Source organism: Burkholderia cepacia (assembly GCF_001718835.1).
GTDB lineage: Bacteria > Pseudomonadota > Gammaproteobacteria > Burkholderiales > Burkholderiaceae > Burkholderia > Burkholderia cepacia_F.
This window is the reverse complement of the sequence record NZ_CP013444.1, coordinates 2,186,196-2,240,792: the sequence shown is the minus strand read 5'-3', so window position 1 is coordinate 2,240,792 and position 54,597 is coordinate 2,186,196. Positions and strand designations below refer to the sequence as shown.

Genomic DNA, 54,597 nt, shown 5'->3' with positions numbered 1-54,597 from the left:
GGCGCACAGGCCGAGCAGGGCCGGCCAGCGCACGACCCGGCTGCGCGCGAGCGGCCGCAGCAGCGCGGCCGCGTACGCGTCGATCCGGCGGATGGCGCCGTTCATCAAACGGCCCAGCACGCGCAGCCGAGTGCGCCCCAGAACGATTTCAGGTCGGAGGCCGGTACGTCGCTCGACCACGCGCGCGCATGCGCGTGGCCGTGCACGCCGCACGCGCTCGCGCAGCCGCACAGTTGCGCGGCGGCCTGCTGCAGCGGCCGGCCTTCCGCGCCTGCGGCGCTCCAGCCCGCATAGCCGCCGAACGCGCGCACGGGTGACCAGTCGGGCATCGCGGGCGGCAGCGGCGCATCGCGATCGGCGAACGGGCCCGCCGCATAGACGACCTTGCCGCCGACCACGGTCAGCAGCGACGTCGTGTCGGCGATGTCGGCTTCGGCGCACGCGAAGAAGTCGCGGTCCGGCACGATCAGGTCGGCGAGCTGGCCGACTTCGATGCGGCCTTTCCGGCCTTCCTCGTTCGAGAACCACGTGACGTTCTCGGTCCACATCCGCAGCGCCGTTTCGCGGTCGAGACAGTTCGCCTGCGGGTACAGGCGCAGGCCGCCGACGGTGCGCCCGGTGACGAGCCACGACAGCGACACCCACGGGTTGTAGCTCGCGACGCGCGTCGCGTCGGTGCCCGCGGACACCTTCAGCCCCTTCGACAGCATCCGCGCGACGGGCGGCGTCGCCTCGCCGGCCTTCGCGCCGTAGCGCTCGACGAAATACTCGCCCTGGTACGCCATCCGGTGCTGCACCGCGACGCCGCCGCCGAGCGCCGCGATGCGATCCATCGAGCGCTCCGAAATCGTCTCTGCGTGATCGAAGAACCAGTTGAGCCCCGCGAGCGGCGTGTCGCGGTTCACCTTCTCGAACACGTCGAGCGCGCGGCTGATCGTCTCGTCGTAGGTCGCGTGCATGCGCCACGGCCAGCGGTTCTGCGCGAGAATCCGCACCACGTCCTCGAGGTCGGACTCCATCTCCGGCGCCATGTCCGGGCGCGGCTGGCGGAAGTCCTCGAAGTCGGCGGCGGAGAACGCGAGCATCTCGCCCGCGCCGTTGTGGCGGAAGTAGTCGTCGCCCTGCTTGTAGCGCGACGTCTTCGTCCAGTTCAGGAAATCGTCCTTCTCCTGCTTGGGCTTCTGCGTGAACAGGTTGTACGCGAGGCGGATCGTCAGCTGCTTCGCGTCGGAGAGCCGCTGGATGACTTCGTAGTCCTCCGGATAATTCTGGAAGCCGCCGCCCGCATCGATCGCACCGGTCACGCCGAGGCGGTTCAGCTCGCGCATGAAGTGGCGCGTCGAGTTGACCTGGTACTCGAGCGGCAGCTTCGGGCCTTTCGCGAGGGTCGCATACAGGATCGCGGCGTTCGGCTTCGCGAGCAGCAGGCCGGTCGGATTGCCGTTGCCGTCCCGCATGATCTGGCCGCCCGGGGGCTCGGGCGTGTCCTTCGTGTAGCCGACGACGCGCAGCGCGGCGGCATTGAGCATCGCGCGGTCGTACAGGTGCAGGATGAAGACCGGCGTATCGGGCGCGACCGCATTCAGTTCGTCGAGGGTCGGCAGCCGCTTCTCGGCGAACTGGTGCTCGGTGAAGCCGCCGACGACGCGCACCCATTGCGGCGGCGGCGTGATCGCCACCTGCTGCTTGAGCATCTCCATCGCGGTCGCGAGCGAGCGCACGCCGTCCCAGCGCAGCTCCATGTTGAAGTTGAGCCCGCCGCGAATGATGTGCAGGTGATTGTCGATGAGGCCGGGCAGCGCCGCGCGGCCGCCGAGGTCGACGACTTCCGTGCGGCCCGCCGCGAGTGCCATCACTTTGTGGTCGTCGCCGACGGCCGAGAAGACGCCGTCGGTGATCGCGACCGCGCTCGCGGTCGGGCGCGACGGGTTCAAGGTCGTGAAGCGCCCGTTGCGGAGGATGAGATCGGGCGATTTCGCGCTTGACGTGTTCATGAACGGTTCTCCGTGGAATGGCTGGCAACCTGGGTGGCCTGGTTCGCGTTGCGGCCCGGCAATGCGCCGAACATGTGCTGATTGCACTTCGAATCGCGCCACGCCGTGTGGAACGCGGTGCCCGACAGCATCTGCTTCGCGACCGGCACGATCTGCTCGCCGGCGAGGATGCCGAGCAGGCCGACCAGCGCGACGAGCGGCGGTGCGGGCGAGCGCACGTGCAGCAGGCTGTAGATCACGCCGACGAGCACGCCGGCGAGCAACGACAGGACATAGATTTTCATCAGCGGGTCCTTTGGAGGTAGGTCGATGGAATGGCGCACGTGCGGCGCGCGGCCGAATGATTCGCGTGCCTGACGATTGCGTGCGGCAAGCGCCGCGACGAACGCATTGTAGGCAGGCAAGACGCCGTTGCGCCGCGCATCGAGGTTGAATTAAGGAGGTTTAAGGATATTTAAGCGGGACGTTGCTAGCATGGAAAAGACGCCGAAAGGATCGGCATCGTTGATGCGGCGCAAGCCTGCATACCCGTGACGTTTTGATGATTGAGAGGATGAAGCAACCATGAGCAACCCGAAACTCGAAGTTCTCACCCCGGACAACTGCCAGATGATCTTCATCGATCAGCAGCCGCAGATGGCGTTCGGCGTTCAATCGATCGATCGGCAAGTGCTGAAGAACAACGTGGTCGCGCTGGCGAAGGCCGCGAAGACCTTCGACATCCCGACGATCATCACCACCGTCGAGACGGAGAGCTTCTCGGGCTACACGTATCCGGAGCTGCTCGACGTGTTCCCGGATCATCCGCTGCTCGAGCGGACCTCGATGAACTCGTGGGACGACCAGAAGGTGCGCGACGCGCTCGCGAAGAACGGCCGCAAGAAGGTGGTCGTGTCGGGCCTGTGGACCGAGGTGTGCAACAACACGTTCGCGCTGTGCGCGATGCTGGAAGGCGGCTACGAAATCTACATGGTGGCCGACGCGTCGGGCGGCACGTCGAAGGAAGCGCACGATTACGCGATGCAGCGCATGATCCAGGCCGGCGTCGTGCCGGTGACCTGGCAGCAGGTGATGCTCGAGTGGCAGCGCGACTGGGCGCACCGCGGCACGTATGACGCGGTGATGGCGATCGCGAAGGAGCATTCGGGCGCGTACGGCATCGGCGTCGACTACGCGTACACGATGGTGCACAAGGCGAAGCAGCGCACGGCGAACGCCCACGAGATTCTCGCGGCGGTTCCCGCGAACGTGAAGTGATGCCCGTGCATCGGGCCGGCATGCCGGCCCGACGTACAGAAGCGATGCAGAGGTAACGAAGCTGCCGCGTCGGTGATGCGGCAGTTTTTTTCATCGATGCGCGCGCGGCCGGCGAGCCGCCCGCGCGCCGGGCAGGATCAGTGCGCGGCCGCCTCGGGTGCGGCGCGTCGCGCACCGGCCCACCCGATCATCACGAGCAGCGGCGGCAGGAACAGGCACCACAGGCCGGCGGCCAGATAGAGGCCGGCCGCCGCGCCGCAACCGGCGGCGAACGCGGCGACGCTGACCGTCATCCTGCGCAGCCGCGCATCGTCGCCCGGCTTGCGCGGCGCACGCGAGCCGATGCGCTCGCCGAGCGAGATCATGATCTGCGTGACGGTGCCCGTCATCAGCGTGGTCGGCGGCGCGTCGGACAGGTGCAGGCGGTGCAGCGCGTTCTGCACGGCCATCGCGACGACGAGCGTCATGCCGGTCGCGAGCGCGGGCAGCGCATCGCTGTCGGGGAACGGGCCGATGCCCACCGCGAGCACTGCGCCGCACGTCAGCAGCGCGGCCTGCGCGAACAGCATCACGCGCAGCGCGTTGGCGCCGCGCGCGTTCAGCCGGTTCGCGCAGACGGTTGCCAGCACGATCGCGATGCAGAACACGGGCAGTGCCGCGAGCTTCGCGATCGCGCCGGATGTGCCGGACACGAGCGTGGCGCCGAGCGTGACGAAGTTGCCGGTCACGTGCGCGGTGAAGAGGCCTTGCAGCGCGAGAAAGCCGGCCGTGTCGACGAAGCCGCCGTTGAAGCTGAGCAGCACGGGCAGTTTGTTGTCGGTCATGTTCAATCCTGGACGTCAGCGGTTCATGTGCGCGGAACGAAGTGCCGCGCGAGGTGGGTGAGGGTGCCCGGGTGGGCACGCGGGCGCTCGTCGAGGATAGGCGAACCGGCGGACGCGGTCACATGAATTGTTCTGAATGCTGCACAAGCCCGCGATGCGCGCGCTCAGCGGCCGGCGCCGCGCCGCCACGCGCCGGGCGCGTGGCCGACGACCTTCGCGAACACGCGGCTCAGGTGGCTCTGGTCCGCGAATCCGCAGGCCGCGGCGATTTCCGCCAGCGTCATGCCGCTCGTCTCGATCAGCCGGCGCGCCTGCGTCACGCGCTGCTCGAGCAGCCACTGGTGCGGCGTGCGGCCGGTGGTCCGCGAGAACGCGCGGATGAAATAGCCGCGCGACAGGTCGCATTCTTTCGCGACTTCCGCGAGCGATACGCCCAGGTTCGCCTTTTCCATCAGCAGCTCCTTCGCGCGCGCCGCCGTCGCGGGCGACAGCGTGCCCTTGCGGTGGAGGTCGCCCTTGCCCGCATTGCCGTAGCGCCGCGCGAGGTGGGTGCCGATCGCGAGCCCGATCTGCTCGACGAACAGCGTGCTCAGCGCGCCCGGCGTGTCGAGGCTGTCGGCGACCGCGTGCGCGAGATGGCCGAGCACCGGGTCGCACTGATCGGCCGCGCAGGTCAGGCCGGCGATCAGCGCGTCGCCGTGTTCCTCGCCGAGCCGGTCGAGACAGGCTCGCGACACTTCCACGAGCACGAAGTCGAAATTGCCATACAGATCCGCCCGGAATTGCTCCGAGAAATCCCGAATGTAGATCGAGTGGTGCTGGAACGCCCGCTCGACTCGCCGCGCACCCCGATACAACACGCGACGATGCCCGTCCTGCAGTGAAATGCCGATCAGGAAGCCGCGGTCGCAGGCCGGCATCACGATGCGCTCGAATTGCTCGCCCGGCATGCACTTGCGATGAAACGTGATGCCGTCCGCGGCGCGTTCGACATCCTTGGACAGCAAGCCCGACACGCAGCCGAGCGTGTCCTTCGACAGCGGCGCGGGGGGCGCGATGAGGGCACGAGACATGACGCAGGGTCCTTGAAAGGCGCGTGACGCGCGAAAAAATCGATCGCCAGTTTATACGGGACGCGTGACTGGCCCAAGTCTATTTGAACGAAAGTGCGCTGGCTATCGGGCGCGCACGCGCCGATTCGTGCGATTCGCGACCGTCCCGGCGCGGTTGCGCGATCCCGCGGCCCACGCGGGGGCCGCGTATTTTCCTTCAAGACATCCCGTTCGAGCCTCCTTACACTCGGATCGCGCGATGGGCGTTCGGCGTCAGGTTTGTGCAGAAGGGGGCGCGGGGCGCCGATTCCCGGTCCGGCATTGCCGCGTTGGCCGGTTCGTCATCAAGAGGTCGCAGGGGGCAGCCATGGTCCGGATCGGGACGTTGTCGGTGGATTTCGAGCAGCGGGACCTGCGCCGGCATGGCGTGCCGCTGCGCATCGGCGCACGCGCGTTCGAGATTCTCGAGGTGCTGCATCGCGCGAACGGTTCCGTCGTGTCGAAGGACGACATCATGGACGCCGTCTGGCCCGGCGTGATCGTCGAGGAGAACCTGCTCCAGGTGCACGTCGCGGCGCTGCGCAAGCTGCTCGGCGAGAGCCGGAACCTGATCAAGACCGTACCGGGCCGGGGCTACCTGCTGGTCGCCGGCTCGCCGCCGGATTTGCGGCCGCAGGACGCACCGACGCCGCTGATCGGGCGGCAGGCCGAAATCGGGCAGGTCATCGACATGCTTGACCGGATGCCGGTCGTCACGCTGATCGGCGCCGGCGGCATCGGCAAGACGAGCGTCGCCGCGCAGGTCGCGCACGACATGCGCCGCCGCGCCCGGTGCGCCGTGCATTGGGTCGAGCTCGCGTGCGCAGCGACGCGCGACGACGTGCTGCGCGCGCTCGCGGCCGCACTTGGCGTGCCGGCGGACGGCGTGCCCGGCATCGACGCCATTGCCGACGCGATCGCCGCCTCGCGCTGCCTGCTGGTGCTGGACAACGCCGAGCACGTCGTCGACGTGGTCGCGCGCCTCGTCGAGACGCTCGCGGCGCGCACCGATACGCTGCGCATGCTCGTGACCAGCCGCGAGCCGCTGCATGTCCCGGCCGAGTGCGTGATGCGCATCGCGCCGCTCGCGGTGCCCGACCGCGACGCGTGCACCGACGCGATCGCCGGCTGTGCCGCCGTCCAGCTGTTTCTCTGCCGCGTCCGCGTGACGACCGCCGGCCGCGAGGTGGACGAAGGCGGCATCCGGCTGGCCGGAGACATCTGCCGGCGCCTCGAGGGGCTGCCGCTGGCGATCGAACTCGCGGCCGCGCGCGTCGCGACGCTCGGCATCGAAGGGGTCGCGTCGCGCCTCGACGATCGCCTGAACCTGCTGACCGGCGGCTTGCGTTCCGCGCCGCCGCGCCACCAGGCGCTGCGGGCGACGCTCGACTGGAGCCATGCGCTGCTGAATCCCGCCGCGCGTGCGCTGTTTCGGCGGCTCGGCTGCTTCAGCGGCCCGTTCACGTTCGATGACGCGCGCGCCGTGGCGACGGCGCCCGGCACGCCGCTCGTCGAGACGATCGGCGGGCTCGGCGAGCTGGTTGCGAAGTCGCTGTTGAGTGTCGAGTTTCGGGGCGCTCGCGCGCAGTACCGGCTGACCGAATCGGTCCGCGCATATGCGCTGGAGAAGCTGCGCGACGTGGGGGAATTCGAACGCGTCGCCGCGTGCCATGCGCGCCATGAGCGCGAGCAATGGGGCGTGACGGCGGCGGTCGCGCCTGACGGGGCGGGCCCGGCGTCGCAGCCGGCGGAAGGCGGCGAACGCGAACAGCCGGCCGGCGCCGGGCCGGCACCGGAAGACGCGCCGGCTTCATCGCGCATGAGCGTGTGCGGCGCGCACCTGCACGGTGGCGCGTCACGTGCCCGGTCGTGCGTGCGACCGACGCCTCGACGGTGATCGCGGCGCGGGCCATCAGGTTCTCGTGCCGGCCCGACGCGAAGCCGACGCCGCGGTTGCGCTCGCGAACGGCGTGTCGGGCATGCGGCCGGCCGGCATGGCGCGCGTCGCCACGCCGGCGCGCGGCGCGTTACGCCTTCAGGAACGCGAGCAGCTCGGCGTTGATCTTGTCGGCGTCGACGACGCACATCCCGTGCGAGCCGCCCGGGATCACCTTGAGCTGCGCCTGCTTCACGAGCTTCGCAGACAGGCGCGCCGAATTGTCGATCGGCACGATCTGGTCGTCCTCGCCATGCAGGATCAGCGTCGGCACGTCGATCTTCTTCAGGTCCTCGGTGTAGTCGACCTCGGAGAATTCCCGGATGCACTGATACTGGCCGTGGATGCCGCCCATCATCCCCTGCGCCCAGAACGCGTCGATCGTGCCCTGGGATGCCTTCGCGTTCGGCCGGTTGAAGCCGAAGAACGGCACCGCGAGATCCTTGTAGAACTGCGAACGGTTTGCGGCGACGTTCTTGCGGATGCCGTCGAACACGTCGATCGGCAGGCCGCCCGGATAGGCGGCCGTCTTCGCCATGATCGGCGGCACCGCGCTGACCAGCACCGCTTTCGCGACGCGCCGCGTGCCATGGCGGCCGATGTAGTGCGCGACTTCGCCGCCGCCCGTCGAATGGCCGACGAGCGTGGCTTCGCGCAGGTCGAGCGCGTCGAGCAGCGCCGCGAGGTCGTCGGCGTAGGTGTCCATGTCGTTGCCTTGCGACGGCTGGCCCGAGCGGCCGTGGCCGCGCCGGTCGTGCGCGATCACGCGATAGCCGTGCTGCAGCAGGAACAGCATCTGCGCGTCCCATGCGTCGGCGCACAGCGGCCAGCCGTGCGAGAAGACGACCGGGCGGCCCGTGCCCCAGTCCTTGTAGTAGATCTGCGTACCGTCTTTCGTCGTGATGGTGTTCATGGCATGGGCTCCGTGATGGGCAGAAGTGGCGGCCTGTTTCGGCGCGCCGGCGGCGGATGCCGCCGTGGGCAGCGCGGCGGCGGCGACGGCCGTCGCGCCGGCGAACAGCATGTCGCGGCGCCGGGTCGATTCGACGGCGTCGGTTTGCGTGGAACGCATTGGGTCTCCTTGAGCGTGCGGTGGAACGACACCGCATGAAACGGATGATGAAGGTGATCGGCGCGTGGCGACTTCGCCCGACGACCGGCAAGCGCCCGCCGTCGCGATGCGGTCGCGACGGATGCGAACACAGCGGGGAGCCTACACGCGAGCCCCTTGGCGTGTACTGAAGCGATCTGAATTTTCTTGAACGGGGCGTGTGCCGGATTCGAGGAATGATTCGGATTCCTGCCGGCGGTGCCGGAAGTGCCGGAAATACACGCCAGAACGATTCAGATTCGCTAAAGGACTATTCATCGCGCAGCGGCTATCGTCGATCCCGTGTCGGCTCCCGCCGCGCTGTCGGTGCCGGACCGCGACGCGAACTGGGGTTGCGCCACTTCCAAGGACACGCCGTCATGAACGAACTTAGCCGTTGGGCACGGATGATCACGCTGCTCGACCCATCCGCCGCCGCCGGCCGCGCGCTGCCGGCATCGATCCTCGACGCGAACGGCGCGGGCCGCCGCCACCGCAACGTCGCGCCGGTGCCGTCCAGCGGCGACGCGCGCCGCCGCGCCACGGTCGTCGCGGCCGAGCGGCAGACCGGCTCGTCCGTGCTGCTGTCGTGGAGCGACCCGACGCGGTTCCGCTACGACGAGCAGCGCTGGATCAGCGCGAAATCCCGGATCAGCAGTTGCTGCGCGCTGAGCGGGAAGGGGATCCGGATCGGCGACGCGGTCTACAAGCCGCAGTGGCGCGGCGCGAAGCGGCCGGCGAACAGCGCGGACATGATCCTCGCGACGGAGCTCGACGGTCTCATCGCCCGGTTGGCCCGTGGCTGAAGGCGCAGCCTTCAACCCGCAAGGCCTGCCGACGACTAGTCTTTCCAGTTCGACCCGAGCACCCGGCCGCAGAAGTTCATGCGGCGATAGTTCGGGTCGTGGCGCTCCAGCACGTCGGCGCAGACGCTGCCGAACGTCGTTGCCGCGCGCTGCGCGATGCCCTCGGCGAGCGCTTCGAGGATCAGCTCCTTGAAGCCGGCGCCGCGGGGCCATGCATGCAGCACGGCGTCGCGTTCGGCGCGGGTCACTTCATCGAAGTGCGAGCCGAACAGGTCGGTTTCGACGCCCGCGCCGAGCAGCGCCGTCAGCGGCGCCATGTGCGGATGGATGCCGAATGACGTATGCAGCGCGATCGCGCGCCAGGTCTCGGCCGTCTCGGCCGCCGGCACCCCATGCCCGTCGAGGAACGCTTGCGCGGCGTTCGCGCTGTCCACCTCGAACCGGTGGCGCGAATCCCGGTAGCGCCGGGTCAGGCCGATGTCGTGAAACAGCGCGGCGACGTACAGCAGGTCGGCGTCGAACGCCAGCGCGCGACGCCGGCCGATGAGCGACGCGAACAGGAAGACCCGCATCGCGTGCCGATACAGGAGCGCCGGCTCCTGCGCGGCCGCTGCCGCGGCCCGCGCGAGCGCGCTGTTGGGAATCCGGATGCCGGCGACGCTCTGGCCCATCGTCGGGGGGCTCATCGTGCGAACGGGGCGGTCGGTGCGTCGTTCATGTGGGCGGGCATGCTCCGAAGTCGGTGAAGGATTGCCGCCGGCGCGCGACGAGGCGGGCGCGCCGGTTTGCCGTAGCTGGCAGGCAGTCTGCCCGGCCGGTCGCCGAAAGTCCTGAGCCGAACCTGAATTGTTATGAAGCATGAAGCGTCATGCAGTGCCGAATTTTTATGCGAATTTCGAATGCCTGGCAGCCGGACGATTCAACTGAATAAAAAAGCACGCATACTTCAAAAAATTCGATTAGATTGTTCTGAATATTTAAAGCGTCGGGAAGCGCAAACAACGTAGTATGGACGTCCTGAGCGGCGGCACGTCGGGCCGGCCGCCATTGACTCATCTCCTGAAAGACCGAATCGCCATGATCCGCATTGGACCACTTCAAGTCTTTCTCGATAAACGTGAAATTCAAGCGAACGGCCAGCCGGTACGCATCGGCAGTCGCGCATTCGACATTCTCGAATTGCTGATCCTGGCGAATGGCGCGCTGGTATCGAAAGACGCCATCATGCAGCGCGTCTGGCCGCGCACCGTGGTCGAGGAAAACAATCTGCAGGTGCACATCGCCGCGCTGCGCAAGGCGCTCGCCGACCACCGCGACCTGATCGTGACCGTGCCGGGGCGCGGCTACCGGCTCGCGGTCCGCCGCCACGACGACGCGCCGGCCCCTCGGGACGAGGCGCCGCCGGCGTTGCGGCTCGCCGCTGCGGCGTCCGTGCTCATCGGCCGCGAGCGGACGATCGCCGAAGTGATCGCCGCGCTCGATGCCGCGCGCGTCGTGACGCTGGTCGGCGCGGGCGGCATCGGCAAGACCCGCGTCGCGGTCGAGGTGGCGCAGCAGGTCGCGGCGCGCTTCGCCGACGGCGTCGCGTTCGTGCCGCTGGCGGCGGTGTCGGACCCGCGCTTCGTGCCCGATGCGATCGCGGCCGCGCTCGGCATCGCGGAGCCGACCGGCACGGCCACGCTCGAAACCGTCGCCGCGCATCTGGCGGAGCGCCGGATGCTGCTCGTGTTCGACAACTGCGAGCACGTGATCGATGCCGTCGCGCAGGTCGCCGATGCGCTCGCGGACGCGCACCCGGACCTGCGCATCCTCGCGACCAGCCGCGAGGCGCTGCGCATCCGCGGCGAGTGGCTGCGTCCGGTGCCGCCCCTGAACGTGCCCGGCGATGACGACTGCGGCGATGCGATCCTGGCGACGAGCGCGGTGCAGCTGTTCGTCGCCCGCGCGCGCTCGGCGGATCAGGGCTTTCCGCTGGACCCGCGCAGCCTGCTGCTGATCGCGGCGATCTGCCGGCGCCTCGACGGCCTGCCGCTCGCGATCGAGCTTGCCGCGGCCCGCGCGGCGCTGCTGGGCGTCGAAGTGCTGGCCACCCATCTCGACGACCATTTCCGGCTGCTGACGGGCGGCTTCCGCACCGCGCTGCCGCGCCACCAGACGCTGCAGGCGATGTACGACTGGAGCTACCGCCTGCTCGGCGACCACGAGCGCATGCTGCTGCGCTGGCTCGGCGTGTTCCGCGACAGCTTCTCGCTCGAGGCGGTCGAGGACGTCGTCGAAGGGAAGGGGCTGTCGGAGACGGACATCCTCGACGCGATCGCCGGCCTCGTCTCGAAATCGCTGCTGATCCGCGAGGACGCGCACGGGGCGCCGCGCTACCGGCTGCTCGCGACGACGCGCGCCTACGCGCTGCAGCAGCTCGAGAACAATGGCGAATGCAAGGCGGCGGCGCTCGCGCACGCGCGTTTTTTCCAGGCGCTGTTCGCGCAGGCGCCGGCCGGGCGCTTCGACGCGCGGTCGGCCGCCTGGCTCGACGCCGTGCGGCACGAGCTCGGCAACCTGCGCGCCGCGCTCGACTGGGCGTTCTCGCCGGCCGGCGACAAGGCGGTCGGCATCGCGCTCGCGGCGGTGGCGGTGCCGTGCCTGTTCGACCTGGCGCTCGTCGACGAATGCTGCGAGCGGGCCCGCGTCGCGCTCGACGCAACGCTCGACCCGGACATCGCGCCGACGTCCGGCGCCACGCGGATGCCGCTGCTCGCCGCGTTCGCGCTGGCGCTGGCTTATACGGCGGGCCCGACGCAGGCGGTGCAGGCGGCGTGGTCGGAGGTGCACGCGCTCGCCGTCGCGGCGGGGGACGCCGAATACGAGCTGCGCGCGCTGTGGGGCCGGTGGAGCGCGAGCCAGCAGGCCGGCCACGCGCGCGACGCGTTGCGATGGGCGCGCCGCCTGCGCGCGCGTGCGCAGGCGCTCGACCATGCGTCGGCGCAGATGCTCGCGTTGCACGCCGAGGCGACCGCGCTTCACTACGAAGGCGCGCACGAGGCCGCGCACCGCCGGTTCCAGCAGGTGCTGAGCGTGTGCGCGTACGGCGAACGGCGCTGGCATGCGGCCGGCCTGCACCCCGAGCAAGGCATCGTCGCGCAGGCGATGTTCGCGCGCGTGCAGTGGGCGCTCGGTGCGCCGGACGAGGCGCTGGGCCTCGCGACGCAGGCGTTCGACCTCGCGTGCGACTACGCGCCCGACACCGTGATCGGCGCCGTGCTGGCCGAGGGGTTGATCCCCGTCGCGCTGCTCACGGGCGCGTTCGACGTCGCCGCGCGCGGCATCGCCGCGCTGCGCGCGTGCGCGAGCCGCGCGGGCTTCAGCGTCTGGCTCGCGTGCTGCGAATGCTATGACGAATACCTGAAGTCGGCGACCGGCGCGGGCGCGGCGTGGGCGCCGCGGTTTCGCGCCGCGCTCGACGCGCTGTCCGACACCGGCTACGGCGCGGTGCAGACGTTCCTGCTTGCGCAGTACGCACGCTGCCTGGCTGCCGACGGTCGCGCCGGCGAAGCGAAGGCCGCGCTCGAAGCGGCGTTGCAGCGCTGCGACGAAACGGGCGAACGCTGGTTCGTCGCGGAGCTCGAGCGGCTCGGCGGGACGCTCGCCGGAATCGAGCGGCCGGCGGCCGTACGCTGCTGACGACCGTTTTCGTCAGAGGCTTTCGGTGAACCGCTCGATCAGGTCCGGGCGGTCGAACTGCTCGATCCACCAGCCGAGCGCGCGGCCGATCTCGTCGTCGCGCCATGCGAGGAAGCACTGCGTGACGTCCCGCATCCCGTTGACCTTGCGGGTGATCAGCCGGCCGTCCGCGATCGCGCGCTCGGCGATGCACTCGGGCAGCGAGCCGACGCCGAGGCCCTCGCATTGCGCGGCGACCTTGGCGGCGAGGCTCGACACCGCGAGCACCTGCTGGCCGGGCTCGACGTCGATCGACCACGGCGCCAGCGCGCGCGACGTATCGCTGATGACGATGCGCCGGTGCCGCGCGACGTCCGCCATCGCCAGCGGCTCGGGCTCGGCCGCGAGCGGGTGGTGCGGCGCGATCGCGAACACGTGCCGCATTTCGCCGATCGGGCGCGTGACGATGTTCGCGAGCGGCGGCGGCTCGCCCGGCGCGCCGACGATCAGGTCGGCGCGGCGAGTGATCAGCGCGTCCCAGGAGCCGCCGAGCACTTCGGTCGACAGGCGCAGGCGCGTATCCATGTTCAGCTTGTCGAATGCGTGCACATAGGGCCACAGCGCCGCGAACGGCATGATCTCGTCGATGCAGATGCGCAGCTCGGCTTCCCATCCCGACTGGATCCGCTGCGCCCTCATTTCGAGCTGGCCGGCGGCGAACAGCAGCCGCCGGCCTTCGTCGACGACCACTCGGCCGGCTTGCGTGAGCTTCGCGCGGCGGCCGCTGCGATCGAACAGCACGACGCCAAGATCGCTTTCGAGCTTCTGGACGAGATAGGTGAGCGCCGACGGGACGCGGTGCAGCAGCTCGGCCGCTTCGGCGAACGTGCCGGTGCGATCGATCGCATCCAGTGCCTCGAGCGCCTCGAAGGAAAGCTTCATCAGGGGATTCCCATGGAAAAGAGGTGCGCCCGTCCGACGGGCGCGTCAGTCGCCGTGTTGTACACGCGGTTGGGAAAAAAGTCGAGGCGTCGGGGCGGACCGGCTGCGAACGCGTTCACAGCCCTCGCAGGCTGCGTTCGAGCCGATCCAGTTCGGGCGGCGACGTCGCACGCGAGCGGCGAGGTGATTGACCGGCGACGGTCGAGCCCTCGGTTCTCCGCCATGCGATTGCGTAGATGCCGTCGGCGACCGGTTGCCACGTGTATGTCGCTTCGGCAGGCGCGGGCGCGCGGATGCCTTCGGCGAGGTGATCGCCGGCCCCGCTGCGGCACGGCTGGCGGTCGATCGGTGCGTTCATGTTGACGAGCTCCTGCGAAGGCGTCCCGGTGGGCCGGTTCGAACGCGTTGGCGGTGCGTTCGACGGGACCGAGTGTGCCCGCTTTGGTCTCGAGTGAACACGGCGTCAAAAGCGAAATCCTTTTGACTTGAAATCAAGAATCAGGCGCGCCCGGCGGCGTGCATCGTCATGCCGCCGGTGATCCGGTGCGCGAGTCGCCGGACGCCGGATAAGGCGTGCCGTCCTTGTGCAGGAACCGGCCGTCGCGGCTCGGGCTCATCATGTCGATGTCGGAGCAGGTGATCACGTCGTCCGGCGAGCGCGAGCCGACCTCGAGATAGACGGCCATCGCCCCCGACTTGTTGATCAGGTGATGGCCGTTGCCGGCGTTCTTCGGAAACGCCGCGCAGTCGCCCGCGCGCAGCACGGTTTCGCCGTCGTCCTCGATCAGCGTCAGCTCGCCTGCGAGGACATAGACGAATTCGTCCTCGGCCGTATGCCAATGACGCTGGCTCGACCAGTTGCCGGGCGGCACGCGCATCAGGTTGACGCCGAAGTCGGCGAGCCCGCCGGCATCGCCGAGCCGCTGGCGAATGCGCTCGGCGCAGCGGGCATCGAACGGCGGCGGATAGCCGGAGCCCTTGCGCTCCGGGACATTGGCGAGATCGATCTTGGGCATGGACGGCTCCTCGATGTCACGCGGGCAACGCGCGTGGCGTCGATTGTAGGCGCGATTGTGGGTGCGACTGTGGGTGGTCTCCGGCCCGCGTCTCAAAGGGCCACGACCTTGCGCCCATGACCTCGCGCGTGACTTTCGATCTATCGGCGCGATGGCTGCCGCTCGACACAATGGGACATCGCCGAATCGACATGCCGAGGTTGCCGACCTGTCGGCCAATCATCCGGCGGTGCTCGCCGCGGTGATACGAGGGTGCCCGGGCGAACCGCCGTTGTTTCAATACGGGTCCGTGCGGATCAATCAGGAGGGCAAATCATGTTCAAGCGTTCCATTACGCAGTATCTGTATGTGATGCCGGTGCTGTTCGCCATGGTGGGGCATGCACAAGCCGAGGGGTGCAATTTTTCGCCCCGCTATGAAGACGAAGGGGGGCTGAGCGGTTGGCCCGCCAGGATACGGAATTCGAGCGACGCGGCGCTACGTCACGCATTCCAGAACAATGCGTGCACCTTCATCATGGGGGAGCACTCGGGTGGATACGTACCCAAAGGTGCGCCCAACAGCAGGCATATCACGGTGCGCCGAAACGGGAGGACTTGCCACGTATTCAAGAAGCACTCCAACCTTCGGTGGGACGCCCGTTATCCCACGACCTGTTTTTGACGATGCGTGTTCACGGCGACGCGTTATCCGGGCAATTGCACGCCCGCGTCGCCGTCGGCCAGCGCGCACGCCAGCCCGCCGAGCCGGATCAACGCGTCGCGGCGGCGTGCATCGAGCTTCTCCCCGCAATTCAGCCGAACGTGATGCGCGAACGCATCGTCGACCGCGAACAGCGGCCCCGGCGCAAACGTGATGCCCGCTTCGAACGCGAGCTGGTAGAGCGCCATGCTCGGCACGCGATCCGGCAGCCGGACCCACGGCAGGTAGCCGCCGTTCGACGCGCGAGCCCGACGCCGAAGCCGGTCCCGCATGCGCGACGTGCTTCGCCAGGATCGCCAGCGCTTGCTGTCGCTCCTGGCCCTGGCGAAGCGTTAGCGCACCGCGAACGCACTTGACGCCCATCGGGAAACGCCGCATCTTCAGCGGATCGGTTCGAGCAGGATTATTCCGCTGCGCGATCGCCGCGACTTGAGCCGCCACATTGCATCGGCGCGGCACCCCATCAAGGAGACACCCGATGAACCCGTTTCAATTCCGTACCGTGCCGACGCAAGTCGTCGAATTCGGCGCCGCGCGCCGGCTCGGCGCATTGTTGCGTGAACGCTTTCCGGCGCTCGTGCGGCTGTGCGTCGTCACCGATGCGTTCCTGCATCGCAGCGGCGTGCTCGCGCCGGCGCTGGAGAGCCTCGCCGCGCACGGCTGGCAGGTCACCGTGATCGACGACGTGATCGCCGATCCGCCCGAGCACGTGGTGCTGGACGCAACCGAGCGGGCCGTCGCGGCCGATGCGGAGATCGTGCTCGGCCTGGGCGGCGGATCGTCGATGGACGTCGCGAAGCTGATCGCGGTGCTCGCGCCCGGGCAGCAGGCGCTGGCCGACATGTACGGCGTCGACAAGGTCGCGAGCGTGCGGCTGCCGCTCGTGCAGATGCCGACGACGGCCGGTACGGGCTCCGAAGTGACGGCCGTGTCGATCGTCACGGTCGGCGAGGCGCGCAAGATGGGCGTCGTGTCGCCGCACCTGTTCGCGGATGTCGCGGTCCTCGACGCGGAACTGACGCTCGGCCTGCCGCGCGCGGCGACGGCCGCGACGGGTATCGACGCGATGGTGCATGCGATCGAGGCCTACACGTCCGCGCGGCTGAAGAACCCGGTATCCGACATGCTGGCCGTGCACGCGCTGACGCTGCTGTCACGCAACCTGCTCGCGGCGTGCGACGACGGCCACGACCGCCACGCGCGCGAGGCGATGCTGGTCGGCGCGATGTTCGCGGGGCAGGCGTTCGCGAATGCGCCGGTCGCGGCCGTGCATGCGCTGGCCTATCCGGTCGGCGGGATCTTCCATGTGCCGCACGGGCTGTCGAATGCGCTCGTGCTGCCGCACGTGCTGCGTTTCAACGCACCGGCCGCCGCACCGCTGTATGCGGAACTCGCGGCGATCGTCGCGCCGTCGGCGTCGGGCAGCGACGAAGCGCGTACGCACGCGCTGATCGGCGAGATCGACCGGCTGATCGCCGCGACGGGCATTCCGCGCACGCTGCGCGAGGTCGGCATCGGCGAGGGCGACCTGCCGAGGATGGCGTCGGACGCGATGTTGCAGACGCGCCTGCTCGTGAACAATCCGCGCGAGGTGACGGAGGCCGACGCGCTGGAGATTTACCGGCAGGCGTGGTGACGCGTGCCGGCGCGGGCGGCTACCCGTTGCGCCGCGCTCAGCGCGCGTTCGCGACCGTCACCCTGGCCGGAATCAGCTTCAGTGCGCTGAACGCGTCGGCGATGTTCTGCTGATACGCGAGCGTCGCATCGCTGATCGGCTGCACGCCGTAGCCGGCGCGCTTGAGCGCGACTTCGAGCGTCGGCGCGTCGAGGCCGACGAGCGGCGACAGTTGCGTGGCGACTTCCGTCACATGGTCGCGTGCCCAGCGGTCGACCGCGTCGACTTCGTCGAGCAGCGCGCGCAGCACCTGCGGATGAGCGGCCGCGTATTTTCGTGCGGCGAGGTAGTACTGCGTATTGCGCACGAGCCCTTCGCCGTTCGCGATCACGCGCGCGCCGATCTGCCGCTCGGCGGCGGCCAGGTAAGGATCCCAGATCACCCACGCGTCGACGTTGCGCTGCACGAACGCGGCGCGCGCGTCGGCGGGCGTCAGGTAGATCGGCTGGATGTCGGCGTAGGTCAGGCCCGCGTGTTCGAGCGCCTTCACGAGCAGGTAGTGGACGTTCGAACCCTTGTTGAACGCAACCTTCTTGCCGCGCAGCTGCGCGACGTTGCGGATCGGCGAATCGGGCAGCACGACGATCGCCTCGCCCTGCGGCGCGGGCGGCTCGTTGCCGATGTAGACGAAATCGACGCCGCCCGCCTGCGCGAAGATCGGCGGCGTCTCGCCGACCGTGCCGACGTCGATCGCGCCGGCGTTCAGGCCCTCGAGCAATTGCGGGCCGGCCGGAAATTCGAGCCATTGCACCGTGACGCCCTGGCTCGCGAGCCGCTTCTCCAGCGTGCCGCGTGCCTTGAGCACGACGAAGTTGCCGTATTTCTGGAAGCCGACGCGCAGCCGCGTGCCGCTGTCTTGCGCGTGGGCGGGCAGGCCGGCGAGCGGGCCGAGCGCGAGCCCGGCCAGCCCGGCGGCCGCGCCTTGCAGCAGCCGGCGGCGGCGCGCATCGGCCGGGGCGGTGTCGATCGGGGTGTGACGTTTGCTCATCGGGCAGCCTCGGGGCAGGGAAGCGGAAGCGCAGCGGGTTGACGGTGCACTCCACGCCGGACGGACCCACGACTTTACGTCGACAGGCGTGGCGCGCCAACCAATCTTTGCGCATATCGAAAGCAGCGAATCGGCGAACGCGCCGGCGCTTTCCACCGCTTGCCGCTGCGATAAGCAATGGCGAATTAATTGGTAAGCGATCGGCGTCGCGAGCGCGAAGATGAAGCGCAGTCCATTGCGCCTTCTCTCACCGCCATCGCCATCATGAAGACTCCTTTCGTTTCGTCCGTCGCGCGTCGGCTCCGGCTCGGCCTGCTCGCCGGCGCGCTGGGCGCGCTCGCGGCGTCGCACGCGCTTGCCGCGCCCGCCGGCAAGACGCTCGTGTATTGCACCGAAGGCAGCCCGGCCGGCTTCGATCCGGGCCAGCACACCACGAGCACCGATTTCGACGCGAGTACGTTCACGATCTACAACGGGCTCGTGCAGTTCAGGCGCGGCACGCTCGATCTCGAACCGGCGCTCGCGACGAGCTGGGACGTGTCGCCTGACCAGCGTACGATCACGTTCCATCTGCGGCGCGGCGTGAAGTTCCAGACGACCGCGTGGTTCAAGCCGACGCGGCCGTTCCAGGCCGACGATGTCGTGTTCACGTTCCGCCGGATGCTCGATCGAGACGATCCGTTCCGCAAGGCGTACGCGGTCAGCTTCCCGTATTTCAGCGACCTCGGGTTCGACCGCAACATCGAGCGCATCGACAAGGTCGACGATTACACGGTGCGCTTCGTGCTGAAGACGCCCGACGTCGTGTTCGTGCGCAATCTCGCGATGGCGTTCGCGTCGATCCTGTCGGCCGAGTACGCGTCGCAGCTCGCGGCGCGTCACCGCGAGGCCGACATCAACCAGTTCCCGGTCGGCACGGGGCCGTTCCTGCTGCGCACGTACCAGAAGGACGCGCTGATCCGCTACGACGCGAACCCGGACTACTGGAAGCCGGACGACGTGAAGCTCGCCCATCTCGTGTTCGCGATCACGCCCGATCCGGCGACGCGGCTACACAAGCTCGCGAGCGGTGAATGCCAGGTATCGGTGTTTCCGCGCCCGGCCGATCTCGAGACGGTGAGGCGCGACCCGAAGCTGTCGTTGTTCTCGGGGATGGGTTTCAACGTCGGCTTCGTCGCGTACAACACGCAGCATGCGCCGCTCGATCGCGTCGACGTGCGGCGTGCGCTCGACATCGCGATCGACAAGTCGGCGATCGTGAAGACCGTGTTCAACGGCGACGCGAAGGTCGCGACGAACCCGATGCCGCCCGCGCAATGGTCGTACAACCCGCGCCTGAAGGATGCGCCGCGCGATCCGGCGGCCGCGAAGGCGCTGCTCGCGCAGGCCGGTTTCCCGAACGGCTTCGACCTCACGCTGTGGGCGATGCCCGTGCAGCGCCCGTACAACCCGAATGCGCAGCTGATGGCGCAGCTGATCCAGCAGGACTGGGCGAAGATCGGCGTGCGCGCGAAGATCGTCAGCTACGAATGGGGCGAATACAACCGTCGCGCGAAGCTCGAAGGGCAGCACGACGCGATCCTGTACGGCTGGTCGGGCGACAACGGCGATCCCGACAACTGGCTCGGCACGCTGCTCGGCTGCGACGCGGTGCACGGCAGCAATCTCGCGAAATGGTGCAACCAGGATTTCGAACGGCTGATCGACCAGGCGCGCGCGCAAGCCGACGTCGCGAAGCGCACGGCGCTGTACGAACAGGCGCAGGTCGTGTTCAAGGACCAGGTGCCGTTCACGCCGATCGCGACGTCGATCGTGTCGCTGCCCGTGTCGAAGCGCGTGCACGGGCTCACGTTCTCGCCGCTCGGCGGCCACCGCTTCGACGGGGTCTGGCTGGATTGACGTAAAGGCAGCAAAACCCGCATAAAAAATCGATCCGGATTCGTCGTTTTTACCGGGTTGTGCGAGTGCATCGGTAATAAATCGACGCCGACGCGCGAGCCCGAAAATTCAATGAAAATCGACATGCTGCTTGCGCGAGGTGAACAGCCGATTCGCCCGTGAAGGGGCGCGCACGCGCCCGATCAACGATCCGGAATTTCGTTGCTTCACGAGAAACAATTGCGGCGCAATGACACATTGTTTGATTGTTACGGGGTGCTATCCATAAATGCACTCCGACGCCAAATCATTTGAATTCGCCTGGAAAATTGTCTATACCCTAGACGAATCAGGTCGTCGGCAAGGTGCCTGCCGGCGGCGCAGCGATCGAATTGACTCCGGGGATGCGAGCGGCCCGATGTGAGGGCCGTCGGAGTCACGCAACGCCGTGACGTTCAACGGTCGATCTCCGACCCCCTTGCAAGGAGGTTGCCATGCTGCAATACGTCAAGTCCCTGCTGCGTGACGAACGCGGCGTCAGCTCGCTCGAATACGCAGTGCTGGCCGGCATCGTCGTGGTCGCGCTGGCGGCGGTCGGCGTGATCCTCAGCAGCACGTCGAGCGGCTTGCCGAGCCTGTTCACCGCGCTGATCACGAAAGTGACCGGCCTGATCTGATTCCCTGACCCCGCGCCGCCGACGCACACGGATCCGCAGCAGTCGAATGTATCTCGCGCGGAGGCGCGCCGACGGACGGCTCCGCTCATGCTCTATCTCGTGCAGTCGGTGGCCACGGTCCTGCTGGCTTCGCTCGCCGCGCAGGATCTGCGCGACCGGCGGCTGTCCAATCGCGTGGTGCTCGCGTTCGGGGCGCTGTATTTCGTCGCGGCGGCGCTCGCGCGCGACGGCTTCGCGCCGCTGGCCGGGCATGTCGCGGCCGGCGCGACGATGCTGCTGCTGTTCGGCGCGATGCGCCACGCGGGCTGGATCGGCGGAGGCGACGTCAAGCTCGCGGCGGCGGTATGCCTGTGGGCCGGCCCGGCGCTGGCCGTCCCGGTGCTGACGATCGTCGGCGCGGGCGGCCTTGCGTGCGGCGTCGCGGCGCTCGCGGCCGACGCGCGGCAGCGCCGCACCGCGCCCGCGCGTCCCGTCGCGACGCGCGGCGTGCCGTACGGCGTGGCGCTCGCGCTCGGCGGCACGCTGGCCGTCTGGGCGTCGTTTGCGCACGCCGCCACGTTCACTTAGCCGGGGGACGCACGCCGCCATGCCCAAACCGCTGAGACTGGCCGTGCTCGTCGTTGCCGCCGGCATCGGTGCGTTCATCCTGCGCGAGCTGTACGTCGCCGCGTCCACCACCAAGGCGCCCGTCGAGTCCGCGCAGGCGCGCGTGCGGGTCGCCGCCGCCGACCTGCCGGAAGGGCTGCTGCTGCGCGACAACGATCTCGCGTGGAAGCGCATGCCGCGCGCGCAGGTGCCGGCCGGCGCGTTCGTCGAGTCGCAGCCGGGCGCGGACCTGAAGGGCGCGCTGCTGCGCAACCACGTGGGCGCGGGCGCACCGATTCGCGTCGAGAACGTGATTCCGGCCGGCGCACCGGATTTTCTCGCGGCCGCGCTGCAACCCGGCATGCGGGCGATCTCGGTGCCGGTCGACGACGTGTCGGGCAACGCGGGGCTGATCCAGCCGGGCGACTTCGTCGACGTGTTGCTGACGCAGCAGATCGGCGGCTCGGCGACGTCGCCGGGCACGTTCGAAGCGGAGACGGTGGTGCGGCGCGCGCGCGTGCTCGCGGTCGGTTCCGAATTCCAGCGCGCGAAGGTGCCCGCCAGCGGCGCGGACGCGACCGTCCACGCGCGCACGGTCACGCTCGAGGTTGCGCCGCGCACCGCTCAGGTCGTGCTGGTGGCAACCCGCCTCGGCTCGCTGTCGCTCGCGCTGCGCAGTTTCGCGACGAGCGACCGCCGGCAGCCGGCGGGCGGCGACGAGCAGGAGGCCGATACCCAGCCGGTGTGGGCCGGCGACGTGTCGCGCGCGTTCCGCGACGCGACGCGCGCGCCGGGCGCCGCGCCGGATGCCGGCGCGCGGCTGCCCCGGCAGAACAATACGGTGGTGATCTACCGCGGCTCGACGGTCGACGACGGGGCGCGCGGTGGCGGCATCGGCGTGGCCGGCGTGCCGCCGCTGCCGTCCGGGCTGCCGGGCCTGCCCGGCGTATCGAACGGCGCGTCGAACGGCGGCAACCTCGCCGCGCAGGCGCCGCAGCCGCCGGGGACGGCCACGCAGTGACGGATCGGACCGGCCGCGCGGCGGCCGGCATTTGGGCATTTGACGGGAACACGCATGGTGCGCATGGTTCGTTGGATCGCTCTGTGGTGCATGGCTTGCGCATTCGTGTCCGGCGCACCCGGCGTCGCGTTCGCGCAGCGCGCGAGCGCGCCGGACGCGGGCGCGGCGCTGTCGATCGCGACCGGCAAGGGGGAACTGCTGTCGCTGCCCGAGCCCGCGACCGCGATGTTCGTCGCCGATCCGGCCATCGCGGACATCCAGGTGCCGTCGCCGCGTACCGTATTCGTGTTCGGCAAGAAGGCGGGCACGACCACGCTGATCGCGCTCGGCGCGAACCATCGTCCGATCCTGCGCAAGACGGTGATCGTGCAGGTCGACACGGCATCGCTGCAGGGCGTGCTCGACAGCCGCTTCCCGCAACTGAAGCTGTCGGTGTCCGGTGCGCCGGGCTCGCTGATGGTGTCGGGCAAGGTGCCGAGCGCGGCCGACGCCGACGCCGTGATGCAGTCGCTCGCGCCGTACCTGCACGACAAGGAAAAGATCGTCAACCGGCTCACGCTGTCGCGCCCGATCCAGGTGAACCTGCGCGTGCGGGTGACGGAGGTGAGCCGCAACATCACGCAGCAGCTCGGCATCAACTGGAGCGCGCTGGGCGGGGCCGGCAACTTCGTCGGCGGGCTGTTCAACGGCCGCACGCTGTTCGATCCGACGACCAGCCTGTTCAACCTGTCGCCGACGGGCGCGTTCTCGGTACTCGGCGGGTTCCGCGCGGGGCGCTGGTCGATCGACGTGGTGCTCGACGCACTCGACCAGGAGGGGCTGATCACGATGCTCGCGGAACCGAACCTCACCGCGATGTCCGGCGAGACGGCGAGCTTCCTCGCGGGCGGCGAGATTCCGATTCCGGTCGCGCAGGCCGGCTCGTCGACCGGCGCGATCACGGTCGAGTTCAAGCCGTTCGGCGTGTCGCTCGATTTCACGCCGACCGTGCTCGCCGACAACCGGATCAGCCTGAAGGTGCGGCCGGAGGTGAGCGAGGTCGATGCGAACAACAGCGTGACGACCGGCGGCGTCAAGGTGCCGGGGCTCACGGTGCGGCGCGTCGAGACGACCGTCGAGCTGTCGAGCGGGCAGAGCTTCGCGATCGGTGGGCTCCTGCAGAGCCAGACGGCCGACACCGTGTCGCAGATCCCGGGGCTCGGCCGGCTGCCGATCATCGGCCGGCTGTTTTCGTCGAAGAACTTCCAGGACAACAAGACCGAGGTGGTCGTCATCGTCACGCCGTACATCGTGCAGCCGGCCGGGCCCGGCCAGCTCGAGCAGGCGATCGACACGGTCGCGCGGCCGAGCAGCGACCTGGAGTTCGCGGTGCAGCGCAACCTGGGGCTCGACCTGCTGTCGGGCGACACGCCGCGCCTCGTCGGCGCCGCGGGCTTCGTGTACTGACTTCGGGAGGGCGCTCATGCGAATTCGAACGACCGTCGCCGCGCTGGGCCTGCTGACGCCGCTGGGGCTCGCGGGCTGCCTGTCGGCGCCGCCGCCGGTCAACCTGCCCGATGCGCGGACGATCGGCTTCGACGGCGCGCGCGCGGTGCCGCCCGATTGCGCGACGCTGATGCAGCCGTCGCATCTCGTCGACGCGGGGTACGCGCGGCCCGGCGTGCCGTTCGGCTGCGCGACCTACGCGAACCTCGCGGCGATGCTCGCGCGGCCGGAGGATCTCGTCGCGCCCGTGCCGTACGGCGGCGCGGACGCGCAGGCCGCGGCCGACGCGGTGCGCCGTTACGTCGAGGATCGCGTGAAGCAGCCGACGCCCGGCAAGACGCTGACGACCGGCTCGCCCGGCCGCTGATCCCACCCACGCCTCTCTCACGCCGCCATGAAAGTGCTCGCCAGCCGGAATGCCAAGCGTGCCGCCCCCGTCGGCGCGGCCGATCTCGTCGCGGTCGTCGCCGATCCGGGCAGCGAGGACGTGATACGCCGCGTCGCGCAGGAGCTGTCGATCACGCGCACCCATCTGCAGGCGGGTGCGACGATGCGATCCGGCTGCTGCAGCAGTACGAGCGTTCGCCGCGCCAGCTCGTCATCGACGTGTCGGATTCGGTGCTGCCGGTGTCGGACCTGATGCGGCTCGCCGACGTGTGCGACCCGTCGGTGCGCGTCATCGCGATCGGTACGCAGAACGACGTCGGGCTGTTTCGCAACCTGCTCGGCATCGGCGTGCAGGACTACATCGTCAAGCCGCTGACCGTCGAGTTGATGCGGCGTGCGCTGACGGCCACGGAATCGGTCGTCCAGGCGCGTACCGGCAAGGTCGTCAGCTTCGTCGGCGCACGCGGCGGCGTCGGCGCGACCACGATCACGGTGAGCCTCGCGCGCTTCCTGGCCGGCGAGAAGCGCCGCCGCGTGGCCTATGTCGACCTGAACCTGCATGGCGGCGGCGCGAACTCGATGTTCGGGCTGTCCAGCAACAACGGGCTGATCGAACTGCTGAACATGGGGCAGCGCCCCGACGACGCGTTGTTCGAGCGCATGTTCGTCACGAAGGGCGACCGGCTGCACGTGCTGTCCGCCGAGCTGACCTACGGCGCGGACGTGCAATTGCGCGACGAGGCCGTCGCGCGCCTGGTCGACATGCTGAAGGACCGTTTCCACTACGTGCTGTTCGACGTCGGGAGCGGCGCCGGCAAGCTGCTCGAGGACGCGCTCGTCGCGTCCGATCTCGTGTACATCGTCGCCGACCGGTCGGTGCATGCCGCCTACGAGGCCGCGCGGCTCGTGCGTTTCGTGCGGGAACTGCCCGGCGAGCGGTTGCTGTCGATGGTGCTGAACAACCCGCTCGCGCCCGTCGCGGGCCGCGTCGAGCCGGTCGATTTCGAGGAGGCGTTCGGCGGCGCGCCGCTGCACGAACTGCCGCATGAGCCGCAGGCGCTCGCCGTTGCCGAGAACCTCGGCGAGCCGATCGAAGGCGCGAAGCGGCACGGCTTCGTGGATCAGATCCGGCAGCTCGCGAACGGCATCACCGGCGAGCCGATGGCCGTCGCCGAGCCGTGGTATGCGCGGCTCGTCAAGTGGAGGAAAGGATCGTGACGTTCGGTACCCGCAACCGGCCGCCGGCGGACCCCGTGCCGGCCGAGCGCACCGAGCCTGTCAACGCGCCGCGCCCGCCCGCGCCCGCGCCGATGCCGACCCGCGCGGCGGCCGATAGCCGCGAGGCGCTGATCCGGTCGAGCAAGTTCGACGCGATCCGCCACGCGGTGTTCACGTCGATGAACATGTCGGCGGCGCTGATGAAGACGCGCGACGAGGTGCGCGCGGGCATCGAGCAGGTGGCCGCGCACACGGTCGAGCGCGAGCGCCTGAAGATCACGGCCGGCGAGCAGGTGCTGATCGTCGATGCGATCCTGAACGACATGTTCGGCGTCGGGCCGATCGAGCCGCTGCTGGCCGACGACACGGTCACCGACATCCTCGTCAACGGGCCCGACCAGGTGTACGTCGAGCGCGCGGGCCGGCTCGAGCTCACGTCGCTGAAGTTCCGCGACGACGCGCACGTGGCGAGCGTCGCGCAGCGGATCGCGGCGGCGGTGGGGCGGCGCGTCGACGAGAGCAGCCCGATGGTCGATGCGCGGCTCGCCGACGGCAGCCGCGTGAACGTCGTGCTGCCGCCGATCGCGATGCGCGGCCCGTCGATCTCGATCCGCAAGTTCGCGAAGCGCGACATCACGCTCGCGCGGATGGCTCAGCAGGGCAATATCTCGCACCCGATGCTGCAGGTGCTGAAGGTCGCGTGCGCATGCCGGCTGAACATCGTGATCTCGGGCGGCACCGGCTCGGGCAAGACGACGCTGCTCAACGCGCTGTCGCAGCATATCGAGCAGCACGAACGGATCGTGACGATCGAGGACGCCGCCGAGCTGCAGTTGCTGCAGCCGCACGTCGTGAGCCTCGAGACGCGCCCGGAAAATACCGAGGGCCTCGGCGGGATCTCGCAGCGCGATCTCGTGCGCAACGCGCTGCGGATGCGGCCCGACCGCATCATCCTCGGCGAGATTCGCGGCCCCGAGGCGTTCGACGTGCTCCAGGCGATGAACACGGGGCACGACGGCTCGATGACGACGATTCACGCGAATTCGCCGCGCGACGCGATCAGCCGGCTCGAGAGCATGGTCATGATGGCGAACGCGAACCTGCAGCTGCTGTCGATCCGCCGCCAGATCGCGAGCGCCGTGCACCTGTTCGTGCAGATCGAGCGGATGCGCGACGGGGTGCGGCGCGTGACGCGGATCACCGAGATCGTCGGGATGGAAGGCGAGGTGGTCATCACGCAGGACCTGTTCGCGTTCCGTCAGGAAGGCGACACGACGCGCGATGCGGTGAAGGGCGTGTTCGAGGCATCGCCGTTGCGGCCGGGATTCGCGGCGCGCGCCGCGTATTACGGCGTCGAGGATGCGCTCGCCGAGGTATTCCGGCAATGAGGGCCGCCGACCTGTTCGCGGCGGGCGGGTTCGTGGCGATCCTCGCGATCGGGCTCGCGATCTCGTCGCTGCTCGAGCGCGCGCGCAACGGGCCGGCGCAGCGCATCCGCGCACGGATGCGCCGCCTGTCGCCGGCGCATGCGGGCGGCGACGCGGGCGCGGCCGCCGGCTCCGGCCTCGCGCTGCTGAGCCTCGAGCGCCGGCAGAGCCGGGCGCGCGCATGGCTGCAGCGCTACGTGTCGCGGGTGCGCGCGGTAGGCGGCAACGGCGGGGTGAGGATCGTCGTCGCGAGCACGATCGCCGGTGCGGTCGCGGCGATCGTCGCGGTGAAGCTGATCGGGCCGCCGGGGTTCGTGCGCCCGTTCGTCTACGCGGGGCTGCCGCTCGTCGCGCTGCGCAGCAGCTATCTCGCGCTGATCCGGCGTTTTCGCCTGCGCTTTCTCGAAGCGTTCCCGGACGCGATCGACGTGATCGTGCGGGCGGTGCGCGCGGGCATTCCGGTCACGCAGGCGATCAGCATGGTCGGCGACGGCGCGGCCGAGCCGGTGCGTGCGACGTTCCGTTCGATGGGCGACAGCCTGCGCGTCGGCGCGGATCTCAAGGACGTGCTGACGCAGGCGGCGGACCGGCTGATGATCGCGGACTTCTCGTTCTTCACCGTCTACCTGCTGCTGCAGCGCGAGACCGGCGGCAGCCTCGGCGAAACGCTCGACGAGCTGTCGAGCATCATCCGCACGCGCCGCGACATCCGCCTGAAGACCCGCGCGCTGACCGCCGAAGGGCGCATCACGACGAACATCATTTCGGCGGTGCCGTTCGTGATGATCGGCGCGCTGTTCCTCGTGAACCGCGACTACGTGATGCTGCTGTTCTCGACGCACGCGGGGCACACGATGCTGACGATCGCGGCCGGGTTGCTGACGGTCGGCCTGCTGGTGATCCGCAAGATCTCGAAACTGGATACCGCGCGATGACGATGTCGATGCTGGCCGCCCGCGGCCTCGAATTGTTGCTGCTGTTGCTCGCCTGCGTCGCGGCGGCGCTCGGCACACCCGGCGGCGGCACCCGCCAGCGGATCGCCGCGCGCGTGCGGCAGGCTGCCGGGCAGCACCCGCCGGCAGCCGTGACGGGGTGGCTGCAGCCGGGCGGCGTTCGCCAGGACCTGACGCGCCGGCTCGCGCAACTGGGCGAACGGTTGCCGGTGCTCGACCCGATGCAGCGCGTGAAGCTCGGCCTGCAGCTGACGCGCGCGGGCTTTCGCGAGCGCCGCGCGGTGTCGTCGATGATCGGGATCAAGCTGAGCTGCGGCGTGCTGTTCGCGTGCGGTGCGATCGCGTTCAGCCCGCTGATTCCGCGCTTCGGCGAATACTTCGTGATCCGGGCGCTGGCGATGGTCGCTGCGTTCGTGGTCGGCGTGATCGTGCCGGAATACGTGCTCGGCGCGATGATCCGGCGCCGGCGGCGGCTCATCGCCGCGTGCTTTCCGGACGCGCTCGACCTGCTGGTGATCTGCACGATGGCCGGCAACAGCCTCGCGTCGGGCATCCGGCGCGTCGCGCACGAACTGTCGCGCATCTGTCCGCCGCTCGCCGACGAGCTGACGGTGTGCGCGGACGAGCTCACGCTGAGCGGCGACGTGTCCGCGACGCTCGCGCATTTCGCGGCGCGCGTCGATTTCACGTCGGCACGTTCGCTCGCGACGACGCTCACGCAGTCGCAGCGCTTCGGCACGCCGATCACGCAGGCGCTGCGCACGCTGTCGCGCACCGAGCGCACCGAGCAGATCGTCGCGCTCGAGGAACGGGCCGCGAAGCTGGCGCCGAAGATCACGTTGCCGATGATGCTGTTCATCCTGCCGACGGTGGGCCTGATCGCGGCGGGCCCGGCGGCGATTCGCCTGCTCGAGGTATTCAGATGACACGATCCGTCGTACGCGCGTTCGCGCTCGCGGCCGTGCTGCCGGTGCTGGCCGGCGGCTCGCCGGGCATCCAGACGCGGCCGACGCTGTCGCACAAGAGCGACGACCCGCAGGCCGAGCTGCGCATCGCGGACAGCGCGCTCGCCGGCGGCAACGTCGATCTCGCGTCGACGCTGTACGAGAAGGTACTCGCGAAGCATCCCGAATCGCTCGCGGCGCGCCTGGGGCTCGGCGACGTCAACTATCGCGCGGGCGACCTGGAGCGCGCGCGGATCCTCTACGACGAGGCGCAGCGGCAGGCGCCCGCGGAGCTCGGGCCGCGGCTCGGGCTCGCGCGCGTCGCGTTGCGGCAGCGGCGTCTCGACGAAGCCGCGCAGCGCTATCGCGACCTGCTGGCCGCGCAGCCGAACCATCCGCTCGCGGCGCAAGGGCTCGGCACCGTGCTCGACCTGCAGGGGCGTCATGCGGATGCGCAGGTCGTCTATCGCGACGCGCTGCGCGCGCACCCGGACGCGCAGGGGCTGCGCGTCGACCTCGGGCTGTCGCTCGTGCTGAGCAACCGGCCACGCGAGGGCGTGAACGTGCTGCTCGACGTCGCCGGGCTGCCGTCCGCGCCGTGGCAGGCGCGCCAGAACCTCGCGTTCGCGTACGGCGTGCTCGGCAATACCGATTCGGCGAAGAAGCTGCTGTCCGCGGATTTGCCCGCGTCGGCGGTCGCCGACAACCTGCGCTTCTACCAGGCGGTGCGCGCGCGGCTCGCGTCGCGCGGGAGCGCGGGAGGCGCGCGGCCGGCGCTCGCGCAGCCGGACGCGGAAGCCGCGCCATGACACGCGGGGCGACCGGCGCCCGCCGCGCACGCGGCGTCGTGTCCCTCGAATTCGTGCTGATGCTGCCGTTTCTGCTGATGGTGCTGATCGGCATCATCGACACGAGCCTGATCCTGTGCGACAAGGCCGTCATCACGAACGCGAGCCGCGAGGCGGCGCGGGCCGGCGTCGTGCTGCGCGTGCCGATGCTGACCACGACGCAGGTCGCCAACGTCGCGCTCAACTACACGCAGAACAGCCTGATCACCGGCGGCACCGCGACCACACCGGCGGTGACCGTGACGCAGGCGAACGGCACGACGTCGGGCACCGCGCTGACGGTGACGGTGACCTACACGTATACGGGGCTCGTGCTGGGTTCCGCGTTCAGCGCGCTCACCGGCCCGGTGACGGTTTCGGCGACTTCGGTGATGCTCTATGAATGACGCGGGCCGCGACGAACCCGCATCCGCGCGGCAGCGCGGTTCGGTCGCGCTGTTCTTCCTGATGTTCCTGATCCCGCTGCTGTCGTTCGGCGCGCTGGCGATCGACATCGCGTGGGTGGTCACGGTGAACAACCAGTTGCAGAACGCGGCCGACGCGGCCGCGCTCGCGGGGGCCGATGCGATGATGTCGTCGAGCGGCGGCGCGGTGAACTGGTCGCAGGCCGCGCCGGCGGCGAACGGCGTGATCGCGCAGAACTCGGCGGCCGGCGCGGCGCTGTCGACCGGCACGGTCGCCGCCGGCTACTGGAACCTGGGGCGCAGCCCCGCGACGATGCAGGCGGCGACCATCACGCCCGGCACCTACGACGTGCCGGCGGTGCAGGTCACCGTGTCGCGCGCGCCGGGCGTGAACGGCGGCTCGATTCCGCTGCTGCTCGGCGGGCTGCTGGGGATCCCCGGCGCCTCCGGCAGCGCGACCGCGGTGGCGGTGCTGGCGGCGCCGGGCGGGGTGGCGGCCGGCGCACTGTTTCCGGTCGCGATCGACCAGTGCGTGTACAACCTGTACTGGAACGCGGCGACCAACCAGCCGCTGATCAATCCGCTGACCGGCCAGCCGTATGAGTTCTCGATCACGAACGGCCAGACCTACGGCGCATCGTGCGTGGGCGGGCAGTGGACCTCGTTCCAGTCGACCGCGACCGACACGACGACGATGGGCAACCTGATGGTGACCGGCAACCCGGCGGCGCTCAACATCGGCGACAGCATCAATCTCGCGACCGGCGTGAAGGCGACGCTCTATACGTCGGTGCCGGTCGGCGCGACGGTGGTGCTGCCGGTCGTCACGCAGACCGCGACCAGCACCGCCGTGCCGATCGTCGCGTTCGCGCCGTTCCATATCGACGTGTCGCTCGGCGGCACGTACAAGTACATCCAGGGCCACTTCGTCGCCGGCGTGAAGATGACCGGCGTCGCGAGCGGCGTCGGGCCGTATTACGGCGTGTATTCGCCGCCGAGGCTCGCGTTGTAAGCGGGCTGCGCGCGGCGCAGCAGCATGAGCAGCGCGAACAGCGTCACGGCCGGGCCGATCTGCGGCGCGTGGAACACCGGGTTCAGGTATTCGTACAGCGGCAGCGCCCACATCAGCGCGATCATGGCCTGCTCGCCGCGCTGCCAGCCGTCCTGCCAGCCGGTCGCCAGCATGCACGCGATCGCGATGCCGAGCCACGCGAGCTCGTAGTGCCACACGTACGGGTTTGCCGCGAGCGTCGCGACCGCCAGCACCGCGGCGCGCAGGCGCGGGTCGCGCGAGCGCGTCCACACGATGCAGGCGGCGGCGATCGCCAGCGCCGCGATGCACGCCTGCGCGGCATACGCGGCCGCAACCGGCAGGCCGGCGAGACGAAACGCCGCGAACGGCGTCGGCGACGCGAACCAGAACACGATGCCGTGCTCGAGGATCAGCGCGCGGGCGAGCCCCGTGCTGGCCACGAACAGGCGCAGCGATTCGACGCCGCACACCAGCACGCTCAGCGCGGCGAAGCCGGTCGTCGCGAGCGCGGCCCACGCGAGCGTGCGCCATGCGCGCGTGGCGACCAGCACGAACGGGAACAGCAGCGCCAGTTGCGGCTTGGCCGACAGCAGGCCGATGCAGAGGCCGGCCCACATCGGCCGGCGGTCCGCCCAGCAGACGGCCAGCGCCGCGCACGACGCGGTCAGGAACGCGTTTTGCCCGAACATCCCGGTGACGAACACGCACGGGGCGGCGACCAGTGCGAACCCGCCGACGCGCTTCATGCGGGGGCCGGCGCCGGGAATCGCGGCGAGCCCGGACACGCGCCAGACGGCGGCCCCGAGCAGCGCGACGCCGAACGCGACGAACAGCGGATAGCCGATCGCATAAGGCAGCAGCGCCAGCGGCGCCACGAGCAGCAGGTTGGTGGGCGGATACAGCCACGCGAGAAAGCCCTCGCGGTGGAAATGCGGGAACATCCGGGCCGACATCCGCGAGAAGGTCGGAAAATCGTAGGCCTGCGACGGGTCGCCATGCAGCATCACGTACGACGCCGTCCAGAACACCGCGTAGTCGGGGCCCGGGCGCGACGCGACGGGCCCGTGATGCACGACCCACGCCCAGATCGACAGGAAGATCGCGTAGAACGCCAGTACGAACGCGCTGTATGCGACGACCCGCGCGGGCGTCAGCCAGGCGCGCACGGGGCGGTTCGCCGCTTGCGCCGATTGTCGGGGGATGTCCATGGGCGGCATGCGGGCTTGCGGGGTTCCTATTTGGCCGAGAGCTTCCGGGCGGCGTGACCGGCCGTCGCCGGCGCGGCCGGCCGGCGGCGCGGGGCGGCCGCGCGCTGGGCCGCGGTCCGCTTGACCGGAAACTGCAGCAGCTTCGACGCCGGATGCACGTGGCCGTGACGCTCGGGCGGCGCGTCCGCGTGGCTGTCGGCGCCGTAGCGGCGGCGCACGAGATAGACGGGGCGCTGCTTCGACTCGTGATAGATGCGGCCGAGGTATTCGCCGATCACGCCGATGCCGATCAGCTGGATGCCGCCGACGAACAGCATCACGGAGATGAGCGACGCGTAGCCGTGCACGGGGTTGCCGAACAGCAGGGTGCGCATGACGATGAACCCGCCGTACGCGAGCGCCAGCAGCGCGAACGCGAGGCCGATGTAGGTCCATACGCGCAGCGGCACGGTGCTGAAGCTCGTGATGCCTTCGAGCGCGAAGTTCCAGCGCCGCCATCCGGAGAATTTCGAGCGGCCGCCGCTGCGTGGCGCACGCGTGTATTCGATGATCTCGGTGCGATAGCCGACCCACGCGAACAGGCCTTTCATGAAGCGCCGCCGCTCGGGCAGCGCGCGCAGCGCGTCGACGACCTGGCGGTCCATCAGCCGGAAATCGCCGACGTTCTCGGGCATTTCGACTTCGGAGAGGCGGTTGTGCACGCGGTAGTAGAGCGCGGCGGCCACGCGCTGCATCAGCGGATCGCACATGCGGTCGGTGCGCCTGGCGGCGACGACCTCGGCGCCGGCGAGCCAGCGTTCGACCATCGCGGGGATCAGTGAGGGTGGATCCTGCAGGTCGGCATCGATCAGGATCACGGCGGTGCCGGCGGCCTCGTCGATGCCGGCGGTGAGCGCGGCCTCCTTGCCGAAGCGCCGGGTGAGATCGACGATGCGCACGCGCGGGTCGCCGGCCGCGACGTCGATCAGCCTGTCCAGCGTGTCGTCGCGGCTGCCGTCGTTGATGCAGACGATCTCGAAGCGGACCGATTCGATCGAATCGAGAATCGGCAGCGTGGCGGCGAAGAATGCGCCGATCGCTTCGTCTTCGTCATGAAACGGTACGACGAGCGATACCAGCGGCCTTCTGGCGTGCGCGGACATGCGTTCCCCCGAAAGATCGGTCTGCACTGCATTGCGTGGCAGGTTGCCGGCCATTTTACGCAGGAAACGGCGATTCGTAACATGGATGCGCGGGTTTGTGCGGAGGCCGTTGCGCCGGTGCTCGTTACCGGCGGGAACAGGATGCAGGAACGATCAAATGGCCCCGCCGTCGATGCCCTGGCGACGCGGCGTCTCGTTCGGCCCGCGATCGGCACGCATGCGCGGTTCCAGGCGCACGTGGGCATTCTTGGGGCGAAGGGAGAACCAGCCTTGCGGGGTCGCCGGCCCCACGATCGTCATGTCCCAGTGCTCGATCCAGTAAGCCAGCGATACGGCCAGGTCCATCATGGCCATTCCGGTGCCGGGGCAGGCTCGATCGCCGACGCCAAATGGAAAATACGCACCCTGCGGCCAGGTCGGGGCTTCCAGGAATCGCTCGGGCCGGAACGCCTCGGGCTCGGGAAACCAGCGTGCGTCGCGATGCGTGATCCAGCTCGAAATCATCACGATATCGCCGCGCCTGAGCGGGGTTCCCGACACGGTCATGGCGCGCGACAGCTGGCGCGGCACCAGCGCATAAGCCGGCGGATACAGGCGCAGGGTTTCCTGGATCACGGCGCGCAGCAACGGAGCCCGGTGCAGGTCCTGCAATTGATTCACGCCGGACCAGTCTATCGTGGCGAGCTCCGTGCGTAGCGCGGCCAGCACCTCCGGATGGCGGGCCAGCAGCAGTTGCGCCCAGGCCAGCGTTGCGCCGGTGGCCTGGTGCGAGGCCATCAGCAGCGTCGCGAGGTCGTCGCGATGCATGGCCAGCGGGCGTTGCGATTCTTGTGCGACCTGCTCGATCTGCGCACGCATCATGCGGAGGGCCCAGCGCTTGCGCGGGCACATCTTGCTGGGAAACCAGTGGCCAAGGGGCAGCCCCGTGCTGGATTCGAGCAAGGCGACGCGCGACAGGATGCGCACGGCCTTCGCAATGGTTACCGCATTCGGACCAAGATCGATGTCGAACAACGCATGGCCGGCCAGCGTGACGCTGTAGGCGGCCATTTCCAGATCCAGGTCGACCACCTGGCCCGGCACGATCCGCGCCGACCAGTGTCGGGCGATGCGCTGAATCTCTGGTACTGCCGGCGACTGAATATGCGGGCGCACCGTCTGGCGCTGACGACGTGCCGCTTCGCCTTCCTTCATCATGAAACTGGACCCGTTCCACTGGCGCATGATGCACAGGCTGGGTTCCCAACGGCGCAGGTCGGCGCGATGGGAGACCATCAGTTCACGGATCGCGTCGGGATGAAACAGGCACCAGAGCTGCTTCACACCCATCCGCAGGCTCGCGAGATCGGGCGAGGTCCGGTGCATGTCGGCCAGCCACTTCAACGGGTCGCGCTGAATGTCCAGCCAATGATTGACGCCGGCATCCGGCAACATCCAGTATTTGCGGCGCAAGGCCAGACGCTTGCGGACAGGGCAGGTCGTGATGGTCGAGGTGTCGGTGCTCATTCGACGGGTTCAGGGAGGCGTTCTCGGATTCGTCGGCCGCCTCTGCGGGGCGGTGGGACGGGCGTCGTGAATTCTATTACAACATGCTCGAACGGCATGTCGCGCGCCGAGCGACCCGCGCGCCCGGCCGCCGTCGCGCGAACGCCGCCCGGCGCTCATCCGCATCATTCGGCCCGCGCCACGCTCCGCAGGAACGCGCGCACCGCCGGCGCCTTTTCGAAGCGCCGGTGCGCGAGCGCCAGTTCCGACGTGATCGGCTTGCCGGCGATCGGCCGGTACTCGACACCCGGCAGCGACACGCAGCCGGCGAGCGCATCGGGAATCACCGCGACCCAGCCGTTCACGGACACGCACGCGAGCACCGCGAGCAAGCCGCCCGGGCGGGCGGCGACCAGCGGCGCGAAGCGGCCGCGGCGCGCGACTTCGAGCGTGCCGTGCTCCTGTTCGGGCACCGCGAAGCGCGCGCCGGCCAGCGCGGCGGCCTTGATCGTCGCCAACGCGGCGAACGGCGAATCGGCCGGCACGGCCGCGACGAACACGTCGCGCTGCAGCGTGACGATCCGCAGGCCGCCGGGCAGCGGCAGCGGCGGGCGGACGTACGCGAGGTCGAGGCGGCCCGTGTCGAGCTGGTTCGCGACGTCGTCCATCGGCACTTCGCGCAGGTTCAGCTCGATGCGCGGGTGCGCGTCGCGAAACGCGCCGACCGTGCGCTGCAGCGTGCCGGAATAGACGGCCGACGACACGTAGCCGATCTCGATCCGGCCGAGCTCGCCGCGCTCGGCGAGCGCCGCGAGTTCGCGGCCGCGCTGCAGGTGTTCGACCGCGGCGCTCGCTTCGGCGAGATAGGCCTCGCCGGCCGCACTCAGCGTGACCGCGCGGCGCGACCGGTGAAAGAGGCGCACGCCGAGCACGCGTTCGGCCTCCTGGATCTGCCGCGTGAGCGCGGGCGGCGCCATGTCGAGCGCCTCCGCCGCGCGGGCGAAGTGCAGGTGCTGCGCGACGCTCAGGAACGCGCGCACGTGACGGAATTCGAGCCGATCCATGATTGCGGAAATCGTCAATAAAACTGCGTGGGAATATCAATGACGGGCAATACCGGGCAAGCCTAGCATACGGCTCGTCCATCCTGCACCGGAGCCCCCGATGTCCCAGTCCTCCCCGGCGCCGGCCGCGCGGCGCGCCGCCGTCCGCCTGCCCGCCGCCGCGACGCTCGCCGTCGCGTCCGCGACCTGCTCGCTGATCGTGCTCGACACGAACGTCGTCGCCGTGTCGCTGCCGAGCATCGCGCGCAGTTTCCACGCAAGCTTTGCCGATATCGAATGGGTCGTGAGCGCGTACATGACCGCGTTCGCCGCCTGCCTGCTGCCGGCCGGCGGGCTCGCCGATCGCTTCGGGCGCAAGCGGATGCTCGGCGCGGGGCTCGCGCTGTTCTTTCTCGCGTCGCTCGGCTGCGGTGTCGCGCCGTCGGCCGGCTGGCTGATCGCCGCGCGTGCGGTGAAGGGCGGCGGCGCCGCGCTGTTGCTGACGGCCGCGCTCGCCGTGATCGCGAACCGCTTTCCGGAGGGGCGCGAACGGGCGCGCGCGTGGGCGATCTGGGGCATGTGCATGGGGATCGCGACGGCCGTCGCGCCGCTCGTCGGCGGCGCGATCACGCAATGGATCGGGTGGCGCGGGGTGTTCCTGCTGAACCTGCCGGCGTGCGCGCTGCTGGCCGCGGGCGCGCGCGTCGACATCGTCGGCAGCCTGCTGTTCGGCGCGGCGCTCGCGTGCGCGATCGCGGCCCTGATCGGCGCACCGTCGCACGGCTGGCTGTCTGCCGCGACGCTCGGCCGGCTCGCGCTCGCCGCCGCGCTGTTCGCGGCGTTCATCGGCGCGGAACGCTGGCAGGCGCGGCCGATGATCGATCTCGCGCTGTTCCGCCAGCCGCGCTTCGTCGGCGCCGTGCTCGCGATGTTCGGCTATGCGGCGTGCGCGCAGGTGATGATGACGTTCCTGCCGCTGTACCTGCAGAACGCATTCGGGATGTCGGCGATCGACGCGGGGCTCGGGATGCTGCCGTTCGCGTTCGCGATGATCGCCGGGCCGTCGCTCGGCGCGGCGCTGGCCGCGCGCGTGTCGTCCGGCGGCGTGCTGGCGGGCGGGCTCGCGCTGATCGGCGCGGGCAACCTCGCGACCGCGGCGCTCACCGCGAGCGGCGACTATCGCCTCGTCGCGATCGGCATGTTCGTGACGGGCTGCGGCGCGGGCATCATGAACGGCGATACGCAGAAGGCGATCATGGCGTGCGTGCCGTCGAATCGCACCGGCATGGCGTCGGGCATCAGCACGACAACGCGCTTCTCGGCGATCGTGACGGCCGTCGGCGTGCTCGGCGCGGTGCTGGCGGCGAGCACGCAGGCGCGGCTCGACCGGCTGGTCGCGGCGACGCCCGGCCTGGGGCGCGTCGTCGATGCGCCGTTCATGTCGAGCCTGCTGGCCGGCGACCTGGCGCGGGCGCTCGAGCGTGTGCCGCCGCAGGCGGCGAAGACGCTCGCGGCGGCCGCGCCCGCGGCGTTCGCGAGCGGGTTTGCCGACGCGCTGACGGTGAGCGGCGTGCTCGCGCTCGTCGGTGCGGTCGTCGTGATGAAGTTGCTCGCGCAACCGATGAGGCAGGGGTGACGCGCGATGCGTTGCACACGCGTTGCTGCCCGGTCGTCGCGATCAATGCGTTTTCGGCGCGCCGCGATGCGCGCGCGCCGCGCGAGCGATGGTCGCCGGGCGTCGTTTCCCGCAGCGCGGCTCGGGTTGCCGCTCGTGACGCAGCGCGGTTTCCTCGGTCGGCGCAGCCTGCATCGCCGCCGCGCTGATCGCCGCGACGGCCGGCGGCGCCGCGTCGGCGTCCAGCCAGCCGCGCGTCGCCTGCGCGATCAGCGCGCGCAGCCAGCGTACGCCGTCCACGCACGCGCCCGATTCGTTCCACGTCATCCGGTACACGATGTCCGGCGGCTCCACCGGCAGCGCGACGGCGGCAAGCGGCAGCAGCTTCGCATAATGCCGCGCGAGGCGCACCGTGGTCGTGAGGATCAGGTCCGAGCGGACGAGCGTATGCGCGGCGAGTTCGAAGTGCGGCAGCGTGACGACGATCCGCCGCTGCAGGCCCACGCGTTCGAGCTGCCGGTCGATCGCGCCGGACGCCTCGAGCCACGACGGTGTCGGGCACAGCTGCGGCGCGTGCGCGTAGTCGGCGGCCGTCATCGTCCCGCACTTCGCGTGTCGGTGCGTCGCGCGCATCAGGCCTACGACGCGATCGTCGAACAGGTCGTCCTGCCGGAACCGCGACGAGCGCGCCGGGCGATTGTCGATCACGACGTCGAGTTCGCCGTCGGCCAGCGCGCGCTCGTCGTCGAAGCCGTCGCCGAGCGGATGGAACACGAGCTGCGCGTTCGGTGCGCGTTCGCGGAACAGCGCGACGAGCTTCGGCACGAACAGCACGTTCAGGTAGTCGGGGCAGCCGATCCGGTAGGTGCGTACCGACGTGCGCGCGTCGAACGTCGGCTGCTGGATGCGGATGAAGTCGATCACGCGCAGCGCGTTGCGCAGCGGTTCGATCAGCCGCGCGCCGAATTCGGTCGGCACCATCCCGTAGCGGCTGCGCACCAGCAACGGATCGCCGAGCAGCGTGCGCAGGCGCTTGAGCGCGGCGCTCGTCGCCGGCTGCGACATGTTCAGGCGCACGGCCGCGCGCGACACGGTGCGCTCGGTGAGCAGCACCAGCAGGATGCGCATCAGCCGCGCATCGAGCGCCTCGAGCACGCCGGCGGCCGCGTCGTGCGGCCGGTTCGCGTCTAGGTCGTCCTGCATCGCGAGCGGCCGAAACGTGACGCAAAGCGGCGTGCGAGGCCGCCGCGGCGAGTGGCTTCAGGTGGCACGCCGAGGTCTCCTTCCATGTGGGGCGCGAGCGCGTGCGGCGCGTGCGCGCGGTTCGGGCCCGGATGCCGCGGATGTCATTTGCCGGATTCGTCCGCGAGTATGGGCGGCGGGCGCGGCAATGGGAAATTAAATATTCGGGTGAATGGCATTTGGAATATGAATGGAGCCGGACCGGCGCCCGCGCGCGTGACGCGCATGACCGACGCATGATCCATGTGGCACGGGAATTGCGGGTTCTGGTGTGCGGTTTCCTACAACACGGGAGGTGTCATGCAAGGTGATTCATTTCGTATCGTGTGGCGCGCGCTCGTCGTCGGCCTCGTCGCGGCCGGCTTCGCGACAGGCGCGGGATGTTCGAAGCGCAGCGAAAACGCAACGGATTCGAACGCGACCTCGTCAAGTAGCATGGCGCCTGCCCCGGCCACGCCTCCGGGCGGCGGCACGCCCGGCAGCGGCGCAGCGGCGGGCGGCGGCATGAGTGGCGGCGCGACCGCGCCGGGAGGCGCGACGTCCGCACCGGGCGGCGCCATGTCCGCACCGGGTGGCGCGGCGTCCGCGCCGGGAGCGAGCGGCGGCTAGGGATGATTGGCCGGGATCGGGGGGAATGCAACGTCCGGCGCGGTCCGCGATGGACATGTCGCGCGTGAGAGCACGCGACGCGGGCGCGCCGGCCTTGCATCCGGCACAACGAACGGGCGCATTGCAACAGCGCCCGCGCATCCGGGGGCATGACACGCAAAAACTTCAACGAATTGCAGATATTGACCGCCGTCGCGCGCCGCAGAGCGCCTTGAAGCGACGGCGGCTTTTTGTCTGCTCAACGCAGGTTCGCAGGGTCGCGATCGGTTTGGCGCATCAGCGCGAGCCGGTTGTAGAGCGTCTTCAGGCTGATGCCGAGCGCCTTCGCGGTGCGCGGCTTGTCGCCGTTGAAATGCCGCAGCGACGCGACGATGAAGCGCTGCTGCGTATGCGCGAGCGTCGCGCCGAGCGGCAGCGTGATCGCGCTTTCGTGCACCTCGTCGCACGCCGGCGCACGGCGCGGCGGATGAATGTCGATCTGCTCGTCGGCGAGGATGAACGCGCGCTCGATCGTATTGCGCAGCTCGCGCACGTTGCCGGGCCACGAATAGCTGCGCAGCGCGCGCAACGCCTGGCCCGACAGACGCTTGCGCGTGTGATGGCGTGCGTTCAGGCCGTCGACCAGGTCCTGCGCGATCGCCGCGACGTCGTCCTCGCGCTGGCGCAGCGCGGGCACGTGCAGCGCGAACGCCGCGATGCGATAGAACAGGTCCTCGCGCAGCCGGCCGTCGCGAATCGCTTCGGCCGGATCGTGATGGGTGGCGGCGACGATGCGCACGTCGAGCGGAATCGGCTCGTGGCCGCCGACGCGCACGATCGTGTTCGATTCGAGCGTGCGCAGCAGCTTGACCTGAAGTTCGGCCGGCATCTCGGCGATTTCGTCGAGAAACAGCGTGCCGCCGCGCGCGGCTTCGAACATGCCCACGTGCTGGGCGATCGCGCCGGTGAAGCTGCCTTTCTCGTGCCCGAACAATTGCGATTCCGCGATATCGGGCGGAATCGCGCCGCAATTGACCGGCACGAACGGCGCGCGCCGGCGCGAGCTCAGGTCGTGCAACAGACGCGCGACGATGTCCTTGCCGACGCCGCTTTCGCCGACGATCATCACGCTGGCGCGCGTGGCCGCCACTTTCTCGATCTTGTTCAGCAACGCGCGTATCGGACGCGAATCGCCGAACAGCTGCTGGTTCTCTTTTCCGCGATTCGACATCGATGGCTCGCTGTACCGAAAGGGGCGCGCGACAATGCGCTGCGATGAAATCGGAAGAATTGCGTACGGAATCACTTTCGCTTTAAGTAGCGTAGCGAATTCAACCGAGCGGGGAATTGAATCTTGCAATGTGCCCGTAGCCACCGGATAGTAATTATCGATAACGGCTGACAGCGTAGCGTCGTTTCCTATACTGAAAGCGTTGACGGGAGGAAAGTCTTCTTCTCGAGCCGATCGCCGCGGGTGCGGCGGCCGGCTGTCCCATCGGCCGCGGCGGCGGTCGGTCCAGAACCGCCTCGCATTGCGAAGCGTGACAGTTGCAGCGTGCGACGCAGCGTGTGCAACGGAGAATCGATGCCCTACGTCCTGATCGTCGAAGATGATGCCGATACGCGCACGATGCTCGCGGCGCTGGCGCACGCGCAGCACCTGACGTGCGACGCGGCAGCGACGCTCGAGGAAGCGCGCGCGCTGATGTCCGCGCACACGCCGGATCTCGTGCTGTGCGATCTCGTGCTGCCCGACGGCAACGGCATGAAACTGTTCGACGAATTGCCGAAAGACGCGCATTGCGAGATGGTGCTGACCACCGGCCATGCGAGCCTCGAAACCGCGATCGACGCATTGCGGCGCGGCGCGACCGACTACCTGGTAAAGCCGCTGAACATGCAGCGGCTGAACAGCATCTTCGCGCGCGTGCCGCGCACCGGCGTGCTGCATGCCGAGATCGACGAGCTGCGCTCGGAACTGCAGCGTCTCGGCCGGTTCGGCCGCATGCTCGGCAGCTCGCCCGCGATGCAGGCCGTCTACGATGCGATCGGGCGCGTCGCGCGCACCGAGGCGTCGGTGCTGCTCACCGGCGAATCGGGCACCGGCAAGGAGCTTGCCGCGCAGACCGTGCACGACCTGAGCCTGCGCCGCCGCGGCCCGTTCCTCGCGGTCAACTGCGGCGCGATCGCCGCGAATCTCGTCGAGAGCGAGATGTTCGGCCACGACCGCGGCAGCTTTACCGGCGCGGAGCGCCAGCACAAGGGCTTCTTCGAACGCGCGGACGGCGGCACGCTGTTTCTCGACGAGATCACCGAGATGCCGCTCGAATCGCAGGTGAAGCTGTTGCGCGTGCTCGAGACGGGGCGCCTCACGCGGCTCGGCTCGACGCGCGAGATCGACGTCGACGTGCGCATCGTCGCGGCGACGAACCGCGACCCGGACGAGGCGATGGCGCTCGGCAAGCTGCGCGCGGATCTCTATCACCGGATCAACGTGTTTCCGATTCCGTTGCCGTCGCTGCGCGAGCGCGGCGACGACATCCCGATGCTCGCGGAAGCATTCCTGCGCGAGCTGGACCAGGGGAGCGGCCGCAACCTGCGCTTTGCACCGGCCGCGCTCGCCGCGCTGAGAGAGTATGACTGGCCCGGCAACGTGCGCGAGCTGCGCAACTTCGTGCAGCGCGCGAGCATCTTTACCGACGCCGACGTGATCGACACGCTGCCGCCGCCGATCATGGAGGAAGCATCGGTCGCCGGCGAGCCGCGCGACGATCGCGTGACGGTGCCGTTCGGCACGCCGCTCGAGGAAGTCGACAGCAAGCTGATCCTCGGCACGATCGCGCAGTGCGGCGGTGTGAAGGCGCAGGCGGCCGAAGTGCTCGACGTCAGCCTGAAAACGATCTACAACCGGCTTGCGCGGCTTGAAGACGCGGGCGACGACGCGGCCGACGAGCCGGATACGTGATGCGGCGGCGCGCGCGTTCCCGTCCGTGCCGCTCGCATCGCTTCGCGCGCCGCCGGGAGCCGCTGCGATGATCCGCATCGAACGCGGCCGGATCAAGCGTTGCGCGATGGCGATCGTGATGGTTGCGATCGCAACGGTGTTGCAGGCGATCGCGGTCCGGTTCGGCGGCGTCAACCTGCCATTGCTGCTGTATTACCCGATGCTCGCGGGCGCCGCCTGGATGACGTCGTTCGGCGCCGGGCTGCTCGCGACCGCGATCAGCGCGGCGCTCGCGTGGATGCTGTTCCTGTCCGATCCCGCTGCCTACACGGGCACGCTGGCCGAGCGGCTGGTCCGGCTCGGCACCTTCGTGTTGGTCGGCGCGCTCGCCTGCGCGATCGCGTCGGCGCTGCGGCGCATGGGCGATGCGCAGCGGCACCGCGAGTCGGCCGAGCGGCGGCATGACGAAACCGTGCTGGCGTCGCTTCCGCAAGGGGTGGTCGCAACCGATCCGGACGGGCGGCTCACGTTCATCAACGCGACGGCCGCGGAGCTGGCCGGGTGCCGGCCGGACGATGCGCTCGGGCGGCGCGCGCAGGACGTGCTGCGCGTGTGCGACGCGCAGGGCCGCCGCGTGCAGGCGACACCGCTCGAGCGCGTGCTCGACGGCGCCGCCGGCGCGATGTGCGACCGGCATTGGCTGGCCGGCAGCGGCGACCTGGTGCCGATCGTCGAGATCGCGGCGCCGATGCGCGACGCGGACGGCAACGTCGACGGCGCGGTGATGCTGCTGCGCGACGCGCGCATGGAGCGGGTCCGCGCCGACGCGAGCCGGATCTTGCGTGCCGTGGTCGACGCGTCGCCGGATGCGATCGTCGGCATCGATCGCGACGGCCGCATCGTCAGCTGGAATCCGGCCGCGCAGCGGATGTTCGGCTACGACGCGCACGAGGCGCTCGGGCGCGACGTCGCGATCCTGGTGGCGGCGCGCTGGTGGCGTCGTCATCCGCTGGCCGACGGGTCGCGCCGCAGGCGCGACGACCTCGCTCCGACCGATTGCCTGTGCGTGCGCCGCGACGGCTCGCGGTTTCGCGCGACGGTCCGCGCAAGCCCGGCGCGAGGCGGGGTGCGGGATGACGCACGCGAGTGCATCGCGCTGTCGCTCACGCTGCGCGCATCGGACGAGCAGCGGCGGCGCGACCGGCGCACCCAGCGTTCGCTGCGCGGCGCGCGTGACGCGCGGCAGCAGGCCGATACGTCGAACCGGCTGAAGGACGAGTTGCTGGCGACGGTGTCGCACGAGCTGCGCACGCCGCTGAACGTGATCTACGGCTGGGTCGAGGTGCTGCGCAATTCGGGCGACGACACGTTGCAGCACCAGGCGATCGACGCGATCGACCGCAGCGCGCGCTCGCTGACGCGGATGGTCGGCGACATTCTCGATGCGTCGTCGCTCGCGACCGGCAAGCTGCGAATCGATGCGATGCCGGTCGATCTCGTGCGGATCGTCGGCGAGGTCGCGGGGGCGTTCCGCTCGGCCGCGGCGGCGGACGGCATCGCGCTCGACACGGACTGCGCGCTCGACACGTGCGTGGTGTCGGGCGACGGCGAGCGGTTGCGGCAGATGCTGTCGAACCTGCTGTCGAACGCGCTGAAGTTCACGCCGCGCGGTGGACGCGTGACGATCCGCCTCGCGCGCAAGGACGGGCACGCCGAGCTGAGCGTCGCCGACACGGGGCAGGGCATCGCGCCGGAATTCGTGCCGTTCGTGTTCGACATGTTCCGCCGTGCCGACGATTCGCCGGCGTCGTCGCAGCGCGGGCTCGGGCTCGGGCTGTCGATCGTGCGGCACATCGCCGAGCTGCACGGCGGCACGGTGACGGTGGACAGCGCGGGACGCCATCGCGGCGCCACGTTCACGGTGACGCTGCCCACCGGGTGGCAGCCGGTCGGCCCGATGGCATGGGGGGCGGTCGAGCCCTCCGGCAACGGCGAGGCGACGATGCTCGACGCGCAGCGCGTGCTGGTCGTCGACGACGACGCGACCACGCGCGCGAGCCTGGCCGCCGCGCTGAGGACGCTCGGCGCGGCGGTCGACGTCGCGTCGTCGGGCCGCGAGGCGCTCGCGAAAGCGGCCGGGATGCGGCCGACCGTCGTGCTGTCGGATCTCGCGATGCCCGACGGCGACGGCTTCTGGCTGCTCGACGCGCTGCGGCGCGACGTCGCGCGCGGGCTGGCCGGCATGCGCGTGCTGGCCGTCACCGCGCATGCCGGCCTGGCCGACGAGCGCCGCGCGCTGGCCGCCGGCTTCGACGGCTATCTGTGCAAGCCGGTCGACGTCCGGCAGCTCGCGCGGGCGATCGCCCGCGCGACCGGCGGCCGCCGCGCGTGAGCCGAGCACTGAAATATTTACAACGCGGCGCGTGACCCGCGCCGTGGCGGCGCGCATCCGCGCGCGGCACGAATCTTGCGACCTCGTGACACGGCCGGCACGACGCCGGCACGAAGCATGGAGGTCACGATGAACGCGACACAGTGGCGAGCCCGGTCCGGCCGGCCGGCGCGCCGCGCGGTGAAACGGCCGTGCGTGGCGGCCGTCGTCCTGGCGGCGATCGTTTGCGGCGTCGCGCCGCGCGCGATGGCGGCGGGCGACGGCAGCCTGTCGGCGCTGCTGGCGGCCGCCGGCACGGAGCTTCGCGACACGGCCATCACGGTCAAGGCCAAGGCGGCGCTCGCCGGCAAGGAAGCCCTGTCGTCCGGCGACATTCACGTCTCGACGCGGCGCGGCGACGTCGTACTGACCGGCAGCGTGCCGGACCGGAGCCAGCGTGAAGCCGCCGTCAACATCGTGAGACAGCTCGACGGCGTGCGGGACGTGAGCGACCGGCTCGCGATCCGCGCGAAATGACGGCGACCGCCGGCACGGCACACCCGCAGGCGCGCCGCGCGATCCCGCTTTCCCTTCAATTTTTCGGGAGGACCCGCGATGGCACCGCATCTGCATGGCGTTCACGAACCCGGTCAAGCGCACGTCCTTGACGACGAGCCGGTGCAGCAGGGCCACGACGCGGGTGCGAGCGGCAAGCCGCCGAGCCCGATCGAGATCCAGAAGGCGCTGAAGGGGATGGTTTACCCGGCCGGCAAGGCGGACCTCGTCCGATGCGCCGAACACGCGCATGCGAGCCGCGACGTGCTCGACCTGCTCATGCGCATTCCCGAACGGGAATACGGCACGCCGGCGGCGGTGTCGAAAGAGCTGGGCCGGCTGCCGACGCCGCGCAAGGAATGACGAGGAGGTCGTGGATGAGACCGAGTATCTGGACGATCGCGGCGTGCGCCGCCGGCGCGTTGCTCGCGCCGGCCGTCACGCTCGCGCAAACGTCGGGCGCGGCGCCCGCGTCGCCGGTGTTGGGTACGCGCGCAACGCCCGACGTGATTCGGCCCGCGTCGGGGCCTGACGATACGCAGATCACGAAACGCCCGCAGGGCATCGACGCGGAATTCGTCGACACCGCGGGGCAGGCCGGCAAGCGCCAGGTGCAGGCGAGCCAGCTCGCGCTCGAGAAAGCCGCGTCGCCGGACGTGCGCGCGTTCGCGAAGCGGATGGTCGCCGATTACGGCGCCCTCAACGCGAGGCTGCGCGGGCTTGGCGCGCGCAAGGGCCTGCCGGTGCAGACCGTGCAGATCGTCGATCCTGACGTCGAGGCGTTGCGCGGCCGGAACGGCCCGGCATTCGACGCCGCTTATGTCGCGGTGGCCGGGCCGGACGCGCATCGTCGCGCGATCCGGCTGTTCGAGGACGAGGCGCACAACGGCCGCGACCCCGATCTGCGCACGTTCGCGAGCGGGGCGCTGCCGACCCTGATGCGCCACCTGGCGGCGGCTCAGGCGCTCGTGCACAAGGTCGGCGCGCGCTGACGCGCACGACGACACAGGAGTTTTTCGCATGACTATCCAACGGAGCGACGACGACGTTCTGCTGTGGCGCTCGCCCGACAGCGTGCCGGCGCGACCGCGCCGCGTGCTGGTGGCCGACGACTATCGCGATGCGGCGGACGCGCTGCGCCTGCTGCTCGAGGCCCGCGGCTTCGCGTGCCGGGTCGTCGACGATCCGTTCGCGGTCTGCGACGTCGCGCGCGACTGGCAGCCGTTCGCGGTCGTGCTCGACATCGCGATGCCGGGGCTCAGCGGCCTGCAGATCGCGCAACGGCTGCGCGACGATCCGCGCACCGCCGACATGCTGCTCGTCGCGTGCAGCGCGTTCGCGTCGACGCGTGACCGCGAGCGCGCGAAGGAAGCGGGTTTCGACGCGCATTGCGCGAAGCCGCTGACGCCGTACCGGCTGCTGAACTATCTCGAAGCGGCGAGCGGGAACGGCGCGCCGCCCGCGGGGGATACGGGACAGCGAACGTAGCACGTAGCGGCCCGCGCGGCTCAGCGCGGACCCGAGTCGCGCTCCGGCCGGTCCGGCGAGGCCTCGTGCGGCGGCGCATCCTGCTCCGAGTCGAAGTCGTCGTCGCAGCTCCACCAGAGCGTGCCGCTGCCGTCGTAGCGCGCCGCGCCGACCCATTGCGGGTCCGCGATGACCGGCCAGTGATCCTTGTCGAACCCCGGCGCGTTGCGAATCCGCTCGGACGACGCCCACAACCGGAAGCAGCGGCGCTCGACGTCGAGCGTGAGCGCATCCCATGGAATCGCGAGCAGCTTGTCGCCGATGCCGAGGATGCCGCCGCTCGACAGCACGGCATAGGCGACGCGGCCGGAGCGCACGTCGAGCATGATGTCCTTGATCCGGCCGACGTACACGCCGTCGGCCGTGACGACCCGGTCGCCTTCCAGCGTGCCGGCGGCCATCACGTCGGGGCCGGGGCCGCGCGCCGTCTCGCGATCCTTGCGGATGATGCGGGTCGGGCCTTCGTCGGGGTTGTGCACGGGGTGGTACATGTCATGTGCTCCTGTCGGGGCGCGCACGCGGCCCGTGGCGGGCCGCGTGTCGCATGGGGGGATGTCCGGGCCGGCGCGGTGTGCGCCTACGTCCGCTTCGGCTGCGATACGCGCTCGAGCGTGTTCACGAGTTCGTCGCGCGACGCGTCGGCGGCGCGCGTCGCGATGTCGCCGAGCGACAGCATGCCGACCAGCCGCCTGTCGTGATCGACGACGGGCAGGCGGCGCAGCTGCGCGTCAGCCATGTAGTGCTGGATCTCGTCGAGCGAATCGTCGTCGAAGCACCATTCGATCGGGCCCGACGCGACTTCGTGGATCCGCGTTTCCGGCGGCTTGCCGGCCGAGATCGCGCGCACCGCGAGATCGCGGTCCGTCACCATCCCGATCAGCCGGTTGTTGTCGCACACGGGCAGCGCGCCGATGTCGTAGCGCTCCATCAGTTGCGCGGCATGACGGATCGAGTCGGTCGGCGCGATGCGCACGACGTCCTGCGACATGATTTCGTTGACGCGATGCATGAGCGGTTCTCCTGGCTGGCTTGCGCAATGCGCAAGGCGTTCGTCGCGGCATGCGACCACGGTCGCGCGACGTGCGCCGAGGGGCTGGGTACGCCGGGTGGGCCGGGGGGCCTATAGGGCCTATAGGCCGCCGTGCGGAAAGCCGATCGCGGCGATCAGGCCCATGACCAGCGCACATTCGACCGCGGCGATCGCGGTCACGGCAAGCGCGTCGTGTACGGCGCGCCATCTCTTCGGGTTGCGATGCATGTTTTTCTCCTGGCGAATGAGCGCGCGATCATCGGCGGAACGCGCGCGCCGGATGGATTCATGCGGAGCTGGCCGCAAGCTGCGTTCCCGCGCAGCCCGGGCACACGGTTTGCCGCATGGATGCAGGCCTGCCGCGACGCTGCGCGCGCCGGCGGCGCAAGTACGAGGAGAGGGTGATGACATTGCGGAAGCGGGCGCCCGAGGTGCACTTCGAGGTCAACGTATGCGGCGGCGGTTTCGACGTAGTCGGCAATCGCTTTCTCGAGTGGAAGCAAGAGCCGCTGATTTCGCGGCCCGGCCGGCGGATGTTCGAGGGCAAGACCGACGTCCGGCGGCTGAACGACCGGACGTTCGACAGCACCGAGGTGGCGCGTCGCGCGCTGGAGCACGCCAGCCGGCCGCAGGACGATTTCGCGCTCGCGGCGCCCGTGAATGAAGAGGGCCGCGCGTTCTGGATCGTGCTGGCGGCCTACGAGGCATGAACCCGTGGTGCGGCGTGAAAGATTTGCAGCGGCGCATGTAGCGTTTTCAAACGCGGGCGGCGCGCGGCATTCGGCGCGCACTCGCGGGCCGGCACGCGGATTGCGGATCGGCGGCATGCCCGTCACGACCGGAGGACGCATGGAATTTCGACACCTGACATCGCTGCACCGGCCCGAGCCGCCGATGCCCGATGTCGATCCGGACTCGGACCCCGAATTGCCGGAGCCCGACGACGACCCGCCGCCCGATGCGCCGGAGCCGTATCGGCATCCGGAGGGCGATCCGCCGCACCGCCGGCCGCCGCTGCATGCGCCGCCAGCAGGCGCGGCGGCGCGGCAGGCACGCGCGCGGTGAGCATTCGCGTCGTGCCCGGCCTCATGCGCGAGATCGCGGAAACGCTCGGCCAGTACTTCGAGGCGCGCGGCATGCCGTTCCATATCGAGGAGCGGCCCGCCGGCGTGCTGCATGTCGGTTTCGAGGCCGACGGCCATCCCGCGGCCGTGACCGTGACGTTCGACGAGGACGCGTTCGCCGCGTTCGAGCAGTGGGACATCGGACAGAAGCGGCTGGCGCTGGGGCGCCTCGCGATCGAGTTTGCCGAGCTGATGGCGCAGCGCAGCCCGACCGCGTGTGCGGGGGATTTTCACGTCAACCGGTTTTAGCGGGCGCCGAACGGCGGGCCTGCGTGCCGTCATTTCCCAGGAGGATTGTTCGATGAAACCAAACTCCGCGCCGACACATGCCGCGCGCCCGGCCGGCGCGCCGGAGCGGCTGTCGCCGGAAGCCGTCGCCGCGAAGACGCCGACCGGCCTGCCGCCGATCGACGTCGACGCGCGCACGAGCGACAGCGGCGATCCGGTGCGGCGAGCCGCGAGCCGGATCGTCACGCTGGACAACGCGAACATGGCGGCGACCGACAACAGCGTCGACGTCGACGGCAAGGGCATGGAGGCGCGCCAGGGCGCGTCGAAGTGGCAGGACAACGTGATCTACTCGAACGCGTCGCTCGACGAAAGCGTCGACACGCCCGATGAAGGGCTCGGCGGTTTCGAGAGCCGCTCGGGCGGCAGCCTGCCGCAGATCGCGCCGCGCGACGGCTGGCGGGTCCGCCACGTCGGCGTCGTCGAGATCGAGCGCGGCGACGGCAAGCGCGTGGAGCACGTGATTCGATTCGAGCGGGCCAACTGACGCGCGCCGCGCACGACATCCCGACATCCGGTTGAAATGCTCGCACGGGGTCCGGCTCACGCGCGCGCCGTGCGCGCGAACCGGCGCTTCCCGTCAGATCGGCAACTGCGGCACCGTCACCGACGTGCCGGCCGGATCGAGCGACAGCTCGGTGCCCGGCGTCGGCCGCAGCGTGGCCTCGTTGTCGCTGGACAGCACGACGAGCCCGAGCTGATGGCCCGCTTCGAGCCGGTAGTCGCGCGGCATGAACGTCAGCTTCAGGTCGTACGGCATCCCGGGCAGCACGGGCTGCGACACCCACTCGGACAAGCGGTTGCGCGGATCGGTCCATGCGCGCGTGACGATCGTTGCCGTTCCGTCCGGCGCGCGATCGACCAGCAGGGCCGTCACGTTGGCTACCGCCGTGAAGGTCAGCCTGACGCGTGCGGTCGCGGTGCCCGAGATCCGCGTCGCGCTCGCGAGCGGCGCCGTCTCGAAGCGGGAGCGATTCTCGCCGGTCGGGGCGTTCGCCAGCGTGAGCGCCGGAATGCGCGCATCGTCCGTGAACTTCACGAGCGGACCGCCGGTCGGCGTGCTCAGCAACGTGCCGGTGCCTGCGCCGTCGCCGCCCGCGAAATACGCGACGCTCGCCGCGCCGCGCGCGGGCCAGCTCGCATCCTTCAGCAGCGTGCCGTCCGCCTGCTCGATCACCGCGCGCGGATCGCGTTCGACACCGTTGTCGAAGCCGATCAGATAACGCGTAAACCAGCGGTTCACCTCCGCAGTCCATGCATCGGCCATCGCCGGCACGCGGGTCGGGTCGGTGTGCTTCAGGCGGTGCAGCCACAGCTGCGTCGGCACGCCCTGGCGCCGCATCGCGAGATACCACGACGTCGACTGGTCGACGCGCACGTTGTCGTCGGTCAACCCTTGCGCAACGAGCGCCGGTGCGACCGCGAGCGCGGTCGGGATGTCGCGTGCGGCCCAGAACGGCGAATAGTCGCCGGTCTTGCGGTCTTCCTGCTGCAACGCTTCGTCGATCAGGTGCGTGCAACGCTCCGGATGCGCGTTCGTCAGCAGCGCCTTGATGTACACGTCGACGTCTTCGCCCTGATAGCCTTCCGGCGCACGCACGAGCCCGCCCGAGCGGTAGTAGCCGTACATGTTCGTCAACCCGGCGACCGGCACGATCGCATCGAGCCCGCGCGTGCGCAGGCTCGCGACCATCTTCGGCAGCGTGCCGTCGTACGACACGCCGTACATGCCGACGTGGCCCGTCGACCAGTTCGCGACGACCGTCTTGCCGTTCGCGTCCTTCGCGGTCGCGTCGCGGCCGAGCCAGCGGATCACCGATGCCATCGCGACCGATTCGTCGCGCGTGAGGATCGTCGGGCAACCGTCCGAGCCGGCGGTGCCGAGCGAGTCCGCGTAGACGATCGTGAAGCCGCGCGGAATGAAGTAGCTCTCGATCCACGAGCGCCCGGCGGCGGCCGCCTCGACCTGCTGCAGCATCCGCACCTGCGGCGCGGCTGCCAGGATGCGCGCGGCGCTGGAGGCGGCCGGATGCGGCGTGCCGTCGAGTTCGACGTCGACGTTGTGGTCGGGGCTGTCGGCGAGGCCCGCGTAGTACGGGCTTGCGAGCACGATGACGGGCGTGCGCGCGCCGTTCGCGGTTTCGGTCGGGCGCACGATGCGCACGTGGATGCGGTCGCGCGTGCCGTCGCCGTCGGAATCGACCGACGTGTCGACCCACGCGTTCTCCTCGATCGTGCCGCCCGACAGCGACGGCTGCACCTGGCCGTTCGCGATCACGGGGCGGTAGCGGCCGCCCGACAGGGCGGCATACGGCACGCCGGACGGCGAGAAGCGCGCGGCGAGCGGCTGCGCGTCGGCCGCGGGCGCGGCGGCCCCCTCCTGTTGGCCCTGCGCGAGCGCCGAGGCGCCCGCCACGCTGCCGCCGTCGTCGCCGCCGCACGCGGCGAGCGTCGTGGCCGCAACGAGCGCGGGAAGCCACGCGCGCCGCGGTTCGGTTCGTTGAAATCGCATTGTTGTCCTCGTTCTTCTAGTTTTCGATGCTCATGTGGAAACGCGCGTCCCGGGCGGGACGGCGGGGTGCAGTACGGGCCGGCGGACGCCGCCGGCCGCGGCGCGTCGCGCGGCGTCGCCCGGACCAGGCCGGGCGCGTTCGCGCTCGCTTACTTCGTGGCGGCGGCGACCGCGTTGCCGGCGTCGAGCAGCCCCGCGCCGCAGGTGCTCGTCGAGCAGTTCGAGCCGCTCGAGAACGGCCGCGCGCTCGACTGCAGCCGCTGCAGGACCTGCGCCGGCGTGAGCGCCGGATTGACCGCGAGCATCAGCGCGACGGTGCCCGCGACGTGCGGCGTCGCCATGCTGGTGCCGTTGTAGCTCGCGTAGCTGTCCGCGCCCGGCGACGTCGTGCCGGCATTGAGCGTCGACAGGATGCCGACGCCCGGCGCCGCGATCTTCACGGCCGGGCCGTAGTTGCTGAAGCTCGCGCGCACGCCGCTGCTGTCGACCGCGGCGACCGCGATCACGCCCTGGCAATTCGCGGGCTGGCTGTTCGCGACCGGGCCGCCGCTGTTGCCGGCCGCGACGACGACGTTCGCGCCGCGCGCCGTGATCGCGTCGATCGCGTTCTGGTACGTCGTGCTGCAGGTGCGGCTGTTGCCGCCGAGGCTCAGGTTCAGCACCTTCGCCGGCGTCGGGTTCGCCGGCGCGCCCGGTACCGGCAGGCCGGCGGCCCAGCGCATGCCGTCGGCGATGTCGCTCACCGTGCCGCCGCACTTGCCGAGCACGCGCACCGGCTGCACCTTGCCGACCCACGAGATGCCCGCGACGCCATTGCCGTTGTTCGTCACCGCGCCGATCGTGCCCGCGACGTGCGTGCCGTGCCACGAGCTGTTGCGCGCGCCGCAGCCGTAGAACGGGCCGTTCGGGTCGGCATCTTCCTGAGCGGTCACCCAGTCGCCCGGATCGGACGCGTTGTTGTCGCGGCCGTTGCCGTCGTTCGCGGTCGCCGGATCGGAGATGAAGTCGTAGCCGGGCACCAGGTTCGCGGCGAGATCCGCGTGCGGGCGGTAGCCGGTGTCGATGACGCCGACGACGATGTTCGTGGAGCCGGTCGTGCGATCCCATGCCTTCGGCAGGTTCGCGCCGCCGGCCGGGCTGAAGTAGCCCCACTGCTCGCCGTAGCGCGTGTCGTTCGGCACGAGCAGCGGAAACATCCGCGCGTCCGGCTCCGCGTACTCGATCGCGCCGTCCGCCGCGAAATCGCGGGCGAGCCCTTCGGCCTCGGCGAGCGACACGCGACGCTGCAGCGACAGCACCGTCGCGCCGCCCGACATGTCGCGCTTGATGCGGATGCCGGCGGCCGCGTCGGCCGGGTTGCCGGGCGCCGAGGCGGCGGCCGCGCCGAACGCCTGGCCGGCTGCGCGCGCGCGGCGGGCCGCGAGCACGCGATCGATGACCGCCTGGACGTCCGCGTGCCCGGCGGTCGCGGCCGAAGCAGCAGACGTGTCGGACAGCGTCTTGGCGGCGCGCAGCTTGACGATCAGCTGGTTCACCGCATCGGCCGGCCCGGGCACGGGCGCAGCCACGGTTTGCGCGTGTGCGGCGCAGGCGAGGCCGGCCAGCGCGGCACCGAGGACGGTTGCGTTAAGCGAAGCAGTGCGAATCAATTTGGACATGCCGATACTCCCCCCGACAGGATTGAACGGAATGCATCGATGCTGCTTGTCTTGTTGCTGTCTTGTAGCTGCTTGCTTCGCTGCGCTGCCGGCAGGCGTCGGATTGGCGTCAGGGAGCCGGGCGAGACGTCGAGCTTTGTTCACGCTGGGCCGCGTCGTTTCTTTCCGGAAGCTTGCGCAGAAATTAGCTCATTGAAATGCGTGCGTCAAACATTTTTAATTTAAATCAAAAAAAGTTTGATTCTTTCGCAATCTGGAACGTCGACCGACGGATACGCCGGTGCGGATCGGTGATCGTTTAACCATTGGAAACAATCTGTTTACTTTACGGGGCATGATCTTCGGCGAATCGGCAGGCATACTTGCGGAAATGATGTGAAATGCCGTTGATCCGGCGCATAACTGCTTCCCATGACGAATCCTGTCCATTTCCGATCCCTGCGCTGGCTGCCGCTCGTGGCCGCCGCCTGCCTGCTTGCCGCCTGCTCGACCACGTCCGATGTCGCGGCGACGTCGAACCCGAACGTATTTACCGTGACGACGCGCACGGTCGGCGTCTCGACCAACTGGGCGACCGCACACGAGAACGCGGTCAACGAGGCGATGAACTTCTGCTCGCAGCGCGGCATGCGCGCCAGCCTGAAGCAGGAGGCGCTGAGCGCCGGCCGCGGCGTGAGCGGCCGCTCAGAACTCGCATTCGAGTGCCATCCGACCTTCGAGGCCATGGCGGGCCCGCGCGGCTGAACGATTCCGGCGACACACGGCGGCGGGGCGGAGGGGCGGCGGGCGGCACGTAACGCCGCGCCGCCGCCGTCCCGGCGTCACGCGGCCGGCGCCTCGTACAGCTTCACGCACGCGGAGAAGTCGAGCGTGCCGAGCCCCTGCTGGCTCATCGATTGATAGAGCTGCTGCGCGAGTGCGCCCATCCACACCGGCTGATGCGCGCTCCGTGCCGCTTCGGTCGCGAGCCCGAGATCCTTCAGCATCAGGTTCGCCGCGAACCCGCCCGCGTAGCCGCGCGCGGCCGGCGCCGCGGGCAGCACGCCCGGGTAGGGATTGCAGCTGTCCGAGCTCCAGCAGCGGCCGGTCGACGTATTGATGATGCCGGCCAGCACGGACGGATCGATCCCGAGCGCGGCGCCGAGCGCCATCGCTTCCGAGACGCCCATCATCGAGATCCCGAGCAGCAGGTTGTTGCAGATCTTCGCGATCTGCCCGGTGCCCGTGCCGCCGCAATGCACGACGTTCCTGCCCATGTCGAGCAGCACGGGGCGGATGCGCTCGAACAGCGCGGCGTCCGCGCCGACCATGAAGGTCAGCGTGCCGGCCTGCGCGCCGCCGGTGCCGCCGGACACCGGCGCGTCCGCAAGCGGATGGTCCTGCCGCGCGGCCGCGTCGGCGATCGCGCGCACGGTGCCGGGATCGAT

The 54,597-nt window shown here is 70.0% G+C and carries 55 protein-coding genes and 1 pseudogene (2 of these 56 running past the window's edge); 32 read left to right on the top strand and 24 right to left on the bottom strand.

The features are described 5' to 3' along the window. The 3 genes in view from WT26_RS29920 to WT26_RS29910 are tightly spaced (each overlapping or abutting the next) and all read right to left on the bottom strand, a layout consistent with a single transcriptional unit that may run on beyond the window. Positions 1–105: the 5' portion of a DoxX family protein gene (locus tag WT26_RS29920; RefSeq protein WP_177309694.1), read on the bottom strand. Its footprint begins 360 nt before the window's first position; only the first 105 of its 465 coding nucleotides appear in the window; it begins with the start codon at positions 103–105; its stop codon lies beyond the left edge, outside the window. After that, on the bottom strand, positions 105–1,994 hold the full coding sequence (locus tag WT26_RS29915) for an amidohydrolase (protein ID WP_069271431.1): 1,890 nt from the start codon (positions 1,992–1,994) through the stop codon (positions 105–107). Before WT26_RS29915 ends, WT26_RS29920 begins: the two co-directional genes overlap by 1 nt. Next, the gene (locus WT26_RS29910; RefSeq protein WP_042588776.1) at positions 1,991–2,278 is read right to left on the bottom strand and encodes a XapX domain-containing protein; all 288 of its coding nucleotides are present in this window, start codon (positions 2,276–2,278) and stop codon (positions 1,991–1,993) included. Before WT26_RS29910 ends, WT26_RS29915 begins: the two co-directional genes overlap by 4 nt. 280 nt (positions 2,279–2,558) lie before the next feature. Here WT26_RS29910 and WT26_RS29905 point away from each other — a divergent pair, with 280 nt between their 5' ends. After that, positions 2,559–3,251 (top strand): hydrolase, encoded by a 693-nt coding sequence (locus WT26_RS29905; protein WP_010094738.1) that lies wholly within the window; start codon positions 2,559–2,561, stop codon positions 3,249–3,251. Between the two features lie 137 nt (positions 3,252–3,388). On the opposite strand, the gene WT26_RS29900 is transcribed toward WT26_RS29905, so the two are convergent. Both WT26_RS29900 and WT26_RS29895 read right to left on the bottom strand, forming a co-directional pair. Next, positions 3,389–4,075: a YoaK family protein gene (locus WT26_RS29900; RefSeq protein WP_060154855.1), complete on the bottom strand. Its 687-nt coding sequence runs from the start codon at positions 4,073–4,075 to the stop codon at positions 3,389–3,391. A gap of 164 nt (positions 4,076–4,239) precedes the next feature. Then, positions 4,240–5,148: a helix-turn-helix domain-containing protein gene (locus tag WT26_RS29895; RefSeq protein ID WP_059714760.1), complete on the bottom strand. Its 909-nt coding sequence runs from the start codon at positions 5,146–5,148 to the stop codon at positions 4,240–4,242. A 346-nt stretch (positions 5,149–5,494) separates the two neighbouring features. Between WT26_RS29895 and WT26_RS29890 the strand changes: the two genes are divergently transcribed. Then, positions 5,495–7,063: a helix-turn-helix transcriptional regulator gene (locus WT26_RS29890; RefSeq protein WP_080485766.1), complete on the top strand. Its 1,569-nt coding sequence runs from the start codon at positions 5,495–5,497 to the stop codon at positions 7,061–7,063. Between the two features lie 130 nt (positions 7,064–7,193). Here the strand turns inward: WT26_RS29890 and WT26_RS29885 are convergent, their stop codons facing one another. After that, a complete protein-coding gene (locus WT26_RS29885) occupies positions 7,194–8,174 on the bottom strand; it encodes an alpha/beta fold hydrolase (RefSeq protein WP_069274657.1) in 981 nt (326 codons plus the stop codon). A 398-nt stretch (positions 8,175–8,572) separates the two neighbouring features. On the opposite strand from WT26_RS29885, the gene WT26_RS29880 reads away from it, so the two are divergent. Beyond that, the gene (locus WT26_RS29880) at positions 8,573–8,998 is read left to right on the top strand and encodes a DUF3331 domain-containing protein (RefSeq protein WP_069271430.1); all 426 of its coding nucleotides are present in this window, start codon (positions 8,573–8,575) and stop codon (positions 8,996–8,998) included. Between the two features lie 35 nt (positions 8,999–9,033). On the opposite strand, the gene WT26_RS29875 is transcribed toward WT26_RS29880, so the two are convergent. After that, a complete protein-coding gene (locus tag WT26_RS29875; RefSeq protein WP_069271429.1) occupies positions 9,034–9,669 on the bottom strand; it encodes an HD domain-containing protein in 636 nt (211 codons plus the stop codon). Between the two features lie 406 nt (positions 9,670–10,075). Here WT26_RS29875 and WT26_RS29870 point away from each other — a divergent pair, with 406 nt between their 5' ends. Beyond that, the gene (locus tag WT26_RS29870; RefSeq protein WP_069271428.1) at positions 10,076–12,676 is read left to right on the top strand and encodes an ATP-binding protein; all 2,601 of its coding nucleotides are present in this window, start codon (positions 10,076–10,078) and stop codon (positions 12,674–12,676) included. 12 nt (positions 12,677–12,688) lie between these two features. Here the strand turns inward: WT26_RS29870 and WT26_RS29865 are convergent, their stop codons facing one another. From WT26_RS29865 to WT26_RS29855, 3 genes are all read right to left on the bottom strand, one after another. Further along, positions 12,689–13,597: a LysR family transcriptional regulator gene (locus WT26_RS29865; RefSeq protein ID WP_045564691.1), complete on the bottom strand. Its 909-nt coding sequence runs from the start codon at positions 13,595–13,597 to the stop codon at positions 12,689–12,691. 115 nt (positions 13,598–13,712) lie between these two features. After that, positions 13,713–13,955, bottom strand: a complete 243-nt coding sequence (locus WT26_RS29860; RefSeq protein ID WP_059983127.1) for a hypothetical protein — start codon at positions 13,953–13,955, stop codon at positions 13,713–13,715. Between the two features lie 166 nt (positions 13,956–14,121). Then, complete coding sequence (locus WT26_RS29855; protein ID WP_069274656.1) at positions 14,122–14,613, bottom strand: cupin domain-containing protein; 492 nt, start codon at positions 14,611–14,613, stop codon at positions 14,122–14,124. A gap of 315 nt (positions 14,614–14,928) precedes the next feature. Between WT26_RS29855 and WT26_RS29850 the strand changes: the two genes are divergently transcribed. Next, the gene (locus WT26_RS29850) at positions 14,929–15,276 is read left to right on the top strand and encodes a hypothetical protein (RefSeq protein ID WP_069274655.1); all 348 of its coding nucleotides are present in this window, start codon (positions 14,929–14,931) and stop codon (positions 15,274–15,276) included. A gap of 23 nt (positions 15,277–15,299) precedes the next feature. Here the strand turns inward: WT26_RS29850 and WT26_RS29845 are convergent, their stop codons facing one another. Further along, complete coding sequence (locus tag WT26_RS29845; protein ID WP_069271427.1) at positions 15,300–15,587, bottom strand: hypothetical protein; 288 nt, start codon at positions 15,585–15,587, stop codon at positions 15,300–15,302. 206 nt (positions 15,588–15,793) lie between these two features. On the opposite strand from WT26_RS29845, the gene WT26_RS29840 reads away from it, so the two are divergent. Next, positions 15,794–16,951: an iron-containing alcohol dehydrogenase gene (locus WT26_RS29840; RefSeq protein WP_059529819.1), complete on the top strand. Its 1,158-nt coding sequence runs from the start codon at positions 15,794–15,796 to the stop codon at positions 16,949–16,951. Between the two features lie 37 nt (positions 16,952–16,988). On the opposite strand, the gene WT26_RS29835 is transcribed toward WT26_RS29840, so the two are convergent. Next, positions 16,989–17,978 carry a sulfonate ABC transporter substrate-binding protein gene (locus WT26_RS29835; RefSeq protein WP_069274654.1) on the bottom strand — a complete coding sequence of 330 codons (990 nt, stop codon included), beginning with the start codon at positions 17,976–17,978 and terminating at the stop codon, positions 16,989–16,991. A gap of 264 nt (positions 17,979–18,242) precedes the next feature. Between WT26_RS29835 and WT26_RS29830 the strand changes: the two genes are divergently transcribed. From WT26_RS29830 to WT26_RS29770, 13 genes and pseudogenes are all read left to right on the top strand, one after another. Continuing rightward, positions 18,243–19,877: an ABC transporter substrate-binding protein gene (locus tag WT26_RS29830; protein ID WP_069274653.1), complete on the top strand. Its 1,635-nt coding sequence runs from the start codon at positions 18,243–18,245 to the stop codon at positions 19,875–19,877. A 473-nt stretch (positions 19,878–20,350) separates the two neighbouring features. After that, a complete protein-coding gene (locus tag WT26_RS29825; protein WP_069274652.1) occupies positions 20,351–20,533 on the top strand; it encodes a Flp family type IVb pilin in 183 nt (60 codons plus the stop codon). Between the two features lie 87 nt (positions 20,534–20,620). Beyond that, positions 20,621–21,100: an A24 family peptidase gene (locus WT26_RS29820; protein WP_069274651.1), complete on the top strand. Its 480-nt coding sequence runs from the start codon at positions 20,621–20,623 to the stop codon at positions 21,098–21,100. Between the two features lie 19 nt (positions 21,101–21,119). Continuing rightward, a complete protein-coding gene (gene cpaB / locus WT26_RS29815; protein WP_069274650.1) occupies positions 21,120–22,139 on the top strand; it encodes a Flp pilus assembly protein CpaB in 1,020 nt (339 codons plus the stop codon). 54 nt (positions 22,140–22,193) lie between these two features. Beyond that, on the top strand, positions 22,194–23,585 hold the full coding sequence (locus tag WT26_RS29810) for a type II and III secretion system protein family protein (RefSeq protein ID WP_069274649.1): 1,392 nt from the start codon (positions 22,194–22,196) through the stop codon (positions 23,583–23,585). 16 nt (positions 23,586–23,601) lie between these two features. Next, entirely contained in the window at positions 23,602–23,991 is a 390-nt protein-coding gene (locus WT26_RS29805; RefSeq protein ID WP_069274648.1) for a CpaD family pilus assembly lipoprotein, read from the top strand. A gap of 27 nt (positions 23,992–24,018) precedes the next feature. Further along, positions 24,019–25,229, top strand: a pseudogene (locus WT26_RS29800) (AAA family ATPase). Continuing rightward, a complete protein-coding gene (locus WT26_RS29795) occupies positions 25,226–26,617 on the top strand; it encodes a CpaF family protein (protein ID WP_069274647.1) in 1,392 nt (463 codons plus the stop codon). Before WT26_RS29800 ends, WT26_RS29795 begins: the two are co-directional and overlap by 4 nt. Continuing rightward, positions 26,614–27,591 carry a type II secretion system F family protein gene (locus WT26_RS29790; protein WP_069274646.1) on the top strand — a complete coding sequence of 326 codons (978 nt, stop codon included), beginning with the start codon at positions 26,614–26,616 and terminating at the stop codon, positions 27,589–27,591. Before WT26_RS29795 ends, WT26_RS29790 begins: the two co-directional genes overlap by 4 nt. Beyond that, positions 27,588–28,535: a type II secretion system F family protein gene (locus WT26_RS29785; RefSeq protein ID WP_069274645.1), complete on the top strand. Its 948-nt coding sequence runs from the start codon at positions 27,588–27,590 to the stop codon at positions 28,533–28,535. The genes WT26_RS29790 and WT26_RS29785 overlap by 4 nt, the downstream gene beginning before the upstream one ends. After that, positions 28,532–29,362 (top strand): tetratricopeptide repeat protein, encoded by an 831-nt coding sequence (locus tag WT26_RS29780; RefSeq protein ID WP_069274644.1) that lies wholly within the window; start codon positions 28,532–28,534, stop codon positions 29,360–29,362. The genes WT26_RS29785 and WT26_RS29780 overlap by 4 nt, the downstream gene beginning before the upstream one ends. Beyond that, on the top strand, positions 29,359–29,787 hold the full coding sequence (locus WT26_RS29775; protein ID WP_069274643.1) for a TadE/TadG family type IV pilus assembly protein: 429 nt from the start codon (positions 29,359–29,361) through the stop codon (positions 29,785–29,787). Before WT26_RS29780 ends, WT26_RS29775 begins: the two co-directional genes overlap by 4 nt. Continuing rightward, positions 29,780–30,817, top strand: coding sequence for a TadG family pilus assembly protein (locus WT26_RS29770; protein WP_069274642.1), 1,038 nt, complete (start codon positions 29,780–29,782; stop codon positions 30,815–30,817). Before WT26_RS29775 ends, WT26_RS29770 begins: the two co-directional genes overlap by 8 nt. On the opposite strand, the gene WT26_RS29765 is transcribed toward WT26_RS29770, so the two are convergent. From WT26_RS29765 to WT26_RS29750, 4 genes are all read right to left on the bottom strand, one after another. Beyond that, a complete protein-coding gene (locus WT26_RS29765) occupies positions 30,781–32,046 on the bottom strand; it encodes a glycosyltransferase family 87 protein (RefSeq protein ID WP_069274641.1) in 1,266 nt (421 codons plus the stop codon). The two genes, WT26_RS29770 and WT26_RS29765, sit on opposite strands and share 37 nt — an antisense overlap. A 26-nt stretch (positions 32,047–32,072) precedes the next feature. Continuing rightward, positions 32,073–33,188 (bottom strand): glycosyltransferase family 2 protein, encoded by a 1,116-nt coding sequence (locus tag WT26_RS29760; RefSeq protein WP_069275196.1) that lies wholly within the window; start codon positions 33,186–33,188, stop codon positions 32,073–32,075. Between the two features lie 153 nt (positions 33,189–33,341). Further along, positions 33,342–34,694 carry a cytochrome P450 gene (locus tag WT26_RS29755; protein WP_080485765.1) on the bottom strand — a complete coding sequence of 451 codons (1,353 nt, stop codon included), beginning with the start codon at positions 34,692–34,694 and terminating at the stop codon, positions 33,342–33,344. A 164-nt stretch (positions 34,695–34,858) separates the two neighbouring features. Further along, positions 34,859–35,737 (bottom strand): LysR family transcriptional regulator, encoded by an 879-nt coding sequence (locus tag WT26_RS29750; protein ID WP_069274640.1) that lies wholly within the window; start codon positions 35,735–35,737, stop codon positions 34,859–34,861. 100 nt (positions 35,738–35,837) lie between these two features. On the opposite strand from WT26_RS29750, the gene WT26_RS29745 reads away from it, so the two are divergent. After that, complete coding sequence (locus WT26_RS29745; RefSeq protein ID WP_069274639.1) at positions 35,838–37,352, top strand: MFS transporter; 1,515 nt, start codon at positions 35,838–35,840, stop codon at positions 37,350–37,352. A 42-nt stretch (positions 37,353–37,394) separates the two neighbouring features. On the opposite strand, the gene WT26_RS29740 is transcribed toward WT26_RS29745, so the two are convergent. Next, entirely contained in the window at positions 37,395–38,534 is a 1,140-nt protein-coding gene (locus WT26_RS29740; protein ID WP_069274638.1) for a LysR family transcriptional regulator, read from the bottom strand. 339 nt (positions 38,535–38,873) lie between these two features. Between WT26_RS29740 and WT26_RS29735 the strand changes: the two genes are divergently transcribed. Next, entirely contained in the window at positions 38,874–39,182 is a 309-nt protein-coding gene (locus tag WT26_RS29735; RefSeq protein ID WP_042587572.1) for a hypothetical protein, read from the top strand. 238 nt (positions 39,183–39,420) lie between these two features. On the opposite strand, the gene WT26_RS29730 is transcribed toward WT26_RS29735, so the two are convergent. After that, complete coding sequence (locus WT26_RS29730) at positions 39,421–40,392, bottom strand: sigma-54 interaction domain-containing protein (protein ID WP_069274637.1); 972 nt, start codon at positions 40,390–40,392, stop codon at positions 39,421–39,423. Positions 40,393–40,746: 354 nt separating this feature from the next. Here WT26_RS29730 and WT26_RS29725 point away from each other — a divergent pair, with 354 nt between their 5' ends. The 6 genes from WT26_RS29725 (at position 40,747) to WT26_RS29700 (ending at position 46,519) form a co-directional block, all read left to right on the top strand. After that, the gene (locus WT26_RS29725; protein WP_069275195.1) at positions 40,747–42,126 is read left to right on the top strand and encodes a sigma-54-dependent transcriptional regulator; all 1,380 of its coding nucleotides are present in this window, start codon (positions 40,747–40,749) and stop codon (positions 42,124–42,126) included. A 67-nt stretch (positions 42,127–42,193) separates the two neighbouring features. Then, the gene (locus tag WT26_RS29720; protein ID WP_069275194.1) at positions 42,194–44,497 is read left to right on the top strand and encodes an ATP-binding protein; all 2,304 of its coding nucleotides are present in this window, start codon (positions 42,194–42,196) and stop codon (positions 44,495–44,497) included. Between the two features lie 129 nt (positions 44,498–44,626). Continuing rightward, positions 44,627–45,013: a BON domain-containing protein gene (locus WT26_RS29715; RefSeq protein WP_069271889.1), complete on the top strand. Its 387-nt coding sequence runs from the start codon at positions 44,627–44,629 to the stop codon at positions 45,011–45,013. 78 nt (positions 45,014–45,091) lie between these two features. Next, the gene (locus WT26_RS29710; protein ID WP_059528558.1) at positions 45,092–45,394 is read left to right on the top strand and encodes a DUF2795 domain-containing protein; all 303 of its coding nucleotides are present in this window, start codon (positions 45,092–45,094) and stop codon (positions 45,392–45,394) included. Between the two features lie 14 nt (positions 45,395–45,408). Then, the gene (locus tag WT26_RS29705) at positions 45,409–46,023 is read left to right on the top strand and encodes a DUF4142 domain-containing protein (RefSeq protein WP_069271415.1); all 615 of its coding nucleotides are present in this window, start codon (positions 45,409–45,411) and stop codon (positions 46,021–46,023) included. Positions 46,024–46,051: 28 nt separating this feature from the next. Further along, complete coding sequence (locus WT26_RS29700; protein ID WP_059528564.1) at positions 46,052–46,519, top strand: response regulator; 468 nt, start codon at positions 46,052–46,054, stop codon at positions 46,517–46,519. Between the two features lie 20 nt (positions 46,520–46,539). Here WT26_RS29700 and WT26_RS29695 read toward each other — a convergent pair whose 3' ends face one another. The 3 genes from WT26_RS29695 to WT26_RS38865 form a co-directional block, all read right to left on the bottom strand. Next, positions 46,540–47,049 (bottom strand): PRC-barrel domain-containing protein, encoded by a 510-nt coding sequence (locus WT26_RS29695; protein ID WP_069274636.1) that lies wholly within the window; start codon positions 47,047–47,049, stop codon positions 46,540–46,542. A gap of 86 nt (positions 47,050–47,135) precedes the next feature. Continuing rightward, positions 47,136–47,567: a CBS domain-containing protein gene (locus tag WT26_RS29690; protein WP_069274635.1), complete on the bottom strand. Its 432-nt coding sequence runs from the start codon at positions 47,565–47,567 to the stop codon at positions 47,136–47,138. Between the two features lie 120 nt (positions 47,568–47,687). Next, positions 47,688–47,816, bottom strand: a complete 129-nt coding sequence (locus WT26_RS38865; protein ID WP_256111065.1) for a hypothetical protein — start codon at positions 47,814–47,816, stop codon at positions 47,688–47,690. A 176-nt stretch (positions 47,817–47,992) separates the two neighbouring features. Between WT26_RS38865 and WT26_RS29685 the strand changes: the two genes are divergently transcribed. The 4 genes from WT26_RS29685 to WT26_RS29670 all read left to right on the top strand — a co-directional run bounded on the left by WT26_RS29685 (position 47,993) and on the right by WT26_RS29670 (position 49,487). Next, a complete protein-coding gene (locus tag WT26_RS29685) occupies positions 47,993–48,298 on the top strand; it encodes a hypothetical protein (RefSeq protein WP_042588785.1) in 306 nt (101 codons plus the stop codon). 139 nt (positions 48,299–48,437) lie between these two features. Continuing rightward, positions 48,438–48,653, top strand: coding sequence for a hypothetical protein (locus tag WT26_RS29680; RefSeq protein ID WP_042588786.1), 216 nt, complete (start codon positions 48,438–48,440; stop codon positions 48,651–48,653). Further along, entirely contained in the window at positions 48,650–48,961 is a 312-nt protein-coding gene (locus tag WT26_RS29675; protein WP_059714709.1) for a hypothetical protein, read from the top strand. The genes WT26_RS29680 and WT26_RS29675 overlap by 4 nt, the downstream gene beginning before the upstream one ends. A 52-nt stretch (positions 48,962–49,013) precedes the next feature. Beyond that, entirely contained in the window at positions 49,014–49,487 is a 474-nt protein-coding gene (locus WT26_RS29670; RefSeq protein WP_088500514.1) for a DUF3005 domain-containing protein, read from the top strand. 93 nt (positions 49,488–49,580) lie between these two features. Here WT26_RS29670 and WT26_RS29665 read toward each other — a convergent pair whose 3' ends face one another. Both WT26_RS29665 and WT26_RS29660 read right to left on the bottom strand, forming a co-directional pair. Further along, positions 49,581–51,512, bottom strand: a complete 1,932-nt coding sequence (locus WT26_RS29665) for a Xaa-Pro dipeptidyl-peptidase (RefSeq protein ID WP_069274634.1) — start codon at positions 51,510–51,512, stop codon at positions 49,581–49,583. Between the two features lie 149 nt (positions 51,513–51,661). Further along, the gene (locus tag WT26_RS29660) at positions 51,662–53,170 is read right to left on the bottom strand and encodes a S8 family peptidase (protein ID WP_069271413.1); all 1,509 of its coding nucleotides are present in this window, start codon (positions 53,168–53,170) and stop codon (positions 51,662–51,664) included. A gap of 411 nt (positions 53,171–53,581) precedes the next feature. Here WT26_RS29660 and WT26_RS29655 point away from each other — a divergent pair, with 411 nt between their 5' ends. Further along, positions 53,582–53,914, top strand: a complete 333-nt coding sequence (locus tag WT26_RS29655; protein ID WP_069274633.1) for a hypothetical protein — start codon at positions 53,582–53,584, stop codon at positions 53,912–53,914. Between the two features lie 77 nt (positions 53,915–53,991). Here the strand turns inward: WT26_RS29655 and mmsB are convergent, their stop codons facing one another. Then, a protein-coding gene (gene mmsB / locus WT26_RS29650; protein WP_069274632.1) for a 3-hydroxyisobutyrate dehydrogenase crosses the window boundary here: on the bottom strand, positions 53,992–54,597 show its 3' portion. It continues 285 nt past the right edge of the window; 606 of the gene's 891 nt are visible here — the last part of the coding sequence; its start codon lies off the right edge, out of view; it ends in the stop codon at positions 53,992–53,994.

Bases quoted from the DNA above. Each gene is read 5' to 3' on its own strand.
- WT26_RS29835 (WP_069274654.1), bottom strand. From the start codon at position 17,978: ATGAGCAAACGTCACACCCCGATCGACACCGCCCCGGCCGATGCGCGC.
- WT26_RS29810 (WP_069274649.1), top strand. From the start codon at position 22,194: ATGGTGCGCATGGTTCGTTGGATCGCTCTGTGGTGCATGGCTTGCGCA.
- WT26_RS29700 (WP_059528564.1), top strand. From the start codon at position 46,052: ATGACTATCCAACGGAGCGACGACGACGTTCTGCTGTGGCGCTCGCCC.
- WT26_RS29785 (WP_069274645.1), top strand. From the start codon at position 27,588: ATGACGATGTCGATGCTGGCCGCCCGCGGCCTCGAATTGTTGCTGCTG.
- WT26_RS29745 (WP_069274639.1), top strand. From the start codon at position 35,838: ATGTCCCAGTCCTCCCCGGCGCCGGCCGCGCGGCGCGCCGCCGTCCGC.
- WT26_RS29820 (WP_069274651.1), top strand. From the start codon at position 20,621: ATGCTCTATCTCGTGCAGTCGGTGGCCACGGTCCTGCTGGCTTCGCTC.
- WT26_RS29790 (WP_069274646.1), top strand. From the start codon at position 26,614: ATGAGGGCCGCCGACCTGTTCGCGGCGGGCGGGTTCGTGGCGATCCTC.
- WT26_RS29880 (WP_069271430.1), top strand. From the start codon at position 8,573: ATGAACGAACTTAGCCGTTGGGCACGGATGATCACGCTGCTCGACCCA.
- WT26_RS29885 (WP_069274657.1), bottom strand. From the start codon at position 8,174: ATGCGTTCCACGCAAACCGACGCCGTCGAATCGACCCGGCGCCGCGAC.
- WT26_RS29680 (WP_042588786.1), top strand. From the start codon at position 48,438: ATGGAATTTCGACACCTGACATCGCTGCACCGGCCCGAGCCGCCGATG.
- WT26_RS29740 (WP_069274638.1), bottom strand. From the start codon at position 38,534: ATGCAGGACGACCTAGACGCGAACCGGCCGCACGACGCGGCCGCCGGC.
- WT26_RS29850 (WP_069274655.1), top strand. From the start codon at position 14,929: ATGTTCAAGCGTTCCATTACGCAGTATCTGTATGTGATGCCGGTGCTG.
- WT26_RS29760 (WP_069275196.1), bottom strand. From the start codon at position 33,188: ATGTCCGCGCACGCCAGAAGGCCGCTGGTATCGCTCGTCGTACCGTTT.
- WT26_RS29725 (WP_069275195.1), top strand. From the start codon at position 40,747: ATGCCCTACGTCCTGATCGTCGAAGATGATGCCGATACGCGCACGATG.
- WT26_RS29665 (WP_069274634.1), bottom strand. From the start codon at position 51,512: ATGCGATTTCAACGAACCGAACCGCGGCGCGCGTGGCTTCCCGCGCTC.
- WT26_RS29900 (WP_060154855.1), bottom strand. From the start codon at position 4,075: ATGACCGACAACAAACTGCCCGTGCTGCTCAGCTTCAACGGCGGCTTC.
- WT26_RS29870 (WP_069271428.1), top strand. From the start codon at position 10,076: ATGATCCGCATTGGACCACTTCAAGTCTTTCTCGATAAACGTGAAATT.
- WT26_RS29780 (WP_069274644.1), top strand. From the start codon at position 28,532: ATGACACGATCCGTCGTACGCGCGTTCGCGCTCGCGGCCGTGCTGCCG.
- WT26_RS29750 (WP_069274640.1), bottom strand. From the start codon at position 35,737: ATGGATCGGCTCGAATTCCGTCACGTGCGCGCGTTCCTGAGCGTCGCG.
- WT26_RS29830 (WP_069274653.1), top strand. From the start codon at position 18,243: ATGAAGACTCCTTTCGTTTCGTCCGTCGCGCGTCGGCTCCGGCTCGGC.
- WT26_RS29775 (WP_069274643.1), top strand. From the start codon at position 29,359: ATGACACGCGGGGCGACCGGCGCCCGCCGCGCACGCGGCGTCGTGTCC.
- WT26_RS29770 (WP_069274642.1), top strand. From the start codon at position 29,780: ATGAATGACGCGGGCCGCGACGAACCCGCATCCGCGCGGCAGCGCGGT.
- WT26_RS29895 (WP_059714760.1), bottom strand. From the start codon at position 5,148: ATGTCTCGTGCCCTCATCGCGCCCCCCGCGCCGCTGTCGAAGGACACG.
- WT26_RS29685 (WP_042588785.1), top strand. From the start codon at position 47,993: ATGACATTGCGGAAGCGGGCGCCCGAGGTGCACTTCGAGGTCAACGTA.
- WT26_RS29695 (WP_069274636.1), bottom strand. From the start codon at position 47,049: ATGTACCACCCCGTGCACAACCCCGACGAAGGCCCGACCCGCATCATC.
- WT26_RS29910 (WP_042588776.1), bottom strand. From the start codon at position 2,278: ATGAAAATCTATGTCCTGTCGTTGCTCGCCGGCGTGCTCGTCGGCGTG.
- WT26_RS29765 (WP_069274641.1), bottom strand. From the start codon at position 32,046: ATGGACATCCCCCGACAATCGGCGCAAGCGGCGAACCGCCCCGTGCGC.
- WT26_RS29845 (WP_069271427.1), bottom strand. From the start codon at position 15,587: ATGCGGGACCGGCTTCGGCGTCGGGCTCGCGCGTCGAACGGCGGCTAC.
- WT26_RS29720 (WP_069275194.1), top strand. From the start codon at position 42,194: ATGATCCGCATCGAACGCGGCCGGATCAAGCGTTGCGCGATGGCGATC.
- WT26_RS29655 (WP_069274633.1), top strand. From the start codon at position 53,582: ATGACGAATCCTGTCCATTTCCGATCCCTGCGCTGGCTGCCGCTCGTG.
- WT26_RS29860 (WP_059983127.1), bottom strand. From the start codon at position 13,955: ATGAACGCACCGATCGACCGCCAGCCGTGCCGCAGCGGGGCCGGCGAT.
- WT26_RS29840 (WP_059529819.1), top strand. From the start codon at position 15,794: ATGAACCCGTTTCAATTCCGTACCGTGCCGACGCAAGTCGTCGAATTC.
- WT26_RS29670 (WP_088500514.1), top strand. From the start codon at position 49,014: ATGAAACCAAACTCCGCGCCGACACATGCCGCGCGCCCGGCCGGCGCG.
- WT26_RS29690 (WP_069274635.1), bottom strand. From the start codon at position 47,567: ATGCATCGCGTCAACGAAATCATGTCGCAGGACGTCGTGCGCATCGCG.
- WT26_RS29915 (WP_069271431.1), bottom strand. From the start codon at position 1,994: ATGAACACGTCAAGCGCGAAATCGCCCGATCTCATCCTCCGCAACGGG.
- WT26_RS29705 (WP_069271415.1), top strand. From the start codon at position 45,409: ATGAGACCGAGTATCTGGACGATCGCGGCGTGCGCCGCCGGCGCGTTG.
- WT26_RS29875 (WP_069271429.1), bottom strand. From the start codon at position 9,669: ATGGGCCAGAGCGTCGCCGGCATCCGGATTCCCAACAGCGCGCTCGCG.
- WT26_RS29755 (WP_080485765.1), bottom strand. From the start codon at position 34,694: ATGAGCACCGACACCTCGACCATCACGACCTGCCCTGTCCGCAAGCGT.
- WT26_RS29660 (WP_069271413.1), bottom strand. From the start codon at position 53,170: ATGTCCAAATTGATTCGCACTGCTTCGCTTAACGCAACCGTCCTCGGT.
- WT26_RS29905 (WP_010094738.1), top strand. From the start codon at position 2,559: ATGAGCAACCCGAAACTCGAAGTTCTCACCCCGGACAACTGCCAGATG.
- WT26_RS29855 (WP_069274656.1), bottom strand. From the start codon at position 14,613: ATGCCCAAGATCGATCTCGCCAATGTCCCGGAGCGCAAGGGCTCCGGC.
- WT26_RS29730 (WP_069274637.1), bottom strand. From the start codon at position 40,392: ATGTCGAATCGCGGAAAAGAGAACCAGCAGCTGTTCGGCGATTCGCGT.
- WT26_RS29735 (WP_042587572.1), top strand. From the start codon at position 38,874: ATGCAAGGTGATTCATTTCGTATCGTGTGGCGCGCGCTCGTCGTCGGC.
- WT26_RS29890 (WP_080485766.1), top strand. From the start codon at position 5,495: ATGGTCCGGATCGGGACGTTGTCGGTGGATTTCGAGCAGCGGGACCTG.
- WT26_RS29805 (WP_069274648.1), top strand. From the start codon at position 23,602: ATGCGAATTCGAACGACCGTCGCCGCGCTGGGCCTGCTGACGCCGCTG.
- WT26_RS29715 (WP_069271889.1), top strand. From the start codon at position 44,627: ATGAACGCGACACAGTGGCGAGCCCGGTCCGGCCGGCCGGCGCGCCGC.
- WT26_RS29865 (WP_045564691.1), bottom strand. From the start codon at position 13,597: ATGAAGCTTTCCTTCGAGGCGCTCGAGGCACTGGATGCGATCGATCGC.
- WT26_RS29710 (WP_059528558.1), top strand. From the start codon at position 45,092: ATGGCACCGCATCTGCATGGCGTTCACGAACCCGGTCAAGCGCACGTC.
- WT26_RS38865 (WP_256111065.1), bottom strand. From the start codon at position 47,816: ATGCATCGCAACCCGAAGAGATGGCGCGCCGTACACGACGCGCTTGCC.
- cpaB (WP_069274650.1), top strand. From the start codon at position 21,120: ATGCCCAAACCGCTGAGACTGGCCGTGCTCGTCGTTGCCGCCGGCATC.
- WT26_RS29825 (WP_069274652.1), top strand. From the start codon at position 20,351: ATGCTGCAATACGTCAAGTCCCTGCTGCGTGACGAACGCGGCGTCAGC.